Origin of the sequence: Guptibacillus hwajinpoensis, from assembly GCF_001039475.1 — a bacterium.
In the GTDB taxonomy this organism is placed as follows: domain Bacteria; phylum Bacillota; class Bacilli; order Bacillales; family Guptibacillaceae; genus Guptibacillus; species Guptibacillus hwajinpoensis.
Genome location: NZ_LELK01000004.1, coordinates 1,326,030 through 1,383,700, shown reverse-complemented (window position 1 = coordinate 1,383,700; position 57,671 = coordinate 1,326,030). Strand labels below are relative to the sequence as shown.

Below are 57,671 nucleotides of genomic sequence, written 5' to 3'. Positions count from 1 at the left end.
GTCTTAGCTGTCTTGTGATTTCTTCAATAGCTAAGACGTTCACTTCATAATGCGTTTGGTTCTTCGTCACGTATTTTGCTCCGGCCGTATCTACATCAATAGCTGTTAAAGCATTTGTTTCTTCGATATGAACGTTAGCTTTCCCAATTTTAATCGTTTTCTCCATACTCGCTATTGTCTCTTCTACTTTACTTACTTCATCTGGACCTACTGTTACATGCACATTCCTATTTAGAAAAGGCAGAAATTCTTCCATAGCAGAAGTCGAATTTGACACAATACTTGTTACACGCTGAAGTGGAAAGAGCTTACTGATCTGCTCACTTAAACCTTTTGCTTTCTTAATCATAAGTGGAGCTCGCTTCGTAGACGCTTTCTCCAACAAACGCTGCCATTCTTCTCGATGATCTAGAAGCTCGGAATACAATTTCTCTTCATCTACGTAACCTGCGCTTGTTCTAAATATTAAACCTTCCTGTTCTATACAATTCTTTTCGGCAAAAGCGAGTAGCTCCTCTCTTCTTGAAGAAAGCTGCTTTGAAACCGCTGAATAACCTGCATAAGGCATATAAACAAGCGTCTCTCCAGTGAACGTTACTAACTCTGTTATAATTGGGCCTTTACGATCAACACCCTGATGCTTCACCTGAACAAGTATAGCCTGCCCTTCCTCAAGACAATCAGAAACAGCCGGTCGCACTCCTCCGGCTGTCTTTTGATATTGAGCAAGAGCTAGTTCACTTCCATTAAGTAACCCCGGCTTTCCTTTTCCAAGAGAAATGAATGCAGCGCTTTTTTCGTCCAAAACGTCAGACACTTTTCCAAGAATCACATCACCTGGTTCTAGCTTATTACGATCTACTCGATCAACCCAAATATCGGTTATTTCGTTATCTATTTCAATTGCGGCTGCTCGCCACTCTTTCTTTTCAAGGACAATTAACTGCATACACGTTCTCCTTTTGCCCGTTTTTCTCTATTCTACAGAAATAACGAGCCAACTGCACACCCAATTTGATTTTTCTTAAAGTACGCTTCTAGTAATTCCTGTTCGTCCGTTTTGACATTCAAGTTCTGTATAAAAATCTGATAATGTCTCCCTCTTGAAAAAGTAGCTAGAATGTCATTTAATTTCATCTCTGGCATAACCGTAAGAACTTGATTCGCTCCATCATATTTCTTAGAATATCGTTCAAGCAAAAACCTGAGATAAATGTATTGGTGATGTTTCCACTCTTTGAAATGAGCAACACACAAAAACAGAATAACCATCCATAAGTTCAGATGAATGGGAAAGATGCTCACTGTCAACACGACCAGAATCAGAAGAAACAACAAGGAAGAACGAAGCATTGCTCGGTGAGCAGCTTTGAAAGGATATATCGATGTATAGAAGAGAAATAGCAACTTTCCACCATCCAGTGGCCAGATTGGTAGTAAGTTAAATAGAAGAACCATCATGTTATGAAGCATAAAAAGTTCATACATATCATGCCATAGCCCCATATAATGAAAAAGCGTTCCGATCCCCATCATCCAGATATGTTGGACTGGTCCTGCTAGAATAACGATTAACTCTTCCTTTAATGGACGATTCCCGTGTTCATCAACAACTGCAACACCACCAAATGGCAGCAGAATGATTTCATTAACGCGCCACCCGAAGTAACGAGCTGCTGTTGCATGACCTACTTCATGAATCAGTACAACGGCAAACAGCAGCAGCATTTCTCTAAATCTTCCTGTTAGAACCGATAGTCCTATTGTCATCCAGAACAATGGATGGATTGTTATGAGACGAAACATTATTCAATTGGTACGACTTGAAGAGGGTCAATAAAGGCTTCGTTCTTTTTGATAGCAAAATAGAAGGTCCCTGTTTCCCCATCCTCAGAGTTCATCACACTTCCAAGTTTGTCCTTCGTTTGCACAAAATCGTAAAGAGCTACGTCGATTGACTCAAGCATTCCATACCACGACTCGCTCCCATCGGTATGCTGAACGACTACCGTTTGACCAGTACCCTCTTTATTACCCGCATATGTGACAACCCCAGTATTAATGGCTTCTACCTCTGAACTTAATACGGTTTCCACCATAATTCCTTTCCCAGTGGTCTCAAAATTCTCTAGAACCCTTCCACTAGCAGGTAGCGCATAGACAGGCTTTTCCCCAGCAGTTTCTAATTCTGGAGCAGTCGGAAAGAGTGCAACTGGGTTCCCAAACTTCCCTTCATACCAATCTTTTACTGTTGCAAATTGAAAATCTTCTACCATTAAATCTGATACGTACCCCTGAACTGGGGCAGCCCGCTCACTATCTACTTTAAAAAGAATCCCAACACTTAGAAATAAACAAGCAGCAATCATAGACCGAATTAAAAAACTTTGTTTGTTAAATAGCGGATGTACTTTCACCTCTGCACCTTGAAAAGAGGAAGAAGAAACTTTATCAATCACTCCATCAGTGCGCACTACAGAGCGTGCAGGTTGGCGCTGTTTTTTTCTAGAATTGAGTCTTTTCCGAATCTCATCCAGATCGTTCCCCATTGCTCACCCTTCCTTCCTATAAGTAGTATTCAGTTTATGACTTGTCCGGAAGAGTTATGTCTTCTGTATGCGATTATGGTGAGCATTGAGTTCGATCATATAGAAAACCAAATAAAAAATCCCGGCCTAATGGCCGAGATTATGAACGCATCCCAAAAAACTTTTTCATTTTCGTAAACATGCCTTTTTCTTCTTGAAGCGAAAGAAGAGGAACTGACTCACCGAGAATTCTACGCGCAATATTACGGTAAGCAATGGATGCTTTAGAGCTAGGGTCAAGAGCAATTGGCTCTCCTTTATTTGATGCCCGTATAACGGTATCGTCATCTCCTACAATACCAAGCAAATCAATAGCAAGGATCGAAACAATCTCATCGACGTCTAGCATTTCTCCGCTTTCCATCATATGATTTCGTATCCGATTCACGACTAGCTTTGGTGCTTCAATATTCTCTTCTTTCTCAAGAAGACCAATGATGCGATCAGCATCACGCACGGCTGACGTTTCAGGTGTTGTAACCACAACTGATTTATCTGCCCCTGCAATCGCATTTTTAAATCCTTGTTCAATACCTGCAGGACAATCAATTAATACGTAATCATAGTCCTGCTTTAGTTCATCAATGATTCTCTTCATCTGCTCTGGCTGCACAGCAGACTTATCTTTCGTCTGTGCTGCCGGAAGCATATAAAGAGCTTCAAACCGTTTATCTTTAATTAAAGCCTGATGAAGGCGGCATCTTTCCTCCGCTACATCGACGAGGTCATAGATGATGCGATTCTCGAGTCCCATGACAACATCGAGGTTTCGTAGTCCAATATCCGTATCCACCAGACATACTTTCTTCCCCGATAGTGCAAGAGCTGTTCCGATGTTTGCTGTCGTTGTGGTTTTACCCACACCACCTTTTCCGGAAGTAATGACGATAGCGTCTCCCACACAACATTCCCCTTTCTGTCTACAACCTTGTCAAATTCGGTCTAACTTTAGTTAGTACTTGAATACGATCTACGCTAATTTCAGAATAACCATCTCTGACAAATGCACATTCTGCTTCATGAATCGCGGTACCCGCTTGATCAGGAGGCCTGCTGATTAGTTCAGCAACCTTGAGCTGCGAGGGTTTCATAACAGCTGCTGTAATGACAGCGTTCATATTCCCATTCGCGCCAGCATGTGCAATTCCACGAAGTGATCCCATTATGAAGATATTACCTGCTGCTTTTACTGTACCACCAGGATTCACATCTCCAATTAAAAGAAGGTCACCTTCCACTTCAAGAACCTGTCCTGAACGAACTGTCCTTGTTACAGATGTAACTGTTGTTCGTTTGCGCTCTTCTTCTGCTTCTTCACGTGAAATCACATTTGAATCAATACGATCCACTTCAAGGTTCTGCTTTGATTGTATCATTGCTCGAAGTGTCTCTTCTTGATCACTTGTTAAATACCGATTTCCCAGTTTTAATGTAACGGTGATCACATTTCCTTCCGTCTGCTGGATATGACGGGCAGAAAGCTTTTCATCTAATTCATTTATAACATCACGAAAAGCGCAGGAATCGTCTAAAATCAGATTCAAGCCATCTTTCGTCCCTTTAATCGTGACAAACTGCTGTGTTTGCTTTTGTGCCATAGACAATTTGATTCACCTCAACATAGAATAATTCAACGCTGCTAAAGGAAATTCCTTCTTTTGGCCTGATTTTCTTGTCTACGGCTTTCAGATAATTCTTCCAATAACTGCTTCACAGGATAGTAAACGATAAGTAGAAAAACACCATTAAGAATCAACGACGGTAAATAACGGTCATAGAAAAAGGAATGAAATGATAGATCCGTTACGTTAATTAATGAAAAAAGTTCATATACATAGAATTCAACCAACGAGAAGCCGAGTAGTCCAAGTATAAGCACCGTAAACCAATTTAGTTGAAAAACCTTTGATAAATAACCAATTATGTAGGCGGCAACTGAGATTCCGAACATATACACACCGACAAGGTCTGTATAAATCAAATCATGTAAGAGTCCAAATCCGATCCCATAAATAACGCCATATGCAGGACTCATGATCATGCCAATCATAACAACAATTACCGTGACAAAACGTGGGATGAGCTGAAAATCGAATCCGTAGTGCTCAGGTGCAAACACTTGAAAGACAGTTCCTTCGATTAAAAAAAGAACGAAAAGAGTACCAATGAGAAGAAAGCGCTTCATTCCTCTTCACCTTCTCCATTATCAGGTACTACATTTTGTGCTCCACGTTCAATCACCATAACGTTATTAATGTCATACAAATCAGCTGCAGGTTTAACATGAGCCGTCTGTGTTGTACCTACATTATCTGTTTCTACATCTACAATTTCACCAATGACGATCCCACGAGGGAAAATCCCACCATTTCCGGCCGTTATGACGGTCTGACCTTTTTCCACCTTAATATCTACAGGTATCTTTGAGAATAAAAGAACTTTTTTCTCAGTATCATATCCTTCTATTGTACCAAACACATTCTTATCTTCCTGTGTCATTGCAGCAATTCGGTTTGTTCTGTCAACATCACTTACAAGCTGAACAGTAGAAGAAAATGGCTGAACGTTTTTCACTTTCCCAATAAGACCACTTGGAGTAGCAACTGCCATATTAACTTGTACCCCATCTTGCTTCCCTTTATCAATAGTGAGTAAATCGTTCCATCGATCAGGTGAACGAGCAATCATATTTGCATGGAACGTCTGATAATCAGACAAACCTGTAGACGGTTCAATGTTAAGCTCGCCTTTTAATTCTTCATTTTCTTTCTTAACAGTTTTCAATTCTTCAGATAAAGCTACAAATTCATTGAGTCTGGACTTAAGGAGCTCATTCTCCTCGTACATGTCCTTCATATCACCAATACTCTCAAATAAACCCGCTACTGAATTAGCGGGTTTATAAAAGATTGACTGAATCCAGCCAACTGAATCCTTAAAGAATTGCTCAGGCATCGTAAGAGCATTACGCTCTTTCATCGATGTTCCAATGAGAGCAACGAGAATAATTATACTAACAAGTAGAACAACTAGTCGTTTATTTGAGAAAAATTGTGGCATGCCTTACACCTTCTAACTACTTCTGTTTTGAGCGGGAAGTAATACCAGCTCTAGATTTAAACAGATGAATATTTTCTAGCGCACGCCCTGTGCCAATAGCAACACACTCAAGCGGATTTTCAGCTACAATAACAGGCATTTTTGTTTCATCACTAATCACCTGATCAAGGTTTCGTAGTAAAGCGCCTCCGCCAGTTAGTACAATTCCACGGTCCATAATATCTGCAGCTAGTTCTGGAGGAGTCTTCTCAAGTGTTACTTTAACAGCTTCAATAATACTATTCACTGTGTCACGAAGAGCACCAGATACTTCATCAGCAGACACGCTAATAGTCTTCGGTAGACCTGTTACAAGATCGCGTCCACGAATATCCATCGCTTCGATTCCTTCAGTCGTTCCTGCTGAACCAATTTCAAGCTTAAGTTGCTCAGCTGTGCGTTCACCGATCATCAAGTTATACGTTTTCTTCACATATTGAATAATGGACTCGTCCATTTCATCACCAGCAATACGAATTGATTCGCTCGTTACAATACCTCCTAGAGATATAATTGCAACTTCTGTCGTACCTCCACCAATATCTACAACCATACTACCAGTAGGCTCCCAAACTGGTAAATCAGCACCAATTGCAGCTGCAAATGGTTCCTCAATCGTATAAGGTTCACGCGCGCCTGCCTGACGCGTAGCATCTTCTACTGCTCTTTTCTCAACAGCCGTAATTCCAGAAGGGACACAAACCATGACATTTGGCTTTCGCGCAAAGACGGAGCGGTTTTTCTGTGCTTGTTGAATGAAATACTTCAGCATTGTCGCAGTCGTTTCGAAATCAGCAATGACTCCATCTTTCATTGGACGAAGCGCAACAATATTTCCCGGTGTTCGACCAATCATATTCTTTGCGTCATTACCAACTGCCTCAATTGAACCAGTATCTGTTCGAAGCGCAACGACAGAAGGCTCCCTTACAACGACACCTTTACCTTTTACATATGCCAACGTATTAGCTGTACCTAAATCTATTCCCATATCTCTTGAAAATCCACCAAACATTTATGTTAAATCTCCCTTCAGTTCAACCAAAACTCATAAATATGATTATACTGCATCAGTATTGAAAACGGTAGTGGGAAAACGTGCTATCCGTTGTGCTTTTTACACGTAACCCTTTTCTTTTAAACTAATAAACTTTTGATCTCCGATGATAATGTGATCAAGCATATCTATACCAAGCATCTTCCCACATTCCGCGAGACGTTTTGTAACTTCAATATCTTCTCTACTCGGTGTAGGATCACCACTTGGATGGTTGTGAAAACAAATCAATGAAGCAGCCGAGCGCCTAAAAGCTTCTCGAAAAACTTCACGCGGGTGCACAATCGACGCATTCAAACTACCAACAAAGACGGTCTGACGATGTAACACCTGATTCTTCGTATTTAAGTATAAGCAAACAAAGTGTTCTTGTGAGAGAAAACGCATATCTTCCATCACATAGTTCGCACCATCTTCAGGTGAACGAATCGTATATCTCTCTTCTAATTGAAGGCGGCTAACTCGTCTCCCTAGCTCCATAGCTGCGATAAGCTGTACTGCTTTCGCAGTTCCAACGCCATTAAGGGAAGTTAACTCTTCAATACTTGCATCTTTTAGAAGCTTGAGTCCTTCAAAGTTCTGGATAATGCGATACGAAAGCTGAAGGACAGACTCCTTTTTCGTTCCTGTCCTGAGGATAATTGCCAATAATTCTTGATTGGATAACGTTTCAGGACCGTCCTTCATCAGACGCTCTCTCGGACGCTCTTCTTCAGGATAATCACGAATCATTAAAGGTGTTTTCAGCAACACGCTTCCTCCCTGGATTCATCTCCATGCCTGACTAATGCTGAATCTCCGGAACTATGCCAAACGCCTTAAGTTCTCTTAGCGTTCTAGCAATCGGAAGCCCTACCACACTGTAATAATCACCATGAATACGTTTCACAAAGGCGGCACCGAAACCCTGTATGCCATAACCTCCAGCTTTGTCAAAAGACTCTCCTGTATTGAGATAAGTCTCAATTTCTTCATCTGTTAACTCCCAGAATGTAACCTCAGTTGCTTCATAAAATTCAACTTTCTTGTCATGTGAAAGAATGGCAACACCTGAATAAACAATGTGAGTCCGACCAGAAAGTGCTCTAAGCATCTGCCTCGCATGCTCTCTGCTCTCTGGCTTTCCAAGAACATTGCGATCAAGTGTAACAACAGTATCAGCTCCAATGACAACTCGCTCTGATTGGTTAGCATATACATCGTTTGCTTTACCATAGGCAAGCTGTTTCACAAGTTCAGCAGGAGGAACAGATAAAGAGAGATGTTCTTCAAAACCACTAACGATAATGTCAAAATGGAGATTCATTTGCTCTAGAAGTTCTTTTCTTCGCGGAGATCCAGAGGCTAACACGAGGCGCTTCATAATACCACCCTTTTTTGTAAATGATTCACAAGTGGGAAAAGGGCTTGATAACAGCTTATCAAATCCCTTTTCTTTCCACAATTTATTTTTCTGACGTTCCTTTACAATTTTCGTCATACTTCGTTCATGTATGTGCATACAGAATAAATTTGTTAATGTTAATTTTTCTATTTTACATTCGTTTCATCACAATCATAAAGGAGGGTAGTCCCCCTTCCTTATCCTACCCTTAATTGATTCTCTCCGCAAATATCTGATTATTTCATACTTTCCACAACGTTTTGATAAGATGACATCCCATCTAATAAATGTTGCTGCGCGATCCAAAGCGATGAGATTTTTTCCTCAGACGTATATTCCTGGATTTCTTTCAATGCTCCATTTAAGTTTTCTGTGAATTGTAGTGAATCGTCTTTCTGCCAATCACTCATCTTCGTTCCTTTTTCACTCCAGCTCTCAATGGATTTTGCTGTTGCTTCTATTTCTTTGGTCGTCACTTTATTATCGGATAGTGCTGCTAGATCAAGTTCTGTTAGCTCTTCAAGAAGATCTCTTCCTTCTTGAATATGCTGCGCCAACTCAGGATCTACTGAAGTGCCTTTTCCATCTACTGACCAAACCTTTTTGTAAACATCCTGTCCCTTACTTTCAAAATAGCTCCCAAGAGCATCTTGTCCTTCAACTGAAGGAGAAATGCCGATCAATAAATAGTACTTTTCTCCCTTGAAAATAGTAGCAGGAAATCCTTCTTCTTTAAATTTCAACTGAAATTCCTTCGCAGCATCTTCTGTTTCGTAAGCTCCTGATTGAACGACGTGTAAATCAAGCGATAACTCAGCTTCTGTCGTTGAAGCTGGTAGTGATGTTGGTTCAGAATTAGCAGGTAGCGTTACATTGTTTCCTGAGAAAACCATCAACAAACTAAGTCCAAACAATACTCCAATAACAATAGCAAAAATAGCTGAAGCTACTACCTTTTTCTTTATCGTAATTACCGGTTTCCCCTTCAGCAGAGAAGATTTTTTCTTTTTTCTTCCGACCGGAAGTTTCGGACGTTTCGTAGGTTCATATAATGGACGAGGTCTTTTTTGAATATGGCGCTTTCGAATCTCTACCATTTTCTTAGCATCACGCCGCTCGGGTAAAATCCACTCAAAATCTTTTTCTTCTGCCGCAGCACTTTCCTCTTTATGTGTTTTGGAGGGCTTGCTCATATCCTCCCCATTTAACCGTATTGATATGGTCCGCTTCTCCCTGTCCATAACCATCCTCCTTGATACCGGCTTGTATTATAGTCTATGAAATGAGGGAAAATGCTAGAACAGAAACTACTAGATTTGAGTGCTTGTTCTACTAACAGCTAATCACAAAAAAGAAGCCTTTATAATAGAAGCTTCTCTTATACACTATAGAAGAAACTACTCTTTCGCTTCTTCGTCTGTTACCGTCTTATAAAGAGGGTTTTCTTTATAAGCAACAACATAATTACATTTATTTCCTTAATAACACAATGAATGAGAAGCGTTGACTTTTGTGAGTCAATTTGATCGATAAGATAGTATAGTCTATAAAGGGATAGTGCGGTAACATCAGCTGCTTCCAGATGAAGGGAAACGGACTCAAGTAAGGAAGGTAGATCATTAACGATTTCTTCAGGAGCTGCAAAAAGAAGAATTTCTTTATGTTCACTCTTTTGTCCAATTAATTCATAATCGAACACGGGATCTTTGAAAGGAAGCATAATACTTGTGCCAATTTCAAGGTAAAGGTAACCTTTAATATCTTCATCAGCAACCGAAAGAGGGATCTTCTCGTTTCTTAGGACAAGATAGGTATCAGGAACTAGAAACACAACTCTCTTCCCTTTAATTCCCCATTCTTCTACACACTCTTCTAAAATGACAGAAAGGGTATCTCGTTCGATTACTTTTCTATCACGAATAATTCCTTCAGGAAGAAATCGTTCATGGTAAGAACGAATTTCTATTGTCCAATGAGATAGATCAACCATTCTGATCACGTGATCAGGCAAAATCATACTAATTTGTTTTGATTGTGGCTTAAAACGAAAAAACCCATCATCCATTCCCTCCATCATGACAGAAAACTAAAATACCAGTCTATGATTGGTTTAGCATAAAAATAAGTAATAATTGCACCTAGAGCGATTGATGGACCAAACGGAATGTGCTGCTTTCGTTTCACTTTTCCACTGAGTAAAGCAGCAATACCAATAATCGATCCGCAAAGTGTTGAAAAGAAGAAAACAAGCAGTATTTCTTGAAACCCAAATATAAGACCTAGCACGGCAAACAGCTTGATATCCCCTCCACCCATTCCGCCTTTACTGATAACAGCAATGAGTAAAAGTAGTAAGAAACCAGCAGTTGCTCCAATTAAAGGGCTATACCATGGGTTCATTGGAACAATGATTCTTGCTACGATAAAGTAAGCTGTAAAAAACAATAGAACTTTATCAGGAATCAGCATATATAAAATATCAGATACAAACACAATAACGAGAAGGGAAATCAATCCATATGAGATCAGCAATTCTTTTGACCATCCTACCAAAAACGGTGTTATCGTAAAAAGACATGCGGTCACAAATTCGTTAGTTGCATAGATAGGAGAGATTCTTGATGAACACCCTTTGCATTTCCCACGCTGGACTAAATAAGAGAAAACCGGAATGAGTTCTAACGCTGAAAGTTCCCGCTTACAGTTTGGGCAGGATGAGCGAGGAGCCACAATCGATCGTTTGATTGGTACCCTATGACCTACAACATTATAAAAAGACCCAAGCGCAAGACCAACTAGAAATAAATAACTATGCAATACAACGATCATATGTTTTATCCTTCTTCCAAATAGTTTAATAGATTAATTTCATCGGTAGGTAATGTTTTTCTGGCTCTATCTTTACTGGAGCTTCAGATAACTGTTGAAGGAATAAGCGTAATAATAAGTAAAAGCAAACCTTCACCTATAAAAACAACAATACATATTGTACTAGCTTTACACCTCCCCAATAAAAATTTAAAAAAATTCAATATAAAAAGAATTATATGTGGTTTATTGTATTATAGTATTATGAAATTGGAAAAAACACTATTTATTAACAATGTTTGTTTCATATTGGGGGTCCAGATCAGTGCTTCAAAATGATAAAGGTTTCACACTCATTGAAATTCTCGTTTCACTTACACTATTAACTTCAACCCTTTTTAAGCAACCGTTAAAAGGAAAGCTAAAACTTCTAATCCTAGCAGCAATCAATATCAAAAATATAATTCTACCTATTTTCAGCTACCTATCTATCAAAAAAATGAGCCTTCTCGCCTACAGATCACATACAACCCTTATATCGTTAACATATACTTAGAATTGAAGCCTCAGGAATCAATCATTAAAGTCATCTCAGACCCAGTCCCACTCAATCGTACGAAAAAGTAAATTCCACTATTAAAAACCCGCTCCTCACCTTCTGTGAAGAGCGGGTTTTCGTCATCCTACATAACTCGCAACTCGATTTCTCCCCCGCTGCTTTGCACCAGTATACATCGCACGGTCAGCGTTACGAATCAATGTCTGAGTATCTTCACCTTGATTAGGCGCGGTTGCTACTCCAATACTAGCGGTGATGTAGATAACCTGTCGATTCCCATTTTCAAGATCATTAAAGATTTCAAATGGACGATCCGCGATTGCACAGCGGAGATCTTCTGCAACTTGTAGGCTTTGTTCATGAGAATGGTTTTCGAGCAAGAGAATGAATTCTTCTCCACCGAATCTCGCTACTGTTCCACGATCACCGACTTCTTCAACAAGTCGGTTCGCAAGCCCAATCAGTACCTCATTGCCACTATGGTGTCCGAATGTATCATTCACTTTCTTAAAATGATCCAGATCTAGAAGAATGATAGAAAACGGATCAGGGCGTTCATCAAAACGTTTGTATTTCTCATCTAACAATTCCCCGAAGAATCGGTAATTGTATAAACTTGTTAACGGACAACGTTCACTTCGCCTTTTCGTCTCTTCATAGTTCTTGGCATTCTCAATGGCTACTGCAAGATAATTGGCCAGAATTTGTAACACGAGGATATGATGCTTTTCATATGAGCGAACTTTATTCGTCGTTAGTGTAATGATGCCGACTACATTCTTATTCCGTTTCATTGGAACTGAGATAACAGAGTTCGCGGACTTCGGTAAAACCCCTGTCGTAAGGTTTCTCCACTGAGAACGCCGCGTATATAATCTACTTCTTCCGCTTCTCCAAACCCTTGAACTAATACCCTCTTCGAAAGCAAAATCGTTCTCTTTCGGACAGGCAATTACGCCTCTGCCCTGTTTAAAGCTCTTGATAACGGTTAGCTTCTTTACGTGTTCAGCATCCATAATATACGCATCATGTACAACAAACATATCTGTTACTTCGTTTAAGAACAAATGCAGTATTTCATCTGTATCAAGCGATTGAGTGATTTGTTGACCAATTTCGCTCGTTTTTTGTAGCAAGTCATTTACTTTACGGCTTGAATAATACAATCTAAGCATTAAAGAAGCAAGAATAAATGGAACGCCAACAAAGAAGATCGCAATGGTTCCGAGGTATGTATGTAACATGTAAAGAAGAAATCCAACTGGTAACGTGACAGCAGTTGTAATTGCTTCCCACAGCATATCTTTTCCGAAGAATTTGGTGTTTTTCTCTTTATAGATGTAGATTCTTAAAAAGTGAAGTAAGATTTGATTTACAAAGATAAGGGAGAATACATACACCATTGATGGTAAAAGCTGTGTAACCGCATTTCCTGAGAACTCTCCCGTGGAGCCACCCATTAAATAGAAAAGTCCACCTGAAGTAAGCGACACGAGCAAAAACATCATCATATTCACAGGATAGCGATGACTATCATGCTTTGTTACACGAAGATTTAAGAGAAAAACTAAGATCGCTAGCTGGGTAAGTATGGTTTCGACTAATAACCCATACCTCAGAAACACAGCAAGAGAAATACCTTGTATAAAGAAAAGATCGGTTCCCTTTACATTAATCGGCATCATTGCCACAACTGCAAGCAGGCCAAACAGCGCAAAAACATCAGCAAGGTTATTCGTTAAGTCAGGGGGAAAGAAATAGAACGTTGCAAAAATGAGTGGTGGCCAGAACAATAGCCAGACAATCCAAACATAGCGATTCATTATTGCAGTCAATTGCTTCCCCCTCCGTCTTCTCTTTAGAAGAATAATTTTCCATATCCGTTATGGTTACGTTTATTTTAGCAAAAAATAGCGTGAAAGTCCTAGCTTTTTCATTTTTATTCTAATTTTTTAGATAATTCCGTATTTCCGAAACGAAATAGAGTGAACCCGTAATGATGATGAGATCTTCTTTGCTCGTTCGGTCAAAAACGGTTTGAATGGCATCATTCCAATTCTCATAGAATGATTTCTCTTTAAACGTAGACCGATCATATAGCGATCGCGCCTTAACCGCACGTGGGAAATCAAATGTAGTGAACGTAAGTGATTCGACAATAGGATAGAGTGGTTGAAGCATTGACTCAATGTCTTTGTCTCCTAGAGCACTGAAAACAACGTGGATGCGCTTTTCGCTATAATGATTCTGAAGGGTATTCGAAAGACTTTCAACGCCTTCAGGATTATGAGCACCGTCTACGATCACTAAAGGCTCCTGTTGTAACGCTTCAAATCTTCCAGGCCAGCTTGCTCTCTTCAGACCGCGTTGAATCATTTCCTTCTCTAAGTGAATTCCGTAAAATACCCGTAGATAGTCAAGTGCCATAAGAGCAGCCGCGGCATTTTTCACTTGATGCTCGCCTTTCATTTCAATAACTAAATTCTCAATCGATCCAAATGGAGAAGTGAATTGAAAATGCTCTCCCTCGTCTGCACTAGTCAGATGTTTTACATCAAATTCATTCGTTAACCGATAGATTTTTGCGTTTTTCATCCTTGCTGTTTCAGATAAAAGTGTTAAGACTTCTTCTTTTTCTGCAGTAGTGATAAGTGTAACGCCAGATTTAATAATCCCCGCCTTTTCATATGCAATCTGTTTAATGTCACTTCCTAGAATATGTGTATGGTCATATCCGACGTTTGTAATAACAGAGACGAGCGGGTGGATTACATTCGTTGAATCAAATCGCCCCCCTAAGCCAACTTCCATAACAACAAGATCTGGATAAGAAACTGTACCAAAATATAGTAGAGAAATTACTGTAATAACCTCAAATTCGGTTGGGGAGCCAAGAGGTGATGCTGCAGCTATTTCAACAATCGGTTTTACACGATTACAAAGGTCAATCAAATCTTCTTCACTTATCGGCTGACCATTGATTGCGATTCGTTCTGTAAATGTCTCAATATAAGGGGAAGTAAATGTCCCCACTTCATAACCCGCTTCCTCTAATACCGTACGCATGTAGGTTACAGTTGATCCTTTTCCATTCGTACCGCCCACATGGATAGTTTTCAAACGACGTTCAGGATTTCCCAGTTGCTCAAGCATCCACTCCATTCGCTCTAAACCAGGTTTAATGCCATGATTAAGTAAGTCATGAATCCAATCGACAGCTTCATCATATGATTGAAACATCTACTTCACTCCTATTCTTAAAAGAAGACGAATCTCTATCATAAGAGATTCGTCTTTTGCTTATTTTTTCAATTCTTTAATACGAGCTTCTACGTTACTTCTTCTTTCAAGGTAATCCTTTTCTTTAGCACGTTCTTCTTCAACCACTTTTTCAGGAGCCTTGCTAATAAATCTTTCATTCGCAAGTTTCTTCTGAACACGATCAACTTCAGAATCCAACTTCTTCAATTCACCGTGAAGGCGTTCGATTTCTTCGTCGATGTTAATTAAACCTTCAAGTGGTAAGAATAATTCTGCTCCAGATACGACTGCTGTCATTGATTTCTCTGGTGCCTGAAGATCAGCAGAAATCGTTAATGTTTCAGGATTACAGAAACGTTCAATATACTGACTGTTTTGCTCCAACTGCTTTTGAGCTTCCTCTGATTTAGGCTTAATGCGTAACTCGATTGGCTTACTTGGTGCTACATTCATTTCAGCTCGAATGTTACGAACAGAACGAATGATTTCAGTAAGAAGAGCCATATCTGCTGCAGCTTCAGGGAAATCAAGCTCTTCCTGCTTCACAGGCCAGCTTGCAACTGTAATGGATTCACCTTCGTGTGGAAGGTGCTGCCAAATTTCTTCTGTGAGGTAAGGCATAAACGGATGAAGGAGACGCATCGTTTGATCAAGTACATATGCAAGAACAGAACGCGTAGTCTTCTTCGCAGCTTCATCTTCTCCGTATAGCGGTAGCTTCGCCATTTCAATATACCAGTCACAGAAATCATCCCAGATAAAGTTATAAAGGTAACGACCAACTTCACCAAATTCATAGTTATTAATAAGACGAGTTACCTGCTCTACAGTATTGTTCAATCGTGTGAGGATCCATTTATCTGCAGTTGATTTCTCACCAGTTAAATCTAGTTCATCATACGTCATCCCGTCCATATTCATAAGGGCAAAACGGGATGCGTTCCAAATTTTATTAGCGAAGTTCCAAGTCGATTCAACCTTCTCCCAATAGAAACGAAGATCTTGACCAGGTGATGAACCTGTTGATAGGAAGAAGCGAAGTGAATCTGCACCGTACTTTTCAATTACATCCATCGGATCGACACCGTTACCGAGAGATTTACTCATCTTACGACCTTCAGAATCACGAACGAGGCCATGAATGAGAACGTCATTGAATGGACGTTGATCTGTAAACTCGATTCCCTGGAAGATCATACGAGCTACCCAGAAATAAATAATGTCGTAGCCAGTTACGAGTACATTCGTCGGATAGTAACGATTAAAATCAGCTGCCTCTTCATCTGGCCAACCCATCGTAGAGAAAGGCCATAGAGCTGAGCTGAACCAAGTATCAAGAACATCTTCATCCTGTTCCCAGTTCTCGATGTCAGAAGGTTCTTCAAGTCCAACGTGGATCTCACCTGTTTCTTTATGGTGCCAAGCTGGGATTCGATGGCCCCACCAAAGTTGACGTGAAATACACCAATCACGAATATTCTCAATCCAATTCAAGTACGTTTTCTCGAAACGATCAGGTACAAATTGAACCTTATCTTCAGATTTTTGAAGTTCAATTGCCTGCTCTGCCAGTGGGCCCATTTTAACGAACCATTGTGTTGAAAGATACGGTTCTACAACTGCACCGCTTCGCTCAGAATGACCAACTGAATGAATATGCTCTTCGATTTTGAAGAGCGTTCCCGCTTCTTGTAAATCTTTCACAAGTTGCTTACGGCATTCGAATCGATCCATGCCTTGGTACTTATCTGCATTCTCATTCATTGATCCATCTTCATTCATAACTAGGATACGTTCAAGGTTATGACGATTACCAATTTCAAAGTCATTTGGATCATGAGCTGGTGTAATCTTAACAGCACCAGAACCGAACTCTCGATCAACGTAATCATCAGCTACGATTTCAATTTCACGACCAACAATCGGCAAGATTGCTTTCTTTCCGATCAGATGCTTGTAACGCTCATCTTTAGGGTGAACCGCAATCCCTGAATCTCCAAGCATGGTTTCAGGACGAGTCGTTGCAATCTCAATTGAACCTGAACCATCTGCAAGAGGATAACGCATATGATAGAAGTGACCTGTTACTTCCTGGTGAATAACTTCGATATCTGAAAGAGCCGTTTTTGTTTGTGGATCCCAGTTAATAATGTACTCCCCGCGGTAAATAAGCCCTTTTTCATATAGCTTAACAAATACTTCACGAACGGCGCTTGAAAGACCATCATCAAGTGTAAAGCGTTCTCTTGAGTAATCTAGGGACAAACCTAGCTTCGCCCACTGACTCCGAATAAAATCTGCATACTCTTCTTTCCATTCCCACGATTTCTCAAGGAATTTCTCGCGACCAAGATCATAACGAGATGTGCCTTCCTCGCGAAGTTTGCCTTCTACTTTCGCTTGTGTAGCAATGCCGGCATGGTCCATTCCCGGAAGCCAGAGAACATCGTATCCTTGCATCCGCTTCACACGGGAAAGAATGTCCTGAAGTGTTGTATCCCAAGCATGACCAAGGTGAAGCTTACCCGTTACGTTAGGTGGAGGAATAACAATTGTATAAGGATCCTTCTTCTTATCTCCTGTTGCTTCAAAGAACTTTCCATCTACCCAATAGGGATACCATTTCTGCTCAGTTGCCTTCGGATCGTATTTCGTCGGCATTGTTAATTCTTTATTCGCCATAGCCTATCTCCCTTTCCATTCAATAAGTCTCAGACAATAATCCGGATCTCCCGTCAATCATGGTACGTTTAAAACCTAAAGACAACAAAAAAACTTCTTCCATCCTTAGGAAAAGGACGAAAGAAGTTTTTTCGCGGTACCACCTTTATTTACAGCTAAATAAGCGTTTAGCTGTACGCTTCATTCGAATAACGGGTTTACCGGTCTCTCCTACTACACGTTCAGAGAAACAGCTCAAGGGCGACTTCGAATGCTCTAATCCTGAGAAATCTTTCAGCAAATGACTTCTCTCTCTGAAGGGGTCACATTCTACTACTCCCTATCTTTGCCTGTCGACTATTTGTATATCAAGTTTACCTTTTTGATTCACTACCGTCAAGATACTTAAAGCCCTTTTTCTTATCATAGCCAGTCTTCACACAACCTAATCACCCAATTTCCTTACTGAACATACGCTAAGAGTGAATAGTCCAATGCGAAGGGGAATGAACATGAAAAAACGATTTGGAGGAATGAATCGCTATCAGCTGCCTCCAGCAGTTTATAAGTTTAGAGATCTATTTGCACAGTTCGTACCACCGTTCATTATCTTTCAGACCATACGAACAATTCTATTTCCAACTTCAGTTGACGTATTAATACTTATGATTCTTGTAGCATTAGAAGTGTGCTTTTACTTCGAGTGGATTTAAAGTGATTGTAAGACATTGCTTATCCCATTCATCACTTCTATTTTTTTCGTTAAAAGTCGGACGTGCTTTATATGAGACCACTCCTGCCGATTCTCGCTAAACAATGTAACGCTATTGAAAATTGTCTCAGGAAAATATAAGTAACTTGCTAGCAGTTCTTTTTCTTCATCATATAGTGCAAATTGATCTTCGTATTGAGCGAGATGTGCGGTGGTTGTTGCCGGATTATATTGAAATGGCTTGATGGATGAGCGTACAAAGTAAGCGAGATCTCGCACAGGAGTATCCGTAACGGATCGTTCGAAATTGATAAAATACCCTTTTCCTTCTACAGTAACAAAATGAGAAGGAGAGCATTTACCATGACATAGTACGCTTCGGTATCGCTTCGCTTCGATGACCTGCTCATACCAATCATCCAATCTTTTTCTAGCTAAATCACAGTACTTCATTAGTTGATGAAACTGACTCACAAAAGATAGTTCGAACGGCGAAAGGTAGATTCGTTTCTCAACTTGACTCATATACTTCTCCATCTCGAACTGACGACTTTCCCGTAGAAAAATCATTTTCTGATAGGATTGTTTAATAACTTCTTCAGAAAAAGCCTGTTCCTTCGCTGTATATCCATGTAATTCAGCAAGTGTTTGAACCATTCGTTCTTCTTTCTGAGCAGGGTTACCCCTATCCTCTTCAACCCATGGTGTCAAATAAGCTACCCTATCCTCCATTAAAACGAATGAATCTCCGTACTTTGTTCTAACGATTGGTACATATCCCTCGTAATGAAGCTCTTTAAACCGCTCCTCAAGATAGATCATAAAGTCCATTTGTTCCTTACTAAGCTTTGTCTCTTTTAAGGCAAAAGTTCCTCTTTCTGTCTCTATCCGCGTCACCTTTCCTTGTTTCACAACCTGATTAGGATACAAATCATATTGAAATAATAGCGCTGGGTCACTCATAGGAAACCCTCCTGTCTGAAATGGAGAGCTGTAGTGTATCAATAATATTCCTGGTCGCTTCCCACTCTTCTTGAAACTGTTTAATTTTTTGATCAGAGTGACTTCCTTGTTGGAGAGCGAGAATACACGATCGCCACTCCCACGGTTCAATGACACTTTGAATAATATAAGCTTGCATTTCATCATCAACGCCATTTATTAATGCACTAAAGCTTTTAACAAAACTCTCAGTTTCCATCGTTTTGAACCAAAACTGTATCTCATTAACGATCCATTTGTACGCCGGTAGTGGTACTGCATCAGATGCTTCGAAGAAAATCTGTCCCATCACTCTTTTTAAACGATACCCTCCATATGGAGCAGGAGGGAGAATATTGGGTTGATCGACTAATAGTCTTTTTTTAACTTCTGGAATTAGATTAACGAGGAGCGTATAACTTTTTGGATACAATAGCTTTATCGAAGCGAGCGCTGTTAACGTTTCTCTATAAGGAAATGTAGAAGAATAAGCGTATTGAGGTGAACAAGGAGTCTCTTTAGCTGTGCCAACCAGAGCCGCTAACAAGTAACCTTTCATTTCAGGATAGAGATCTTCTGCATAACATTCTTCAACCAAATCGTGCACTGTGATGTAGAAATCACCATACTGAACATAGCCGTCTCCGTCTAGCGTACGAATCATACGATTACATAGAATACCATATTGAGAAAAAAAGCGGTCACGGAAGTTGAGATGATACTCAAGCAAATCCCGCTCCCGCCAGTATGTTAACTTTTTTTTGCCGACATTGGTTAATACTGTTTTTGGTTCATCCAACAAACTTACTTGTTCGAACCCAAATTCCTTTCCTAATAAATCTGCAACATCCATTTCCACTGCCCCTTTACCCCCACCCTTCTTTGGGGTGGGGTTGAACTAAATCAAATTGCTAGCGGTTTACAGGAATATATAAGATCTGACCTTCTTTCACTTCATCTTCCTCAAGTCTATTCACTCGAGCAAGGTGACTTGGGAGTACACGGTAGCGCTCTGCAATTTCTGTTAATGAATCTCCAGGCTGAATGATGCACATTTTCATTCTCGAGAACTGTTCTTCTTCCTTTGTAAGCATACTCGTCAAATAAAGTGCGTTTTCTTCACGGCTGCGCTGCGGTTTTTCCACAGTATCTTCTTCCACATCATCGTAGTTGTTTGGTTCTTCCATTGCAGGTTGTTCAGAAGGATAGAAATTTGAATCCTCTATTTGTCTAGCCATTCTTGTTAGAAAGTCATAAGTTGGTTCTTGACCTTCTTCATAATTTTCTTGATCCAAAAGATTCGCTAGATAGCGCTCTGCCTTAGCCCTCATATCAACCTGAGGTGATCGTAACTGGTGAGCAAAATCCGAAGATTCCTCTTCACGATCATCGACGTACTTCACATCATTCTCCCAAACAGTTTCTTCCGTTTCTTCCGTCTCATCACTATCCGCTTCTACATTCTCATCAACTGAATCATTTTCTTCACTGTACGTCTCATACTCAGATCGTTTCTCGTCACCTTGAATGCCACTAATAGAAATATCCGCTTTCAACTGAAGACAGTTCGTTTCGTTCAACGTATAATCAAACGTATCAACCGTTACATAGATTTCATCTAAGCTTCTAACTCTACTTGCAGGGATCGTTATATCGACAGGGAAACGGTGACCGATTGATGCTGTACCATCTTCTCGAACATGAACTTCATGAATGGAGCGATAAGCAGATGCCTCATTTTCAGGTTCATCGCTATCATCATTGTAGTCACGTTGAAGATACTCTCCTGAAAGGTATAAACACCCCTTAACGGCAACATAGTCCTCGTACTCTTCAATTGAAATTTCAGGATCTAGGGAGATGGACAACACCTCTTCAACTTCCTGTCCTTTCTTTAACCAGACCTGCTCCTCCACGGAGAAATGCAAATATGAGCCTTCAGGCATGCTTTCTCCTCCTTTCAAACATTATCCATACATTACACATGTATGAACTATTCGAAGAAATATGTCTAATTCAATTTAGAAAGTAATGAAACAACGCTAACAAAACACCAAAGAAAAAAAGCTGTCAGCACAGTAGGCTGACAGCTTTTTATTGATTTATACTAGCTTAGAGAACGCTGCTTCAGCAGCTGCAATTGTTTCATCAATGTCGTGTTCAGAATGAGCCGTTGATAAGAACATTCCTTCAAATTGCGATGGAGGAAGGGAAATACCTTGATCCAGCATTTCTTTAAAATAGGCTGTAAAGTGCTCTAAATTAGAAGATGATGCTGTCTCAAAATTGATAACATCTTTATCTGTAAAGAAGAAACCGACCATTGATCCTGCACGATTAACTGTATGTGGAATGTTGTATTTAGCTGCAGCCTTAGATAATCCTTCTCCGAGACGCTCTGCTTTTCGTTCAAACTCCTCATAACTTTCAGGTGTTAATTGAGCCAGAGTTTCGTATCCTGCTGTCATTGCAAGAGGATTTCCGCTTAGTGTACCTGCTTGATAAATTGGACCGTTCGGAGCAATATGGTCCATGATTTCCTTTTTACCACCATAGGCACCTACAGGAAGTCCACCACCAATTACTTTACCGAGGCAAGTTAGATCAGGCGTTACATTATAATGGCCCTGTGCACAGTTATATCCAACACGGAATCCAGTCATTACTTCATCAAAAATAAGTAATGTACCATTATCTTCTGTGATTTTTCGAATTTCTTCAAGATATCCAGGCTGTGGTGGAACAACGCCCATGTTTCCTGCAACCGGTTCAATAATGACGCCTGCAATGTCATCTCCAAATTCATTGAACGCATAGCGAAGGCTCTCAAGATCATTATACGGCACGGTAATCGTGTTTTGAGCAACACCTTCAGGTACACCTGGGCTGTCAGGTAGACCTAATGTAGCAACACCGGAGCCAGCTTTAATGAGAAGAGAATCTCCATGACCGTGATAGCAACCCTCGAACTTAAGGATTTTATTTCGTCCTGTATACCCTCTTGCAAGGCGCAAAGCACTCATTGTCGCCTCTGTTCCTGAATTCACCATTCGAACGATTTCAATTGATGGAACTCGCTCAATCACTAGTTCGGCTAGTTTCGTTTCATAAGTACTCGGTGCGCCAAAACTTGTCCCTAGCTCTGTTACACTTTTCAGTTTTTCGACTACTTGATCATCTGCATGACCTAGAATAAGAGGTCCATATGATAGGACGTAATCGATGTATTCGTTTTGATCGATATCGTAAATCTTAGATCCTTTTCCTTTTTCCATAAAAACAGGATCCATACCAACAGATTTAAATGCTCTCACTGGGCTATTTACTCCGCCAGGCATTACTTTAGATGCTTCCTTAAACGCTTCTTTCGAACGACTATAGTTACCCATTCGTTATGCCCCTTTCGAATTATGCTATTGATTAAGCATGCGAGCAGCATCTTTTGCAAAATACGTAATAATAAGATCTGCTCCTGCTCGTTTCATACTAGTAAGCTTTTCGAGTACAACTTCTTCCTCATTAAGCCAACCGTTTTGACTTGCTGCTTTTATCATTGCGTATTCCCCACTAACGTTATATGCAACCATTGGAAGTGGAAAACGGTCTTTCAGTTCACGGATGATATCAAGATAGGCTAGAGCAGGTTTCACCATTAAGAAGTCTGCACCTTCTTCAATGTCGCTTTCAGCTTCTCTAATCGCTTCAAGACGATTGGCAGGATCCATCTGATACGTTTTACGATCACCAAATTGTGGTGTACTATGAGCAGCATCACGGAATGGACCATAGAATGCTGAAGAGAATTTAACAGCGTAGCTCATGATTGGAACATCTACAAACCCTGCTTCATCAAGTCCCTTTCGTATAGCTGAAACAAATCCATCCATCATATTCGATGGAGCAATCATATCAGCACCAGCTTTGGCTTGAGAAACGGCCGTTTGTGTTAACAAATCTAGAGATTGGTCATTTTGCACATAACCGTCTTCAATGACACCACAATGACCATGGTCGGTATACTGACAGAGACATGTATCCGCAATAACGGTTAGATCAGGAAACTCTTCTTTAATTTGCTTAATAGCGCGCTGAACAATACCTGTATCACAGTATGCTTCCGAGCCTACTGCATCCTTGTGATCCGGTACGCCAAACATCATGATAGACTGAATTCCTAGATCAACAACTTCTCTTACTTCTTCATTTAAGCGATCAAGTGAATAATGATAAACACCTGGCATAGATGCGATTTCACGTTTCACATTGTCTTCCTCTACAGCAAAAATCGGATAGATTAAATCTTCTTTATGTAAATACGTCTCTCTAACGAGAGATCTCATTGAATCTGAGCGTCTTAAGCGACGATGACGGCGAAAGTTGCCTTTTTCCATTGTTGTTATCCTCCCAATTGTTGAAAGTACTGCTCGAGACTTTCGAGCATCCCTTCAATTGTATATTTTTCTGGTACGACATGGGGATGAAAACCATAGGACAGTAGCGTTTCTGCTGTGATGGGCCCTATTACTACTATTGTGATCCCTTTAAACCGATCTTTCAAATTCTTCGCTTCAAGAAGCTGCATAAAGTGATGAACCGTTGAAGAAGATGTGAACGTTATGACATCCAACGCCTGTTCATCAGCTACTTTTTCCAGCGCCGCTCCTGAACCTTGAGGAATCACCGTATTATAGATAGGTAAATCAGTTACGTCATACCCTAATTCACTTAACTGCTCAGGAAGTTCATCACGACCAAGATTCCCCCTAGGAAGTAGAATCTTCTCTCCTGTGAAAGTATATCTAGACATCGCCGCAACTAGTCCTTCTGCGATGAAGTCCTCTGGCAGAAGATCAATTTGAACACCATACTTCTCAAGCACCTTCGCTGTTTTCGTTCCTACTGCACCAACTTTACTGTTTTTTGGTAAGGTTGAGTGTTGAAAGAAGAATCTAACACCGTTCGCACTAGTAAAAAGAATCCAGTGGTACTTTTCTACTTCAATCGACTTTAGAATGTCATTCCGAGGTTCGAAAGAAATAAGAGGGATTTCAACAGAAAGCCCTCCACGTTCGTTAATTAATTTCGTGAAAGCCGCTGCCTGCTCCCGAGCTCTCGTGACTAATACACGCTTCCCTGAGAGCGGAGACATCATTGATCTAGATCTTCTTTCACACGATCGAGAATATCTTTAGCACCTTGTTCTTTCATTTTAAGCGCAAGCGTATGGCCAACCTCTATAGGATCATTCCCAGACTCCATCTCTTTAATAATAATGGAGCCATCCGGTTCACCTACTAGACCAGTTACAGTTACTGAATCGTCATCATGAAGAATCGCGTGTCCTGCAATTGGAACCTGACATCCTCCCTCAAGTGTGTGAAGAAATGATCGCTCTGCGAGAACCGTTTTTTTCGTAACGTCATCATTCAATTTGTCAAGGATGCCAAGCAATTCATCGTCACTCTCACGACATTCAATTGAAAGAGCACCCTGGCCAACAGCTGGTACACAAAGATCAGGATCTAGATATTCCGTTACAACCTCTTTAGACCATCCCATACGGTGAAGACCTGCAGCTGCTAACACGATTGCATCATAATCTTCATCTGTCAGTTTACGAATACGTGTGTCAATATTCCCGCGTATCCACTTAATCTCAACATCCGGACGAATCGCTTTCAGCTGAGCACCACGCCTTAGACTACTTGTTCCAATAATCGCACCCTCAGGAAGTTCTCTAAACGTTTTCTTAGATTCAGATATAATAACGTCTCTATAATCTTCACGTTCAGGAATACAACCAATTGTAAGACCTTCAGGAAGAACGGACGGCATATCCTTCATACTATGAACAGCCATGTCAATCTCACCTTTTAACATAGCATCTTCAATTTCTTTAACAAAAAGACCTTTTCCGCCTACCTTAGAAAGAGTAACGTCTAGTATCTGATCACCACGTGTAACAATTTCTTTTATTTCAAAATCAAACCCAGGGTTTAACTCCTTTAGTTTGCTGATAACCCATTTTGTTTGGGTGATAGCAAGTTTACTTCTTCTTGAACCAACAATGATTTTCCGCATGATTTTTCCTCCAACCTTTGGTGTTTCTTAGACATACCAGAAATGGAAGTCAGAGAACGTACCGGAGAAGAACACATTTACCAAGACAATTAGAAACGCGGCAATGTTCCACATAGCAAGTGACTTTCCTTCCATATCTCTGGCAACTTTTTGATATAAGTACGTGCTATACGCGATGAGCACGAAAAATGAAATAATAACTTTGGAATCCAGTAAGCTAAATTGATCAACTTTTAACAGAGCCCAAACAATTCCTAGAATTAGACTTAGTAGCAGAAGAGGAACACCTAGAACACTACATAAATACGATAGCTTTTCGAGCTGAGATAAATCGCCAAACCTTCTCAAACGCTTGCTCCACTTTTTACCTTTAAGCATTTGATAGACAATCAAATACATTACGGAGAAGATAAATGATAGCGAAAATGCCCCATAAGATAGAAACGCCATTGTAATATGAATGATCGAAAGCTCAGACATTAACTGTTCTGTCAGCAAACTAGAAGCCTGTTCTCTCGTTGCAAACAGGTTGATGGCCATAATACTGAAACCGAGTACATTTGCAAAGAAAACAAAAAAGTCGACTCTGAAAAACCAATTAATAAGTAGCGAGAGCGATACAATTACCCACGCATAAAAAAATAACCCTTCAAAAGGTGTTAAAATCGGGAATCCGCCAATCTCAATAATTTGCATAACTAGAAAGGCTGTTTGTAGCACCCAGACAATAGAAAGCAACCAGAAAGCAAACTGATTTGCTCTCCGGTTGTTTTGCAAGAAATCAATGAAATATCCCAATACACTAAGAGAATAAAGTAAAATTGTTATATCATAAAGCCAGCTGGCGTTCGTCACAACTCATGTCTCCTCTCCTAGGAGCGCAACTGCGATGCCTGTAATAAAGGGGAGTAGTTAACGGATTCATGCTGTCTTTTCTCTTCGTTCTCCTTCACTCGCTGCTTATGAAGTTCTCTTTCAATCTCTTCCTCAATCGCAAAGATTTTGGTGAAAATTTCAAGCGACTCTTCAGCATTTGGCTCTGCAGCCATTTCCTTTACTCGAACAATAGGATCACGTAGCAGCTGGTTCACTATGCTTTTCGTATGTTTGCTTAATACTTTGCGTTCTCGATCAGATAGATCCGGAAGCTTACGTTCGATGCTTTTCATCGTTTCAGCTTGAATTGATAAAGCTTTAGAGCGAAGAGCTGTAATCATAGGAACAACTCCAAGTGTATTAAGCCACTCTCTGAACTGAACAAGATCTTCCTCAATCATTAGCTCGATCTTCTCTGCCTCTTTCATACGCTCTGCAATGTTTGTTTCGACAATTCCCTCAAGATCATCAATATCGTACAAGAAAACCGAATCCATGTTGTTTAACGATGGATCTAAATCTCTTGGTACTGCGATATCCACCATAAATAATGGTCGACCTCTGCGCTTTTTGAGCAATGGTTTAACATTATCTTCTGTCAAAACGTAATTTGTAGACCCGGTTGAACTGATTAAAATATCCGCATCAAGAAGAGCAGTATTGACCTCATCCATCGAACGAGCCTGTCCATTAAACCGTGAAGCTAGTTCTGTTGCTTTTTCAAGCGTTCGGTTAACAACCGTTACTTGATCTACACCGTTACTTTGGAGATGTTTTGCTGTTAGCTCCCCCATTTTACCGGCGCCAAGAATCACAACGTGTTTGTTTTGAAGTCCACCAAAAATCTTCTTCGCTAGTTCAACAGCCGCATAACTCACTGAAACTGCATTCTCCCCAATTTCCGTTTCAGAATGAGAGCGCTTCGCAAGCGTTACCGCTTGTTTGAACAGCTGATTGAAAATTGTACCAGTTGTTTGCGACTCTTGTGCAAGTAAGAATGCATCTCGAACTTGTCCTAGTATTTGCGTTTCACCAATAACAAGTGAGTCGAGTCCTGAGGCTACACGGTAAAGATGTTCCGTTGCAGCATCATTTTCACGAATAACAAGATATGGTGAGAATTCTTCTTTTTCGATTCCAAACCACTCAGATAGAAAGGCCTTTGAATAATATCTCCCTGTATGAAGCTGATCTGCTACTACATATAACTCTGTACGGTTACATGTCGACAGAACAACAGCTTCTAGAATACTTTTAGAGTGACGCAACTTATCTAAAGCTTCAGGCAGATCGTTCTCCTGAAATGAAAGTTTCTCTCGTATTTCAACAGGGGCTGTTTTGTGGTTCAACCCTACGACCAGGATGTGCATCGTTCCACCCCCAAAAATTGTTAGCAATTCCTCTTTTATAACTATCGTCTACCTTTATTCTAACATGTGATAAAACTCACAGAGTCAATAAATGTGAACAGACTATGAAAGCAATTATGATATGATGAATAAAGTATTTTCTTTGTATATTATTAGTAGTCATACAACTATTAATGTACCAGAAAATCAATTGTATAGCAAAAAATGAGTTTTTTTGACATTAGGAGGATTTGAATTGAAACGTCAAAGTGTTTTTCCAGGAGTATTATTTATCGCGATTGGACTTTATTATCTTTTTCAAACACTCAGCTTACCTTATTCAGATCAGTTAATGAACTGGCAAGTGATTTTAATTGTTATTGGCGCAGCTATGATTATCCAGGGCTTCATTTCAAAAGAAGGGCCTATGTTATTCCCAGGTGTACTCCTTCTTGGACTTGGCCTTCACCTTTATTTTGTTAACAAACTAGCCATATGGCCACAAAGCTGGGGAATGTACACATTACTATTAAGTGCAGCCTACCTAGTGACATATTATAAAACCAAAAAGAGTGGACTTATTCCAGGGCTTATCTTGCTTGCTATATCTATTATCGAACTTCTCTATACAGGTCTTGAAACATGGCTTGCGACTACATTTTCTTTCGTTGGGAATTTCTGGCCTGTCGCTTTAATTGCAGTAGGTATTTATCTAGTAATGAAAAAAAAGTAAGGAGCAATTGCTCCTTACTTTTTCTATAGGATAGAACTTAAAAAGTCCTGTGTGCGCTGCTCCTTAGGCTCATTGAAGATATCATTCGGATGACCTTTCTCAACAATCCTACCATCGTGCATATAAACAACCCAGTCACCTACTTCTCGAGCAAATCCCATTTCATGCGTTACCACCACCATAGTCATTCCCTCTTTGGCTAATGACTTCATAGTCGAGAGCACTTCACCAACAAGTTCAGGATCTAGTGCTGATGTTGGCTCATCAAACAACATGATATCTGGCTTCATAGCTAGTGACCGAGCAATTGCTACACGCTGCTTCTGTCCTCCTGAGAGTTTATTAGGATAAACATCTGCTTTGTCAGCAAGCCCTACTTTGGCAAGTAGTTCTTTCCCTTCTTTCACAGCATCTGCACGTTTCAATTTCTTAACGGTAAGCGGTGCTTCAATAACATTATCCAATACTGATTTGTGAGGAAACAGATTGAAATGTTGAAACACCATTCCTACTCGCTGCCTTACTTTGTTAAGATCATTATTCTTAGGATCAATGGTCTCCCCTTCGATAATAACATTGCCGCTGTTTTTGATTTCAAGAAAGTTCATGCAGCGGAGTAACGTGCTCTTCCCAGAACCACTCGCTCCAATTAAAACAACAACATCACTTTCATTTACTTCAAGGTCAATATCTTTGAGAACATGAAGATCACCGAAGGATTTATTCAGTTTCTCTACTCGAATCATTTCTGCTTTTTCTCCCATACATAGCACCTCTCTTATCTCTTAATCACTAGCGGATAATCTTTTTTCAAGCAGGTTAACAAGTAGCGTAAAGATTAGAACAAGAACGAGATAATATACAGCGACAATGAGTAGGTACGTCATTTCATCAAACGTCCTTGCCCCCTGCGTTGTTGCCACGCTGAACAGCTCTGGGAGTGCGATGAATGCAGCTAGGGAAGAATCTTTTAGACCGATAATAAACTGGTTCCCAAGCGGTGGCAGTGCTCTTCGAAACGCCTGTGGCAAAATAATTCGTCTCATAGCAAGCGTATGACTCATTCCAAGAGAACGCCCTGCTTCCATTTGACCTTTATCAATCGATTGAATCGATCCTCGGAAAATCTCTGCTATATAAGCACCATTATGTAAGGCTAGTCCAATTGATGCTGCCCAGAATTTCGGAATATTAAATTCAGTTAATCCAAAATAGAAAATGAAAATTTGGACGATAAGAGGAGTCCCTCGAATAACCGCAATGTATATGTTCGCAATCCAGTTTAGTATCTTAGATTGTGAAATCTTAAATAAGGCAAAGAAGAGTCCAATAAAAACGGCAATTAGTACCGATACGAATGTAACTCGTATCGTTAGCCATAGTCCTTCAAAAAATACAGGATAGCTATTTAATAATGTCTCTATAAAATGACCAAAAGTTGGCAAGTGCAATCAGCTCCTTAGAGTTCTGTAGCATAGGTTAAAAAGGAATGTGCGCAAAAGCACACATTCCTTTTCCTTACTCGCTGTCAGGATTCTGGGTGATGTCTACTTTGATGTATTCCTCACTAAGTTCTTTAAGCGTTCCATCTTCCTTCAGTTCCTGCAACGCCTTATTTACAGCTTCAAGAAGGTTAGCATTTTCCTTCTTAATTGCAACGGCCTGTTCACTAGTACCAAGTTGCTCTACTTTTTCGATCTTAAATCCTTCTTCAATTGCTTGTTTACCAGTAATGTCATCTGTAATAACAGCATCGTGCTTTCCTTCGCTCAATGCACGAAGAGCAGTCTGATCACTGTCATAATTCGAAATTTTATCTGTATATTCCTGTGCTGATTTCTCGTAAGTGGAGCCTTTTGAAACAGCTACATCTTTATCAGAAAGATCTTCTACACTCGTAATGTCACTTCCAGGCTGTACATAGAGCACGGGGCCTGAATAATAGTAAGGTTCACTAAAGTTGACCGCTTCTTTACGCTCATCTGTAATCGTATGACTAGCTACGGCCGCATCATATCGTCCTGATTGAATAGCTGAAACCATACCACTAAATTTGAATTTCTCAACTGCTGGTTCAAGTCCTATTTTTTCTGCAATAGCTTTACCTACTGCAACGTCAAAACCGTCAAGATCACCGTTTTCATCAACGGTACTAAAAGGAGGAAACTCCCCTGACACAACATAACTGAATTTACCATCTTCTGTAAGCTCTAGACCATCAGATTCTTCAGATCCTTCAGACCCACTAGAAGACTCATTTCCACCACATGCAGTAAGAACAAGAACAAACGTTAACATTAATGCGGTAAGAAAACTCCATTTCTTTTTCATCTTCACATGTCCCCCTTAAACGACTTTTCTTTCATGCAGTTAAGATTATGTAAACTGCGATATTACTATAATACCAATATTTTGACATTTCGATCAATTCTTTATGACTTCTATTACACCCCCTATTTAAGCATTTACAGGCATGAGGCAGACTGAGCAAGCTTATCCTTCTGTTTACTAGCCTTTTATTCTATTCCCTTAAAAAGGGATTTAAAAACGTCATTTTTCTGAATAATCAAAACAAATCACAGTATAAAAAAAGACCAGCACTTGTGCCGGTCTAAAGGACTTTATAGGTAAGATTTAATAGCACTCCATACTTCCTCTTTGCCCTGTCCAGTGTGAGAGGAGAACGTTACGAGCTTATCGGTGGGTTCGATCTTAAGCGTTTGACTAACAACTTTAAGATGTTTACCCCATTTTCCTTTTGGTATCTTGTCAGATTTTGTTGCCACTACGATGACAGGAATTTCATAATGCTTTAACCAATCGTACATAACAACATCGTCGTTTGAAGGTGAGTGTCTTAAGTCAACGATTTGAATAACAGCTTTCAACTGATCTCGGTCAGTTAAATACGTTTCAATCATTTTGCCCCAGGATTCTCTTTCTTTCTTAGAAACCTTTGCGAAGCCATATCCTGGAACGTCGACAAAGTATAAAATCTCGTTGATCAAATAGAAATTGAGAGTTTGCGTTTTACCAGGCCTTTGAGAAGTTCTGGCAAGGTTCTTGCGATTAATCAGCGTGTTAATTAAAGATGATTTACCTACGTTCGATCTACCAGCTAGTCCGATTTCAGGTAGTCCATCTATAGGATATTGCTCCGGTTTAACTGCGCTGATAATAAAATCTGATTTTGTTACTTTCATTTATTCTCCCCCACAAGTGCGGTTTTTAACACTTCATCCAAATGTGAAACTGGAAGGAAGGTTAAATCTTTGCGTATGCTTTCTGGAATATCATCCAGATCTTTTTCATTTTCTTTCGGCATTATAATTGTCGTCAATCCAGCACGATGAGCACTTAATGACTTTTCTTTCAGTCCACCAATTGGAAGGACCCGTCCACGAAGAGTGATTTCACCTGTCATTCCGACATCTCTTCGAACAGCCTTACCAGTTAATGCGGATACTAGAGCTGTTGCAATGGTAATACCTGCAGAAGGACCATCTTTAGGTGTAGCCCCTTCAGGCACATGAATGTGAATATCGTTCGTTTCATGGAAACTTGGATCAATTGAAAGTTCTTCTGACTTTGATCGAATATAACTAAAAGCAGCCTGAGCAGATTCTTTCATGACGTCTCCGAGCTTACCTGTTAAGATCAATTTCCCTTTTCCAGGTGATAAGGAGACTTCAATTGCGAGCGTATCTCCACCTGCTGTTGTATAAGCAAGACCCGTAGCCGTTCCAATTTGATCTTCTTTCTCTGCTTCACCATAGCGGAACTTCGGATGTCCTAGTAATTCTTCTAGCATAGACTCTGTTACAATAACACGTTTTTTCTTTCCTGATACAATTAATTTAGTTGCTTTTCGACAAACAGTGGCGATTTGCCGCTCTAAATTACGAACGCCAGCTTCTCTTGTATAGTGTCTCACAAGTTTATAGAGGCTTTCATCTCTCATTTGGAGATTGCCTTTACTTAAACCATGCTCTTCCAGTTGTCTTGGCATTAGATAGTTCTTCGCAATATTCACTTTCTCTATTTCCGTATAACCAGCAATGCGAATAACTTCCATTCGATCAAGAAGCGGCTCAGGAATTGTTCCAAGACTGTTGGCTGTAGTTACAAACATAACTTTCGATAGATCATAGGGTTCTTCGATGTAATGATCGCTAAACGTATTGTTTTGCTGTGGATCAAGTACTTCAAGCATGGCCGAAGATGGATCGCCTCTGAAATCGTTGGACATTTTATCGATTTCATCTAGTAGAAATACAGGGTTAACCGTTCCTGCTTTTTTCATTCCACGAATGATTCGACCAGGCATAGCACCTACATATGTTCGTCTATGACCGCGGATTTCAGCCTCATCACGCACACCACCTAGTGATATACGGACAAATTCACGTCCAATAGAGCGAGCTACTGATCGTGCAAGTGACGTTTTCCCTACTCCTGGTGGTCCTACAAGACATAGAATTGGTCCCTTAAGCGATTTCGTTAGCTGTTGCACAGCAAGGTATTCAAGAACACGTTCTTTTACATTCTCAAGACCGTAATGATCTTCATTTAATATTTTTTCCGCATGATTGATATCAAGGTTGTCTTCAGTTTCTTTCGACCAAGGAATTTGAATCAACCAATCGATGTAGTTCCGGATTACGGAACTCTCAGCAGAGCTTTGTGGAATCTTCTCATATCGATCAAGCTCTTTATAAGCCATTTCTTGGACATTCAGAGGCATATCTGCTTCTTCAATCTTCTCTTTCAAAGATGAAATTTCACCAGTTTTACCTTCTTTTTCTCCTAGCTCTTTCTGAATCGCCTTCATTTGTTCACGAAGATAATATTCTTTCTGGGTTTTTTCCATAGAACGCTTTACTCTTTGTCCAATCTTCTTCTCAAGATCAATAACGTCTTTCTCATTTTGAAGAATTTCGATGAGCTTATTTAACCGTTCTTCTGAATTATACGTTTCAAGAATTTCTTGCTTCTGACGTATCTTCAATGAAAGATGTGATGCGATAATATCTGCCAACCGTCCTGGTTGCTCAATATCACTTACAGAAGCAAAGGTTTCAGCCGTTACCTTCTTAGAAACTTTAATGTATTGTTCAAATAAATCTAGAACCGTTCGCATTAATGCTTCTTCTTCAACGCTCCGCTCATCGCTCTCATCAACCTGCTCGATTTCTACTTCATAGAATTCCTCTGTATCTTTAAACTCAACGATTTTGCCACGGTGAAGACCTTCAACAAGTACTCTAATTGTACCATTTGGTAGCTTAAGCATTTGCTTAACGGTTGCAAGTGTACCGATTTCGTAAATATCTTCTACTTCTGGTGTCTCCGTTTCTACTTCTTTTTGTGTAGAGAGGAAGATTTGTTGATCTTCCATCATAACCTTCTCCAGTGCTTGAACAGATTTATCTCGTCCAACATCAAGATGAAGAACCATGGATGGATATACTAGCAATCCTCGTAATGGTAGTAATGGCAATGTTTTATGTTCATTTTTCAATCATGGCACCTCCAGACAACAAACTATAAAAACCTTATTTTAACTCGCAGAAATCCTGAGCTTAACTAGTTAATAAGTTGTACTTCATTGTATCCTAACTATCTTCCACTTGTCTAATCTTCCCTGTCCAAACTCGCAAAAAACTTTGCTTCATAAAGAAAATCCCGCCCTTTAACTACCAGGCTGGGATTTTCCCATCACTATAGATGGATATTCCTGCTGTTTTCCAAGAAGAAATGCTGCATCAAATACCTCAGATAAATGCTTAACGGGTACAACCTTAATCCCTTTAATTATTTTAAGCATCTCTTCGTTATTCTCTTCTGGAATTAATGCAAGTTCTGCACCGGCATCACGAGCAGCTGTTACCTTTGCAAACACACCACCTACTGGTTTAACGAAGCCGTGGATGCTGACCTCACCAGTCATAGCTATCTTGTTACTAACAGGGCTTCCTTTAATAGCAGAATAAATACCTGTTGCAATTGCAACGCCTGCTGAAGGACCATCGACCGGAACACCACCTGGGAAGTTGATATGTAGATGATAAGAGTCAGCTGGAATACCCATCGCCTTTAGAACGGTCATCACATTTTCTACCGAGGATTTTGCTAGGCTTTTTCTTCGAATTGACTTTGATTGATTACCAATACTTTCTTCCTCCACAATACCAGTAATCGTAACAGTTCCTTCCTTATCGGCCTTAACTGCTGTTACTTCAATTTCAAGTAAGGCTCCTGTATTCGGTCCATAAACAGCTAAGCCATTTACGAGACCTGTACTTGGGTGAAGTGGAATTTTCCTTTCAGGTCTAGGCGATAGCCTGCTCGCATGAATGACCCATTCCATATCAGCTGCAGTAATGCTTCCCCTACTCTCCGTGATTGCAAGACCTGCGGCAATTTGCATCAAATTTACAGCTTCCCGCCCATTTCTTGCATATCGGCTAACTCGCTCAATACCTTCCTCATCTAACGTAAGATTAAGCTTTTTAGCAGCTCTCGTTGCAATCTTAGCAATTTCGCCCTGACTTAGCTCCCTGAAGTAAACTTCCATGCATCTAGAACGAATGGCAGGAGGTATATCATCAGGTGTCCTTGTTGTAGCTCCGATCATTCTGAAATCGGCAGGTAATCCATTTTGGAATATATCATGAATATGTGTTGGAATATTCGAGTTCTCTTCATTGTAATAAGCACTTTCTAGATAAACCTTTCGATCTTCGAGCACCTTTAGAAGCTTGTTCATTTGAATTGGGTGAAGCTCTCCAATTTCATCAATAAAAAGAATTCCTCCATGGGCATTTGTTACAGCACCTTGTTTCGGTTGAGGAATACCAGCTTGCCCCATAGCACCTGCACCTTGATAAATGGGATCATGAACAGACCCAATGAGTGGATCTGCAATTCCTCTTTCATCAAATCTCGCAGTCGTAGCGTCCAATTCAACGAAGACGGCTGCTTGTTTAAAAGGCGTTCCGCGATTACGCTTTGCTTCTTCAAGTACAAGCCTAGCTGCAGCCGTTTTCCCGACCCCAGGTGGACCATAAATAATGACATGTTGAGGATTTGGTCCGCAAATAGCCGCTCGTAGAGTACGGATCCCCTCTTCTTGACCCACGATTTCCGAGAAACCAGTAGGTCTAATGCGCTCTGAAAGTGGCTCACTTAGGGAAATACTCCGCAGTCGTCTTAAGTGCTCCATTTCTTTTCGGGATTCTTTATCTATAGAAACTTTCTGGGTTCGCTGATTACGAAGCAAGTTCCAGAAATACAATCCTATGACAATTCCAAAAAACAACTGTATCGCTAACGCAATGCCTGTCCAATTCATACTCGTACCTCCTGGAGATTTATCAATAGCCTTAGTATCTCCTGAGGTATGGTTCCATAAACCGGAAATTCATAATTGAATCCAACAAAAGAATATAAAAAAACCAATCACCTGCAGGTGATTGGTTTCATTATTTATGCACTTTCCTTTGGTGATTTCTTATCTTCATCAATGACAGAACCATCTTCTAAAATCAAGCGCGGGGTTGATTTCTCACTTACAGTTGAAGCTGTAAGCACGCATTTTTTGATCTCATCACGAGATGGGAGATCGTACATTACATCAAGCATAATGCCTTCAATAATAGAACGAAGTCCTCGTGCACCCGTCTTTCTTTCGATAGCCTGTTTAGCAATTTCAACAAGAGCATCATCTTCAAATTCAAGTTCTACGTCATCAAGCTCTAGAAGCTTTTGGTATTGTTTAACAAGAGCGTTTTTAGGCTTTGTAAGAATTTCAACCAATGCTTCTTCATCAAGTGGCTCAAGGCTTCCGATAACTGGAAGACGACCGATGAATTCAGGAATAAGTCCAAAGCGAAGTAAATCCTCTGGAAGTACTTTCCCTAAATATTCTCCTGGTTTAAGATCTTCCTGTTTCGCTTCACCACTGAAACCAATGATTTTCTTACCAAGACGACGTTTAATGATTTGTTCAATTCCATCAAATGCACCACCGCAAATGAAAAGAATGTTCGTCGTATCAATTTGGATAAATTCTTGATGAGGATGCTTACGTCCACCTTGAGGAGGAACGCTTGCCGTTGTACCTTCAAGAATTTTAAGTAAAGCCTGCTGAACACCTTCACCCGACACATCACGTGTAATAGAAGGATTTTCAGACTTACGCGCCACTTTATCGATCTCATCGATGTAAATAATACCTTTTTCAGCTTTTTCTACATCGTAATCTGCTGCTTGGATGAGTTTAAGAAGAATATTCTCAACATCCTCACCAACATAACCCGCTTCAGTTAATGAGGTAGCATCCGCTATCGCGAAAGGCACGTTCAAAATTCTAGCAAGTGTTTGAGCAAGAAGGGTTTTACCGCTTCCTGTTGGACCAATTAAAGCAATGTTACTCTTTGCAAGTTCTACATCGTCTGGTTTACCTGAAGCGTTAATACGCTTGTAGTGATTGTAAACCGCAACAGATAGAGACTTTTTCGCTTTTTCTTGACCAATGACATAGTCATCAAGAATTTGGCAAATTTCATGAGGTTTCGGTACTTCTTTGAAATCAACCTCTTCTTCAGTTCCAAGTTCTTCTTCTACAATTTCAGTACAAAGCTCAATACATTCATCACAGATATATACACCTGGTCCTGCAACTAACTTTCGTACTTGATCCTGTGTTTTGCCACAGAAAGAACATTTTAATTGTCCTTTTTCGTCGTTAAATTTAAACATGAATTCACCCCTAACCGTTGATCTCGATGAAATCCGAGTAGGTCTATCTGCAAAGGAACTAAGTTAGCGCATTCGAACTAACCATCACTTATTAAGCAATCCTAACGGGCATTCACCACTGGTTTCTTATCCTATTTATGTATTGAAATTGTATCACATAACTCAAAAGGATACGAAGTAAAACGACTCTTTGAAAGCTTATTATGTATAGAGTATTTGTCCTACTACTATGTTTAGCTAATTTAAATGATTTCATTACTACTTCTTTTTGTAAAAACAAGGCGCAATTAAGCGCCTTGTTTCAAATAAGCCAATAATAGCTTCTATTAAGCTTTTTTGCTGTTATCTACAAGTACATCGATCGCTTTACGAACGCGAAGGTCACCTTTAAGTGCATCAGTGCCACCCTGCATTGTTAGCATTGAACGAATTTGTTCTTCTTCCATGTTGTACATAGCAGCCATTTTGGAAAGTTCTTCATTTACTTCTTCTTCAGAAACTTCCACATTCTCAGCGTCAGCAATCGCTTCAAGAGTCAAGTTCGTGCGCACGCGCTTTTCACCGTCTTCTTGCATTTGTTCGCGAAGTGCTTTCTCATCTTGTCCAGAGAACTGGTAGTACATTTCAAGGTTCATACCTTGTTGTTGTAGACGCTGTTCAAATTCTTGAAGCATGCGGTCTACTTCTGCATCTACCATTGCAGATGGAAGATCAATCTCACTGTTTTCAGCAGCTTTTTCAATCAACGCGTCTTTCTTTTGAACATCAGCATCTTCTGCTTTTTGCTTCTCAAGATTTTCTTTCGTTGTCTTCTTAAGCTCATCAAGTGATTCGACTTCTTCGTTTACATCTTTAGCAAACTCATCGTCAAGCTCTGGAAGCTCTTTACGCTTAATGTCGTGAATTTTCACCTGGAACTTCGCTTCTTGTCCAGCAAGATTTTCAGCATGGTACTCTTCAGGGAAAGTAACTGTTACTTCCTTCTCAGCGCCAGCTTTCTCACCAATCAATTGCTCTTCAAATCCAGGAATAAATGTGTTTGAACCGATTTCTAGTGAATAGTTTTCACCTTTTCCACCTTCGAATGGTTCTTCACCAAGGAAGCCTTCAAAGTCGATAACTGCTGTATCGCCTTCTTGAAGCTCTCCGTCTTCAACAACAACAAGCTCAGCTTGCTTTTCTTGAAGAGATTTAAGCTCTGCTTCTACTTCTTCATCTGATACGTTTGTATCTTGTTCTTCAACTTCAAGACCTTTGTATTCGCCAAGCTTAACTTCAGGCTTAACTGTTACAGTTGCTTTGAAGATCAAGTTTTGACCTTTTTCCATTTGCTCAACGTCAACTTCTGGACGATCAACTGGCTCAATACCAGATTCGTCAATAGCTTCCGAATATGCTTTAGGAAGAATGATATCAAGAGCATCTTGATAAAGAGATTCTACACCAAAACGTTTTTCGAAAAGAGAACGTGGCATTTTACCTTTACGGAATCCAGGTACGTTTACCTGTTTAACAACTTTTTTGAACGCTTCATCAAGCGCAGTATTTACCTCAGTAGCGTCAACTTCAACTGTAAGGACGCCCTGGTTACCTTCAAGCTTTTCCCATTTTGCAGTCATTTACACATTACCTCCAACAATTAAATATATTTCCACTAATCGAGCGTTTAATTAAGATGACACTTTTTGGAGTATAAAAGCGTCTACTATCTTTCAAACGGTCTCTTTTACTAGTAAATATGGGTTTGCAACTATTGTATTATAACATAGAACAGCCGGTTTTCAACACATACGGCATGATTGCAAACCGTTTTGCCATAGTACAGCTTATCGATGATTTCTCTTAATCGCAAGTAAAAACATCGACTTTCCATTTATTTCTATTCAAAGGGACGGTAGAACGGCTGATTTTCTATGTTCTTGATACGATTTGCAGCTACTTCGAACTCCGACGATTTGACTTCATAATGCATGCGTAGTTCCTCATTAGTGATCTCTTCCCCGTTCATATCTGAAGCTACTTTATGAACTGCTGCTGCCCAGACAGAACTATTCGTAGGTTCAGCTTCGAAAGGAGAAATGGCGAAAAGATAGTGCCACCAAATTTGCATACACATCTCAAAAAGAGCTGGGTTTTTCTGTTCGACTACGTCAGACAGTTTCGACTTCACACTCAAGGAGAAGTCTTGTAAAAAGATATCTTTTAGATGAGAGGGATTCACAGTAATTTCTCTACCAAATTTATGTACGACGACTTCTTGATCCAACTCTTTTTCTCTTAGCACTTGTAGAACTAGGCTTTTCAAAAGAGGATCTTTGTTTGTTTCATTCAAATATGTAAGGTAAACGGGGATTGACTTTTTCTCATCTGCAGCGCCTAACTTCTGTATTGCCAGCCACTGTTTCTCCGTCTTATCGCTTTCTAGATAAGCAATTAGCTTGTCCGTATCCTCTTCTTGAACAGCGTCATACTCATCATGGGAATCAAGATCATAATTTGTCATTTGTCTGCTGAAATGCAGCAGTTGGTAGAGCGATTCCGCAATGTTCGACGGAAGCTGATTTTCTTGTAATACCGCTTCAATCATCGTAACCACTTTCTGATACTTTCCAAGCTGAACCAATATCGATATGTATACTTGAAAAATGTCATAATAGTCCCCGATACCTTGCTGCATCATTGTTTCACAGCGTTCAGATGCTTCGATTAAATCTCCCATTTCAACCAGACTGAGCACCATCCCAAAATGCCCCTGCGGGTGATCTGGTTCGATTTCAAGAAGCTGACTGAAATGTTCATGCGCTTCTTTTATTTGTTTTGCTTTTAGTGCTGCCATTCCTTTTTCGACAAGTTTGCCTGCCACATTTGGAAAATATACTATTTTCCGCTCTTGCTTTTCTTTATCCATGACGTAATCGCTCCACTCTCTTATATTCTCTATTAAAAGAGTTTACAGCAGGAAAGGCGCAGCTACGATTAGCTATCAGTTTATCAGTATCCACATGTAAACTCAAGCTGAAGCATGCCCCTCTCTTTTTTTGTACATCTCACCTAGATTTTTATTATGTTTGAAAAAGCCGGTTATCTCTTATGATTAGGAAGAAAATCAAAAAAGACATCTATCAAATTGATAAATGTCTTTGGATTAAAATATTATGGTGTCCCAGGAGAGATTCGAACTCCCGACCCACAGCTTAGAAGGCTGTTGCTCTATCCTGCTGAGCTACTGGGACAAAACGAATGTATAATCTATGTATTACTGCCGCGCAGCGACAAATATAAATATATCGAATGGTACTTGCAAAGTCAATAGTTGTTTTAAAAAAAGGCTCTTTTCGTAGATATTGTTGTTATTAGATTAGTGGTTAATTTCCGCTCCAGGTGCTCGCTTTCCGCGGGGCGGGCGGTAAGCCTCCTCGTCGCTTACGCTCCTGCGGGGTCTCACCTGTCCCGCTAGTCCCGCAGGAGTCGAGCACCTTACGCTCCAATTTGCTAAGTGTTGTCTTTAAAACTTTTTCAAAAGCAACAATCTTTTAGAAAAAAACCTTTAGAAAAAAGCGTAAAAAAGAGGCTGGGACAAAACTAAAATACATGAAGGAAATCGCGAATAATGAATGTTAAGAGTAAGACCTTAGCGTAGCCAACATACGTAGACTCCTGCGGGAACAGCATGAGTCCGAAGACCCCGCAAGATTTTTTGCTTNGCCCGCGGAAAGCGAAGTATGTTGGCGAAGCGGTTGTTTATCTGTAAATTACGAAAGACCCGATCTGATTCAAATGAATTGTTCGGGTCTTTCTCATGGTTATATGCTTATGTCCCAGCCTCTTTTTAAAAACTTTGTTCTAAATTGTAAAACTGTTAGAAAGATCATTTACAACGGTACCTTCTTCATCATAGAACGTAACTGTCACTTTGCTATCAGACCATTCTACAATCGCATACGTTTTAATTGTAGGTTGTCTAGGAAGTCTCACGCTCCCTGGATTTAGAAAAAGAGTGCCATCCTCGTAAACAGCAAGAGCTTCATGAGAATGACCGAAACAAACAAGATCTGCATTTGTTTCTTCAGCTTTATAAGCGAGCTTCATAAGCGTCATCTTCACATTGTATAGATGGCCGTGCGTAGCAAAAATTGTTTTACTACCTATTGTTTCAGAAATTTCATTAGGATAGCGATTATCAAAATCGCAATTTCCTCTCACTCTTAATTGGAATGGAGTCATTTCTTCTGCATCATAATCAAACTCAGAGTCTCCACAATGAATCATACATTGAACATCTTCTTGATGTCTTTCTACTAGATGTTGCAGTTCTTCTGCTGAACCATGATTATCACTTACGACAAGTACTTTCAATTCGCTCCACTCCTTTCACTTAGGCTATGTTAATGAACAGTGTTGATTGTTGGCTCATTTGAGAAATGAACAATATGAACTAACATAGTCTTCATTTAAAATAATTCTTGAAAACTTTCCTCAAGACGATCAAGGGCTTGTCCACGATGTGAAACAGCGTTCTTCTCATCCGGAGATAGTTCCGCCATTGTTTTGCGATAAGAAGGGACATAGAAAATCGGATCATACCCAAACCCAAAGTGACCAGAACGTTCAAATGTGATGGTTCCATTACAAGTTCCTGAAAACACTTCTGTTTGTTCACCTGGTATCGCAACTGCTAGAACACACTGAAACGATGCTGTACGTTCGCCTTCAGGTATGTCTTTCATTTCATTCAATACTTTATCAATGTTTGCTTCATCATCTTTTTCCAAACCAGCGTATCTCGCTGAGTAAACTCCTGGATCTCCGTCAAGAGCATCGACAACGAGCCCTGAATCATCGGCGATAACAGGTTGATTCGTAAGGCGCATAATCGCCTCAGCTTTTAAAACAGCATTCTCAGCAAAGGTACTTCCGGTTTCCGCTACATCCGGTGCGTCATCTAGATCCAATAAAGAAATAACGGTTAAGTTTTCTGATTCAAACCGTCGCTTGAATTCTTTTACTTTTCCCTCATTTGCTGTAGCAATAAGAAGTTTGTGCATGATTAACCCCCCTTGATCTTGGAAGCAAATTCACCAATCACATCAGCTTGTTTCACGATTAATTGTTCAATGCCTTCTTTGCCAAGAGAAAGCATATCATTTAGTTGGTTCATGTTGAAGGTAGCTTCTTCACCTGTACCTTGAAGTTCAACAAATTCCCCACTTCCAGTCATAACAATGTTCATATCAACTTGAGCAGAAGAGTCTTCCTTGTAACATAAATCAAGAATAGCCTCTCCTTTAGAATCTATACCTACAGAGGTGGCAGCAAGAAAATCAGTTAGCGGATTTTTTTTGAGCTGCTTCCTTGCAAGTCCTTTTTCAATAGCAATTGATAAAGCAACGAATGCTCCAGTTATTGATGCAGTTCGTGTTCCACCATCTGCCTGGATGACATCACAATCGATCCATACCGTTCGTTCGCCTAGTGCTTCAAGATCCACAACCGTTCGAAGCGCTCTGCCAATCAAACGCTGGATCTCCATTGTTCGACCAGCAACTTTCCCTTTACTTGACTCACGAATGTTACGTTGTTCTGTTGCTCTTGGAAGCATGGCGTATTCTGCCGCTATCCATCCCTTTCCTTGTCCTCTCAAAAATGGAGGAACACGCTCTTCAATAGATGCAGAGCAAATCACTTTGGTATCACCAACTGATATTAATACCGAACCTTCAGGATGTTTAATATAATCTTTTTCAATATGTATCTCACGTAACTCATTAGGTTTACGATCGTCAACTCTCATAATTGTCCTCCTGTTCACCATATCTTTCACAGGCTGCGCTCTTTATTAGATGGATCCTTTCCACTAAATGTTTCATTTAAAACAAAGAAAAGAGGCAGTACTCCTGCCTCTTCATCCTATCATATTCTTTTTTAAAAACCTACTTTGTTAACGTCTACAGGCCTAGATACTGGCTCGGATAGACTTTTCCCTGAATCATCTACTACCTCAGCATTACCGTCTACAGTAATCGCTACTTCCTCAACCTTTGTTTGCTCTGTTAAAGAGAGAACAAGCGTATTTAATAGTTCTTTTTCAAGTACTTTATCTTCTGCTCCAGTTAAGATCGCATCATTAAAGTCTAACGTTAACAATCCATCTTCTTCTTTCGCATTGAGTAATTTCACATCTTTAGAAATGTTTGTGAAAAGCCCTGAATGAATAGGAGGCCCTTCCATTAATCCTTTCAGCACACCTTTGACATCACTTGACACACCTTCCATACGCTTCGTAACAGGTACATAATAGGCGTAATCATCACTCTGAGCCATGAAGTACACTGTTATATCTTCACTATTTGAAACATCAACGACATTACCCATCTCATGATTTATTCCATTCGCTCTACTAAAGCTTTCTCCAATTGGTGTACCGTTAACAGGCATTTCCGTTTGATCGTACCCGTTAATTTGGATTTTGACTTTCTCTACACCTTCAAACTGCGTAAGCGTCCAAGTGACGGCTTCTAAAATTTGCTTTTCATTCTCAGCTGCGTAATCTTTAAATTCATTAGAGAAGTCGACGACGAGAGTATTTTCCATTTGATCAATGCCCTGCACGACAGTTCCGGCTGGTAAAACAGCTTTAAAGCCATTAGGAAGCATTTCGGTAACAGGTCCATCTACAACCAGGTATTCGAGCGCCTGTTTTGCAGCACCTTCAACCGCAGGTAACTGAACCGTTTGTGGAACGACCATTCCGTTTGCATCAAGGAGATAAAGCTCACGAGCGGTCATCCCCGTTGTAGCATCAGCCGCTTGCTCTCCCTCAGCACCTTCTGCACCGCTCTCTTCAACAGCACCAGCATCCTCATCATCAAGCTGCTTTCCTTCCTCGACATAGTCAACTTTAGGCGGATCAATTTCGTTTAGCGTCTTTTCAAAACCAAATCCACATCCCGATATTGTTAGTAAGATTGAAAGCAACATAATGATAAATCCAATTCCACGTAAACGCATAGCTATCCCTCCCCGGATGGTTTGTACTACCATTTATACGAGTTATATAAGAATTTATACCAGAGGAATGAGAATAACTTGGCTTAGCATTTGATCGAGTGAAGTTCTTAGGATCTACAAAACACCTTCTTAACGAAGGTGCATAACAAAAAAACTCTAGTCGATGGACTAGAGCTTGATTTGTTCGACCTTTACAACTGGATAATCTAGCCAGTGAGTCGCTATTCTTGTGAAGTTGTCAATAGATCCAGTCGTAAGAAACGTATGGGCAGGCTTTTCATCTCCGATATACAAAAGCGAGCTATATTCAAGAATTCCACTCACCTCATATGCGGTTTCATCGCCTGAACAGATAATAGACGTATTGTCTCCCATGACGGATTGGATAACTGGTTCTAATAAAGGATAGTGAGTGCATCCAAGAATAAGCGTATCAATACCTTTATGAACTAATGGTGCTAGTGTTGTTTTAACAGTTTCATATGTTTCTTCGCTATCAAGATTCCCCGTTTCGACTAGGGGAACAAATGGTGGACAAGCTAGACTTTCTACTCGAATATCATTATTAATCGCTTTTAGTGACTTCTCGTAGGCACCACTTTTAATTGTTCCTGATGTTCCTATTACACCTATATATCGATTTGTCGTTTCTTTTAAAGCACTCCTTGCACCTGGATGAATAACACCCCGGACAGGAATATCAAGCTTCTCCTGAATTTCATTTAGAACGACTGCAGTTGCTGTGTTGCATGCAATTATTAACATTTTAATTTGGTATTGATCAAGAAGATAATTTGTCATTTCCCATGTAAACTGCCTAACTTCCGAAGATGATCTTGGCCCATAAGGACATCTCGCAGTGTCACCAATGTATACAATTTCTTCTTTTGGAAGCTGTCGCATAATTTCTCTTGCTACAGTTAATCCACCAACACCTGAATCAATAACCCCTATTGGTTTCTTCAAAACATTTCGCCTCTCTATTTACCGGTCCAATTAGTTCTTTTTCATCTCTTCATAAAGCAAGTGTAAACTCTCTTCAAGAGCCTTTACTTGATCACCTGAAAACCTCTGAGTGATCTTGTCCAAATAGACCTGTCTTTTGTGAATAACTTTCTTAATGATCTCATTACCTTTATCTAGTATATGAATTCGAACGACTCGTCTATCATTTGGGTCTTTCACTCTTTTAACTAAATCTGTTTTTTCCATTCGATCAACGAGATCGGTCGTTGTACTACATGCCAAGTACATTTTATTAGAAAGCTCACCGATGGTTAAATCGCCATATTCTGAGAGCCATTGTAACGCAAGGAATTGAGGAGGTGTTATTGAGAACTCACTTAATAGCTCACGTCCATTCTGCTTAATAATACCTGCGACCATCCGAAGTGATTTCTCTATATCAACAATTGATGCTGGTTCTCTTGTTAATTCTTCAGGCATCTAGTCTCCCCCTTATTATGTCTTACTATCTATTTTGATTGTAAGTGAATCGAAATGCAAGAGTATACACTTCACCATGAAGCATCTGTTTTCAGACAAAACTTTTAAAAGAAAGCCATTAGAAAAAGACGGTTAACGCAAGTATTAAAAAAAGAGCTATAGTTTCCTATAGCTCTTCCGTTGCGAAATGCTCTGTTACATAAGCAATCACTTCTTCATTTGTTGCAAGTGAAAGAATGTGATCGATATGAGAAGAGATTTCCTCTTTTGATAGCTTTGTCATTTGGCTTCTTGCAGGAAGAATAGACGTAGCACTCATACTAAACTCATCAAGGCCTAGACCTAGTAGAATTGGAATGGCAATTTGATCTCCAGCCATTTCTCCACACATACCAGCCCATTTGCCTTCTTTATGCGCTGCGTCAATAACCATCTTAACAAGACGCAGGATTGCAGGGTTATATGGTTGATATAAGTATGAAACTTTTTGGTTCATACGGTCAGCCGCCATTGTGTATTGAATAAGGTCATTTGTTCCAACACTAAAGAAATCAACTTCCTTAGCGAAAACATCGGCCATTGCAGCCGTAGCTGGAATTTCAACCATCATTCCTACTTCAATGTCTTCTGACACTTCTACGCCTTCCCTGATAAGCTCTTCCTTAACAGAAAGAAGCATTTCTTTAGCCTGGCGGAATTCTCCAACAGTCGCAATCATAGGGAACATAACCTTCAAGTTACCATAGACACTTGCACGAAGTAGAGCACGTAACTGAGTACGGAAAATCTCCGTTTCTTCCAAACAAAGACGAATTGCTCTAAAACCAAGGAATGGATTCATTTCTTTTGGAAGATTTAAGTATGGTAGTTCTTTATCTCCACCGATATCAAGTGTTCTGATAACGACTGGCTTCCCTTCCATCTTTTCTAGTACTTCTTTATATGAATTGAATTGCTCTTCTTCTGTAGGCAATTCATTTCTACCCATATAAAGGAATTCAGTACGATAAAGACCAACACCTTCGCCACCATTTTCAAGAACTCCTTTTACGTCTTCAGGAGTACCAATGTTTGCAGCAAGTTCAACGTGTTTCTCGTCTTTAGTAGTTGTTGGCTCATTAACAAGCTTTGCCCACTCTTGCTTTTTGGCTTCGAAGTTTTCCTTTTTCTTTGTGTATTCCGCAATTTCTTCTTCAGAAGGATCAACAATAACGTTACCATCAATACCATCAATAATAACCATTTTTCCTTCTACATCTTCAGAAGTAATGGTTTTCGTACCAACTACTGCAGGGATTTCCATAGATCGAGCCATGATCGCAGAGTGAGACGTTCTACCACCAATATCGGTTGCAAATCCTTTAACAAATTGTTTGTTAAGCTGAGCAGTGTCAGAAGGTGTTAAATCTTCTGCAAGTACGATTACTTCATCTGTAATTGCTCCTGGAGAAGTAAATGTAACGCCAAGTAAATGAGCAAGAACACGTTTCGAAACATCACGGATATCTGCCGCGCGTTCCTTCATGTATTCGTTGTCCATGTTCTCAAACATGCTAATAAACATATTCGATACGTCGCTCATTGCGCTCTCAGCATTCACTTTTTCATTATTGACTTTATCTTTAACCGCGTTCAACAACTCTGGATCAGATAAAACGAGAAGATGAGCAGCGAAAATCGCTGCTTTATCTTCTCCGAGCTGTTCATTGGCGTGGTTTTTAATAACTTCAAGTTCTTCTTTTGCAATGTGCACTGCCGCTTCAAAGCGTTCGATTTCTGCATCAGCATCTGTAATTGTCTTTTGTTCAATTTCAAGTGCTGGGTTTTCTAGAACGAATGCTTTAGCGATTGCAATTCCGGCAGAAGCGCCAATTCCAGTCAGTTGGTTAGACATTACTTGCCTAGACCTTCGTTTTCCATAACTTCACTTAGTCCTGCAATCGCATCGTCAGCATCTGATCCTTCTGCTTTGATAGTGATTTCAGAGTTTTGTTGAATGCCAAGGCTCATTACGCCCATGATTGATTTAAGGTTTACAGACTTTCCGTTATAATCAAGAGTTACGTCAGAGCTATATTGACCTGCTTTGTTAACTAGTGCTGTTGCTGGACGTGCATGAATTCCTGATTCGCTTGTTACTGTGAAATTTTTCTCTGCCATTTTTAATTCCCTCTTTCGAATTTTATAGTTTTATTTTGATATCGTAATAATATCTTTGTCTTCCCTAGAAACGTTACCTTCTTTAGCAAGATCAATTGTTTCTCCATCTTCAAGGTTCGTAAACACGATAGGGGTAATGGTTGAAGTTGCATTTTCTTTAATAAAGTCAAGATCAACTTTCATAAGCTTTTGCCCTTGCTTAATTTCATCACCTTCGCTAATAAACACTTCGAAGCCTTCACCTTTAAGGTTAACCGTGTCAATTCCAACGTGAATTAGAATTTCACGACCATTAACAGATTCAATACCAATTGCATGCTTAGTTGGGAACACATTCATTATTTTGCCATCAACCGGTGCGACAATCAAGCCATCAGATGGTTCAATTGCAAAACCGTCTCCCATCATTTTACCAGAGAAAACTTGATCTGGCACTTCTGAAATAGGTAAAATCTTACCTTCAATTGGAGCAATAAGATGGTCTTCACCTTTTTTACCTGTTGATTCTGCTGGCTTCTCTTCTTTTTGCTGATCTTGAATAGGTTTTGGCGTTTTACCACTAATGATATCTGCAATTTGTCCTTTCAAGCCGTCAGACTGTGTACCGAAAATAGCTTGAATGTTGTTACCAACTTCCATAACACCAGCGGCACCTAGACGTTGCAAGCGTTTCTTATCAACTTGTCCCTTATCAGCTACAGAAACACGAAGACGAGTGATGCACGCATCTAGATTCGTGATATTGCTTTCGCCGCCAAGAGCCGTAAGTACGTTATAAGCTAAAGCAGTGTTTTCTTGACCATCATCAGCCACTTCATCTTCTTCGTCGTCTTCACGACCAGGAGTCATCAAGTTAAACTTACGGATCGCAAATCTAAATCCGAAGTAGTAAATGACAGCAAACGCTAAACCTACTGGAATAACAAGCCACCATGCAGTTCTTCCTTGAAGAACACCGAATAGAAGGAAGTCAATTACACCACCGGAGAATGTCATACCAATCTTTACGTCAAGCAAGGCCATCGTCATAAATGAAAGACCTGCAAAGATCGCATGGATACCGAACAACACCGGTGCTACGAATAGAAATGAAAATTCAATTGGTTCTGTAATACCTGTTAAGAAAGATGTAAGCGCAGCTGATCCCATAATACCTGCTACAACTGCTTTTTTCTCTGGACGAGCTTCATGATAAATGGCAAGTGCAGCAGCTGGAAGACCAAACATCATGAATGGGAATTTACCAGTCATGAAAGTACCTGCAGTTAACTCAGCACCATCTTTTAACTGTTCAAAGAAAATCTTCTGATCTCCTCGAATAATTTCACCAGCAGCATTTGTATATTGACCAAACTCGAACCAGAATGGTGAATAGAAGATGTGGTGAAGTCCAAATGGAATTAATGAACGTTCAATTACACCGAATACAAATGCAGCAAGCGCTGGGTTTGCATCAAGCATATTATATGAGAAAGCATTTAAACCTGCTTGAATAGGTGGCCATACAAAAATCATGATCACACCTAGAAGCAACGCTGAAACCGCTGTCGCGATTGGCACAAAACGCTTTCCAGCAAAGAAACCAAGGTATTGAGGAAGTTGAATATTATAATACCGTTTATACATATAAGAGGCAAGGATACCGACTATAATACCTCCGAATACTCCTGTCTGAAGCGTAGGAATACCGAGAACATTCGCATATGATGCGCTTTCAGCTACTTGATCAGCAGTTACTCCTTCAAGCACACCCATCGAAATATTCATTACCAAGAATCCGACAATCGCAGCAAGACCTGCAACACCGTCTCCGTCTGACAATCCAATTGCTACACCAACAGCGAATAATAGCGCGAGGTTAGCAAAAACAATTCCTCCAGATTCCTCCATAACAGTGGCGAGAAGCTGGAACCATTCTGCTGACATGAATGGTAATTTTTCAAGCAAGGTTGGGTTTTGAAAAGCATTACCAAAACCTAGTAACAAACCAGCCGCTGGCAAAATAGCCACTGGAAGCATTAGCGCTTTACCAACTCTTTGTAAAACACCAAAAGCGTTTTTAAACATGATTTTTCCTCCTTTAATTTTCCCCCAAAAATCTTTCTCCATATAAAAAGGCATGAGTGAACGGTACGACAATACAATCAGGATATACTATACCCCAATACGAGATTGTCATTCCGGTTTCACTCATGCCTGATCGTGTCAGTAACACGTTACCGTTAATATTATTTTAATTTGGAGAAAGCCTTTGCAAGTGCATTGTTAAGTAAACTGCTTCTGCATCTGGAAACTTCGTCTGAAGTTCCTTTTGCATAATTTTAATCAACTTCCATGACAGATTATAGCACAAAGGATATTCTTCTTTCAAGACTTTTTCTAACCTTTCATGCGCCTCTACTGGTTGGTTGAGCTCACTTCTCTCAATCGCATGTCGTAAATGTCGAACAAGACGTAAATAATCAATCCCAGTACGGGATACTTCTACCTTAAGCGAGTCCTCGATCACTGATACAAGGCGATTAATTAATAGTGAGTATTTACTCAGTTCCGTAATGCTTCGATTCGTCACAGCGCTATGGATATGCAATGCTACGAAACCGATCTCTCCATCAGGTAGTGAGACATTAAGTTTATGATTCATTAATTGAATCACTTCTTCAGCAATCGTGTACTCTTTTGGATACATGGTTTGTGTTTCAATCAGAAACGGATTCTTAACCCCAAGACCCTGTTGAAGACGTTTAATGGCGAATGATAAATGATCAGTTAAAGCAATATGGATATGTTCGTCAAAATCAGTGTCCAGCTTTTCGCTAATTAGGAAGATTACTTCATTCATGACACCAATAAAGGACTCAGACACATGTGGCACTAGTAGCTTGTACTGCTCTTGTTCAGACTTGTCTATAAGAACAAAATACTTATCTACCTTTGTATCATCCAATATTTCGCCCTGCTTTTGATTGAAGCCTATGCCTTTCCCCGTAAGGACGACTTCATTCTCTTGCTCTGTTAAAGCGATGACGACATTATTATTTAGAATTTTTTTAATTTTGAATGGACCATTCATTTATAAGTTCCCCTCATTAAACCGGTTTCATTTATGATTACGAACGTATTAATAATAGTAAATTAAAAATAGAACGTCAATGAGAAAAGGTTCCACTTGTATACGGAACAAAAGGATAAAAAGATTATTTTCCAAAAATCGTCTATATAACTATCTAAAAACCTTGATTACATAGTAAATAGTTTATCTAAGTGTACTATTAAATTGGAAATTATGATAGGTACCTATTTTTTCTACATACAGTGTGTTAATGTGATTCTTTCTTCATCACAAAAAGAATATAAAAAAACCGGCTTATGATAAGCCGATTTTGCTATATTTCTAATTCTCCCAGACGAAGCAATTCAACAACAGCCTGGGAACGCCCCTTTACCCCCAGCTTTTGCATCGTATTGGAAATATGGTTTCGAACTGTTTTTTCACTAATAAACAGTTCCTCCGCTATTTCTCTTGTTGTTTTGTCTTGAACTAGCAATTCGAAAACTTCTCTTTCTCGTTTTGTTAATAGTGGCTTTGGTCGGTAGTGGTTCCCTTTCAACATTCCACCCTCCTCGATAGGGCAACAAAGCAACTTCAGCTGAAATTATATAGTCCATACAATATATGATTCATAAGCATACGTGTTACAGTAAATAGCAAACTCTTTTACACTACATCAAGTATTCAAGGATGACAGGCTTCGCCTTCATTCATCATTTCCTGAGAAATAACTAAAAATGTTAGTTTTCATATACAAAAAAGATCCCCATTATGGGGATCTTTCTTTTTAATGGTCACTTCCAAAGAAGTTCTTAAATGTTTGAAGAGATGTTGCACGGTTCATAGCAGCAATTGACGTCGTCAATGGGATTCCTTTAGGACATGATTGCACACAGTTCTGCGAATTACCACAGTTGGCAAGTCCTCCCTCATCCATTAATCCTTCAAGTCGTTCTTCTTTGTTCATTGCACCTGTAGGATGCGCGTTAAACAAGCGAACTTGTGAAACAGCTGCAGGTCCAATAAACTCAGACCGGCTATTAACATTAGGACACGCTTCTAGACATACACCGCAAGTCATACACTTTGAAAGTTCATACGCCCACTGTCGCTTATTCTCAGGCATTCTTGGTCCAGGTCCAAGATCATAAGTGCCATCAATCGGGATCCATGCTTTCACCTTTTTAAGAGCGTCGAACATTCTGCTTCGATCCACTGCTAGGTCACGAACGACAGGGAATGTCGTCATTGGCTCAAGGCGAATCGGCTGCTCGAGGTGATCGATAAGGGCGGTACATGATTGACGTGGCTTCCCGTTGATGACCATCGAACAGGCCCCACATACTTCTTCTAGACAACCCATTTCCCACACAACAGGTGTTGTTTTTTCGCCTTTTGCATTAACTGGATTACGTCGAATCTCCATTAGCGCAGAAATAACGTTCATATTTTGACGATATGGGATTGTGAATGATTCTTCATACGATGCTGATTCTGGACCATCTTGTCTTTTAATCTTCAGCGTAACTGTACGTTCTTCACTCATTAGTTTTTCCCCGCTTTCTTCTTCGAATAATCGCGTTTACGAGGTGTAATTAATGATGTATCTACTTCTTCATAGTAGAACTCTGGTTTATTGTTAACTGCATCGTATTTTGCCATAGTCGTTTTAAGCCAGTCTTCATCATTACGGTCAGGGAATTCAGGTTTGTAATGAGCTCCACGGCTTTCATCTCGATTAAGGGCACCAATTGTGATGACTCTTGCAAGTTGAAGCATGTTTGAAAGCTGTCGAGTAAATGCAGCTCCCTGATTACTCCATTTAGACGTATCATTAATGTTGATATTCTCGTAACGCTCCATTAACTCTTGGATCTTCTCATCCGTTTCTCGAAGCTTTTCATTATCTCTTACCACAGTAACATTAGCAGTCATCCACTCACCAAGTTCTTTATGAATTTGATATGCGTTTTCTGTTCCGTCCATTTTCAGAATCGCATCTTGTTTGGACTGCTCTTCCTGCTGATGCTTCTCAAATAAAGTTGATGGTAAATCTTCAACCGTTTCTTCAAGACCATTAATATACTCTACCGCATTCGGACCAGCTACCATACCTCCATAAATAGAAGAAAGTAGCGAGTTTGCTCCTAGACGATTTCCACCGTGTTGAGAATAATCACATTCACCCGCTGCAAATAATCCTGGGATATTCGTTTGTTGGTTAAAATCAACCCAAAGACCACCCATAGAGTAATGAACAGCAGGGAAGATTTTCATAGGTACTTTACGAGGATCGTCACCCATGAATTTCTCATAAATCTCAATGATTCCGCCAAGCTTAATATCAAGCTCTTTAGAGTCTTTATGGGAAAGGTCAAGGTAAACCATGTTTTCGCCATTGATTCCAAGCTTTTGACGTACGCAAACATCAAAAATCTCTCTCGTTGCAATATCTCGCGGTACTAGATTACCATATGCAGGATATTTTTCTTCGAGGAAGTACCAAGGTTTACCGTCTTTGTATGTCCAAACACGTCCGCCTTCCCCTCGTGCAGATTCGCTCATAAGACGTAGCTTATCATCACCAGGAATAGCTGTAGGATGAATTTGAATAAACTCACCATTCGAATAAATCGCTCCCTGTTGATAAAGAGCACCAGCTGCTGATCCAGTATTAATGACCGAATTTGTACTTTTACCAAAGATGATACCAGGACCACCTGTTGCCATAATTACAGCATCAGCTTCAAAGCTGCGAATTTCAGATGTCGTCAAGTTCTCACCGACAACTCCACGACAGACACCTCCATCATCAAGAATCGCAGATAGGAATTCCCATCCTTCATATTTCGTGACAAGTCCAGCCACTTCATGGCGACGTACTTGCTCATCTAATGCATAAAGCAACTGTTGTCCTGTTGTCGCCCCTGCAAACGCAGTACGGTGGTGCTGAGTACCACCAAAGCGTCGGAAGTCTAGTAGACCTTCTGGCGTTCTATTAAACATAACACCCATACGGTCCATTAAATGGATGATACCAGGTGCCGCATCACACATAGCCTTTACTGGAGGCTGGTTCGCAAGGAAGTCTCCTCCATAAACTGTATCATCAAAGTGTTCCCAAGGAGAATCTCCTTCTCCTTTTGTATTAACAGCACCGTTAATTCCACCCTGTGCACAAACAGAGTGAGATCGCTTAACTGGTACGATGGAAAGTAAATCTACATTCATTCCGGCTTCTGCCGCTTTGATCGTTGCCATTAACCCGGCAAGACCGCCTCCAACAATTACTAATTTACCTTTACTCATAAGAACGGTTCCCCCTTAAATGCTGGCTCTGTCTGGATATTATGTGTCCAGACTTGATGGTGAAGACTGTTCGGTTTCTTATACGAATGCAAATAACGCGCGGATCCCAACGAATGATAGTGCAACGAAAATAACCATTGTCACGTAAGTCATTGCGCGTTGTGATTTAGGTGTAACTGTTAAGCCCCAGCTTACGAAGAACGACCATAAACCATTCGCAAAGTGGAAGACAGTACCTACAACACCTACGATATAAAAGATCATCATTCCAGGGTTTGATAGAATATCAGCCATCATTTGATAGTTAACTTCTGCTCCCATAGCGGCTTGAATCCTAGTCTGCCAAACGTGCCATGTTACAAAAATAAGTACGATTACACCAGATATCCGCTGCAAGTAAAACATCCAATTGCGTAAATACCCATAAGTACTTACGTTATTTTTGGATTGAAATGCGATAAACACACCATAAATCGCATGGAATAAGAGCGGTAAGAAAATAACGAAAATTTCTAATAAATAACGATAAGGTAGGCTTTCCATAAAATGCGCTGCTGCATTAAAGTCCTCAGGCCCTCTTGTTGCGAAATAGTTTACTGTTAGATGTTGCGTAACATAGAGTCCGAGTGGAATAACCCCTAGAAGCGAATGCAATTTTCGGCTTACAAAGTCTCGACTTGCGGCCATGTTTTGTGTGTCCCCCTTTTAAGTTGTTAAGCTACCATCTGTCAGTGCATTTTTCTACAATAGATGTCTTTGCATGCACAGAAATCATCGCTTTCTGTCGATTAAATTGTGACATAACCATTGTACTCCCATCATTTAGGACCGTCAAGAAAACGCGTACATTCAGACTTTTCTAAATCTATTAAGTTGACTCTAATTTGTCACAATTCAATGTGCTCTTTTTATTTTATTTCTATCTATTGTGCTATGGAGGAATTCGCTTCTAAACGTTATAATTATAGCAGACAAGCTAGGAGGAATTTATGTTTAAGAAGCGTACAAACACGATTGACTATAGCCATGAAGTAGAAACAACAGCTTTTGGGTATGAATTCTTAAGGGAGATTCTTCTTCCTGAGCTTTTAGGAAATGAACAGCCAGCCGTTCTGTACTGGACAGGCAAGGAGATGGCAAGACAATACCCACTCTCTTCTAAAGAAGAAATAATAGAATTCTTCACGAAAGCGAGTTGGGGTACACTCTTAGTACAACAGGAAAAAAAGAATGAGATCATTTTCCTGCTCCAATCACAATTAATTACAGAACGAAAGAACACGACTCGGATGCCTTGTTATCAGTTAGAAGCTGGATTTATATCTGAGCAGTACCAAAACATGCTTAACTGTATGACAGAAGCCTATGAAACTGACAAAAAGAACGACATTCAGATCACAGTTAAATGGGATCCAAAAGATAAAGTAGAATAAAAAGGGAGACCCAATGTGGTCTCCCTTTCATTCGTTATACTTGCTCAACTGGCTTTCTCTCATCTAACTGGAATTGATCATGTAGTGACTCAATCGCATAAATCATTTTATCCTGAGGCACAATTGTAGAAACTTTTATTTCTGATGTACTGACCATCTTGATTTCAATCCCATGTTCAGATAGTACTTCAAACATCTGGGCAGCGACACCTGGGTTAGAGATCATTCCTGATCCTACAATTGATACTTTAGCTAAATCAGATTCATGGAAAATATTATTGTATGGTAATTTGACTTTAATTCGGTTTAACACATCCAATGTTAACTCAAGAGAAGCCGTTTCGATTGAAAATGAAATGCTTGTTGTATTCTTCTCACTTGTACTTTGAATAATAACATCGACATTAATGCCATTAGACGCGAGAGATGAGAAAAGAGTTGGTAGTGTTGTAATTTCGTTTGGTAATCCAGAAATCGTGATTTTTGTTACGTTACTTTCAAACGCCAGACCCCTGACGACTAAATTTTGTTCCATTGATGCTACCTCCTCTATTAACGTTCCAGGTTCATTCGTAAAGCTCGAGCGGACCTCAAGCAATATATTATAATTTTTGGCGAACTCAACCGCTCTTGGATGCAGAACCCCTGCTCCTAAATTGGCAAGTTCAAGCATTTCATCATAAGAAATGGTAGACAGTTTCCTAGCTGCATTTACATACCGAGGATCGGTTGTATAAACACCATCTACGTCTGTATAAATTTCACACCGATCTGCCTTAAGAGCAGCAGCTATCGCAACTGCTGTTGTATCAGATCCACCTCTACCAAGCGTAGCAATATCGGTTGTATCTGTAAGTCCCTGGAATCCAGCAACGATTACAATTTTCCCTTCAGCAAGATGCTGATTCATTCTCTTTGAATCGATATCAAGGATTCTGGCATTGCCATGAAACGTTTCTGTCTTTATTCCAGCCTGCCAGCCAGTTAACGATACTGAATCGTATCCTGCTTCTTGTATTGCCATTGAAAGTAACGCAGTTGTTACTTGCTCACCTGTTGTTAGAAGCATATCTAGCTCCCTAGGAGAGGGTTTTGTTGTAATACCTTTTGTTAATCCAACAAGTTCATCGGTTGTTTTCCCCATAGCAGATACGACAGCAACAACTTCGTCACCAGCATCCACTGCCTCAATGAGTCTTCTTGAGACATTTTTAATTTTCTCTACATCGCCTACAGATGTTCCACCAAACTTTAATACGCGTAGTCCCACTCTCTCCATCCTTTCTCTCATGTAACTGGTTTCTCACTCTATTTATGCACTTAACGCACACGCCTCACTAATCAAGAGTAATATGGTTTTCGTTTTGTTATACTTTATTCTTTATAAAAAGCTCTTTTCGCAGACATTGTTGCTACATGAATGGGTGAATTTCCGCTCCAGGATGCTCGCTTTCCGCGGGGCGGGCGGTGATCCTCCTCGTCGCTTACGCTCCTGTGGGGTCTCACCTGTCCCGCTAGTCCAGCATCCTTCCGCTCCAATTGCGAAGTGTGGTGTTTTATTTGTTTCAAAAGCAACAATCTTTTAGAAAAAGAGCCTTTAGAAAAGAAGCTTATGAAAAAGTAATAAAGTATAAAAAAAACAACAATGAGAAAAACCTCACTGTTGTTTTCAAAACAAATCCAAGAAAACGTCCCTTTGTGAGATAGTTCTCCATCCAATTCCAGGGTAGGTATTGGATGACAGCTCTGCATTTATTCAACACAGATCCAGCTTCAGACAGATAAGCGTCTTTCCACTTCGGCAAATTCCCCTTTCAGCTCCTGTCGACGAGTCTTATCACTCTAGAGAGAACTTACTAATGGTTTTTGCGCCTCTACCATCACTTCAACTTTCGAAGTGTGGACCTATTAAATTTCATTCATTATAACGGACTGAGCAGAAAGCCGCAACAGATTGTTGCAAATTAATTCGCTTGATTTTCGAATCTTACAAGTAACTCCTTTGCAACAGCTTGAGGTAAACCTGCTTCTTGTAATTCTTCTACACTTGCTTCTTTCATTTTTTTAATTGAGCCAAAATGTTTAAGAAGCATTTTTTTACGCTTCTCTCCGATACCTGGAATATCATCAAGACTTGATTTCAGCATAGATTTTCCTCTGAGCTGACGATGGAACGTTATCGCAAAGCGATGGACTTCATCTTGTATTCGCTGCAATAGGTAGAACTCCTGGCTGTTTCTTGATAAATAGACAGCAACAGGTGGATCACCTATGAGTAAATGTGATGTTTTGTGTTTCTCATCTTTTGTTAAAGAACATACAGGTATATCAAGTCCTAGTTCATTCTCAAG

Annotated in this window: 54 protein-coding genes, 1 tRNA gene, 1 riboswitch and 1 other annotated feature (2 of these 57 cut by a window edge); of the genes, 4 read left to right on the top strand and 51 right to left on the bottom strand. The window is 40.0% G+C overall.

What is annotated here, in order from left to right; translation table 11 throughout:
* From AB986_RS16875 to AB986_RS16815, 13 genes are all read right to left on the bottom strand, one after another.
* On the bottom strand, positions 1–949 hold the 5' portion of the coding sequence (locus tag AB986_RS16875; RefSeq protein WP_048312603.1) for a ribonuclease E/G. The gene continues 200 nt to the left of window position 1, outside the view; the window shows 949 of its 1,149 coding nt (coding positions 1–949); it begins with the start codon at positions 947–949; its stop codon lies off the left edge, out of view.
* A 32-nt stretch (positions 950–981) separates the two neighbouring features.
* Positions 982–1,806: a M50 family metallopeptidase gene (locus AB986_RS16870; protein ID WP_048312601.1), complete on the bottom strand. Its 825-nt coding sequence runs from the start codon at positions 1,804–1,806 to the stop codon at positions 982–984.
* Entirely contained in the window at positions 1,806–2,549 is a 744-nt protein-coding gene (locus tag AB986_RS16865; RefSeq protein ID WP_048312599.1) for a M23 family metallopeptidase, read from the bottom strand. The genes AB986_RS16870 and AB986_RS16865 overlap by 1 nt, the downstream gene beginning before the upstream one ends.
* Positions 2,550–2,688: 139 nt before the next feature.
* On the bottom strand, positions 2,689–3,489 hold the full coding sequence (gene minD / locus AB986_RS16860) for a septum site-determining protein MinD (RefSeq protein WP_048312596.1): 801 nt from the start codon (positions 3,487–3,489) through the stop codon (positions 2,689–2,691).
* A 19-nt stretch (positions 3,490–3,508) separates the two neighbouring features.
* Positions 3,509–4,186, bottom strand: a complete 678-nt coding sequence (minC, locus tag AB986_RS16855; protein WP_048312593.1) for a septum site-determining protein MinC — start codon at positions 4,184–4,186, stop codon at positions 3,509–3,511.
* Between the two features lie 41 nt (positions 4,187–4,227).
* Positions 4,228–4,773, bottom strand: a complete 546-nt coding sequence (gene mreD, locus AB986_RS16850; protein WP_048312591.1) for a rod shape-determining protein MreD — start codon at positions 4,771–4,773, stop codon at positions 4,228–4,230.
* A complete protein-coding gene (gene mreC / locus AB986_RS16845) occupies positions 4,770–5,648 on the bottom strand; it encodes a rod shape-determining protein MreC (protein ID WP_048312587.1) in 879 nt (292 codons plus the stop codon). The genes mreD and mreC overlap by 4 nt, the downstream gene beginning before the upstream one ends.
* 16 nt (positions 5,649–5,664) lie before the next feature.
* Positions 5,665–6,702, bottom strand: coding sequence for a rod shape-determining protein (locus tag AB986_RS16840; protein WP_048312584.1), 1,038 nt, complete (start codon positions 6,700–6,702; stop codon positions 5,665–5,667).
* A gap of 102 nt (positions 6,703–6,804) precedes the next feature.
* Positions 6,805–7,476, bottom strand: a complete 672-nt coding sequence (gene radC, locus AB986_RS16835; protein WP_048312955.1) for a RadC family protein — start codon at positions 7,474–7,476, stop codon at positions 6,805–6,807.
* Between the two features lie 52 nt (positions 7,477–7,528).
* Positions 7,529–8,107, bottom strand: a complete 579-nt coding sequence (locus AB986_RS16830) for a Maf family protein (protein WP_048312954.1) — start codon at positions 8,105–8,107, stop codon at positions 7,529–7,531.
* A 257-nt stretch (positions 8,108–8,364) separates the two neighbouring features.
* Positions 8,365–9,369, bottom strand: a complete 1,005-nt coding sequence (locus AB986_RS16825) for a hypothetical protein (protein WP_048312581.1) — start codon at positions 9,367–9,369, stop codon at positions 8,365–8,367.
* A 179-nt stretch (positions 9,370–9,548) separates the two neighbouring features.
* Positions 9,549–10,193: a type IV pilus biogenesis protein PilM gene (gene pilM, locus AB986_RS16820; protein ID WP_053216229.1), complete on the bottom strand. Its 645-nt coding sequence runs from the start codon at positions 10,191–10,193 to the stop codon at positions 9,549–9,551.
* Between the two features lie 8 nt (positions 10,194–10,201).
* The gene (locus AB986_RS16815; RefSeq protein ID WP_048312578.1) at positions 10,202–10,957 is read right to left on the bottom strand and encodes a prepilin peptidase; all 756 of its coding nucleotides are present in this window, start codon (positions 10,955–10,957) and stop codon (positions 10,202–10,204) included.
* A 274-nt stretch (positions 10,958–11,231) separates the two neighbouring features.
* Here AB986_RS16815 and AB986_RS22990 point away from each other — a divergent pair, with 274 nt between their 5' ends.
* Positions 11,232–11,492 carry a prepilin-type N-terminal cleavage/methylation domain-containing protein gene (locus AB986_RS22990; protein WP_084006613.1) on the top strand — a complete coding sequence of 87 codons (261 nt, stop codon included), beginning with the start codon at positions 11,232–11,234 and terminating at the stop codon, positions 11,490–11,492.
* Positions 11,493–11,614: 122 nt separating this feature from the next.
* On the opposite strand, the gene AB986_RS16805 is transcribed toward AB986_RS22990, so the two are convergent.
* From AB986_RS16805 to AB986_RS16795, 3 genes are all read right to left on the bottom strand, one after another.
* Entirely contained in the window at positions 11,615–13,330 is a 1,716-nt protein-coding gene (locus tag AB986_RS16805; RefSeq protein ID WP_053216228.1) for a sensor domain-containing diguanylate cyclase, read from the bottom strand.
* Positions 13,331–13,439: 109 nt separating this feature from the next.
* Positions 13,440–14,735: a bifunctional folylpolyglutamate synthase/dihydrofolate synthase gene (locus tag AB986_RS16800; protein ID WP_048312572.1), complete on the bottom strand. Its 1,296-nt coding sequence runs from the start codon at positions 14,733–14,735 to the stop codon at positions 13,440–13,442.
* 60 nt (positions 14,736–14,795) lie between these two features.
* Entirely contained in the window at positions 14,796–17,438 is a 2,643-nt protein-coding gene (locus AB986_RS16795) for a valine--tRNA ligase (protein WP_048312569.1), read from the bottom strand.
* A gap of 109 nt (positions 17,439–17,547) precedes the next feature.
* Positions 17,548–17,773, bottom strand: a binding site (T-box leader).
* Positions 17,774–17,929: 156 nt separating this feature from the next.
* Here AB986_RS16795 and AB986_RS16790 point away from each other — a divergent pair.
* Entirely contained in the window at positions 17,930–18,130 is a 201-nt protein-coding gene (locus AB986_RS16790) for a hypothetical protein (RefSeq protein ID WP_048312566.1), read from the top strand.
* Here the strand turns inward: AB986_RS16790 and AB986_RS16785 are convergent.
* From AB986_RS16785 to hemA, 9 genes are all read right to left on the bottom strand, one after another.
* Entirely contained in the window at positions 18,127–19,092 is a 966-nt protein-coding gene (locus AB986_RS16785; RefSeq protein ID WP_048312564.1) for a phosphotransferase, read from the bottom strand. The genes AB986_RS16790 and AB986_RS16785 overlap by 4 nt on opposite strands.
* Entirely contained in the window at positions 19,085–19,963 is an 879-nt protein-coding gene (locus AB986_RS22465; protein WP_048312562.1) for a hypothetical protein, read from the bottom strand. The genes AB986_RS16785 and AB986_RS22465 overlap by 8 nt, the downstream gene beginning before the upstream one ends.
* Before the next feature lie 58 nt (positions 19,964–20,021).
* On the bottom strand, positions 20,022–21,056 hold the full coding sequence (spoVID, locus tag AB986_RS16775; RefSeq protein ID WP_048312560.1) for a stage VI sporulation protein D: 1,035 nt from the start codon (positions 21,054–21,056) through the stop codon (positions 20,022–20,024).
* 156 nt (positions 21,057–21,212) lie between these two features.
* Positions 21,213–22,499, bottom strand: coding sequence for a glutamate-1-semialdehyde 2,1-aminomutase (gene hemL / locus AB986_RS16770; protein WP_048312557.1), 1,287 nt, complete (start codon positions 22,497–22,499; stop codon positions 21,213–21,215).
* A 24-nt stretch (positions 22,500–22,523) separates the two neighbouring features.
* The gene (gene hemB, locus AB986_RS16765; protein WP_048312555.1) at positions 22,524–23,501 is read right to left on the bottom strand and encodes a porphobilinogen synthase; all 978 of its coding nucleotides are present in this window, start codon (positions 23,499–23,501) and stop codon (positions 22,524–22,526) included.
* 5 nt (positions 23,502–23,506) lie between these two features.
* Positions 23,507–24,262: a uroporphyrinogen-III synthase gene (locus AB986_RS16760; RefSeq protein ID WP_048312552.1), complete on the bottom strand. Its 756-nt coding sequence runs from the start codon at positions 24,260–24,262 to the stop codon at positions 23,507–23,509.
* Positions 24,259–25,191 (bottom strand): hydroxymethylbilane synthase, encoded by a 933-nt coding sequence (hemC, locus tag AB986_RS16755; RefSeq protein WP_048312550.1) that lies wholly within the window; start codon positions 25,189–25,191, stop codon positions 24,259–24,261. Before hemC ends, AB986_RS16760 begins: the two co-directional genes overlap by 4 nt.
* A gap of 27 nt (positions 25,192–25,218) precedes the next feature.
* A complete protein-coding gene (ccsA, locus tag AB986_RS16750; RefSeq protein ID WP_048312547.1) occupies positions 25,219–26,046 on the bottom strand; it encodes a cytochrome c biogenesis protein CcsA in 828 nt (275 codons plus the stop codon).
* A 17-nt stretch (positions 26,047–26,063) separates the two neighbouring features.
* Positions 26,064–27,437, bottom strand: coding sequence for a glutamyl-tRNA reductase (hemA, locus tag AB986_RS16745; protein ID WP_048312544.1), 1,374 nt, complete (start codon positions 27,435–27,437; stop codon positions 26,064–26,066).
* Positions 27,438–27,672: 235 nt separating this feature from the next.
* On the opposite strand from hemA, the gene AB986_RS16740 reads away from it, so the two are divergent.
* Positions 27,673–28,149 (top strand): LiaI-LiaF-like domain-containing protein, encoded by a 477-nt coding sequence (locus tag AB986_RS16740; RefSeq protein WP_048312543.1) that lies wholly within the window; start codon positions 27,673–27,675, stop codon positions 28,147–28,149.
* A gap of 23 nt (positions 28,150–28,172) precedes the next feature.
* Here the strand turns inward: AB986_RS16740 and AB986_RS16735 are convergent, their stop codons facing one another.
* The 24 genes from AB986_RS16735 to AB986_RS16620 all read right to left on the bottom strand — a co-directional run bounded on the left by AB986_RS16735 (position 28,173) and on the right by AB986_RS16620 (position 54,574).
* Positions 28,173–28,913: an amino acid ABC transporter ATP-binding protein gene (locus tag AB986_RS16735; RefSeq protein ID WP_048312542.1), complete on the bottom strand. Its 741-nt coding sequence runs from the start codon at positions 28,911–28,913 to the stop codon at positions 28,173–28,175.
* A 21-nt stretch (positions 28,914–28,934) separates the two neighbouring features.
* Positions 28,935–29,594: an amino acid ABC transporter permease gene (locus AB986_RS16730; protein ID WP_048312540.1), complete on the bottom strand. Its 660-nt coding sequence runs from the start codon at positions 29,592–29,594 to the stop codon at positions 28,935–28,937.
* A 73-nt stretch (positions 29,595–29,667) separates the two neighbouring features.
* Positions 29,668–30,480, bottom strand: a complete 813-nt coding sequence (locus tag AB986_RS16725) for a transporter substrate-binding domain-containing protein (RefSeq protein WP_048312536.1) — start codon at positions 30,478–30,480, stop codon at positions 29,668–29,670.
* 290 nt (positions 30,481–30,770) lie between these two features.
* Entirely contained in the window at positions 30,771–31,352 is a 582-nt protein-coding gene (gene yihA, locus AB986_RS16720) for a ribosome biogenesis GTP-binding protein YihA/YsxC (protein WP_048312533.1), read from the bottom strand.
* Complete coding sequence (lon, locus tag AB986_RS16715) at positions 31,349–33,670, bottom strand: endopeptidase La (protein ID WP_048312530.1); 2,322 nt, start codon at positions 33,668–33,670, stop codon at positions 31,349–31,351. The genes yihA and lon overlap by 4 nt, the downstream gene beginning before the upstream one ends.
* Positions 33,671–33,841: 171 nt before the next feature.
* Positions 33,842–35,503, bottom strand: a complete 1,662-nt coding sequence (lonB, locus tag AB986_RS16710; RefSeq protein WP_048312527.1) for an ATP-dependent protease LonB — start codon at positions 35,501–35,503, stop codon at positions 33,842–33,844.
* Between the two features lie 134 nt (positions 35,504–35,637).
* Positions 35,638–36,912 carry an ATP-dependent protease ATP-binding subunit ClpX gene (gene clpX, locus AB986_RS16705; RefSeq protein ID WP_048312521.1) on the bottom strand — a complete coding sequence of 425 codons (1,275 nt, stop codon included), beginning with the start codon at positions 36,910–36,912 and terminating at the stop codon, positions 35,638–35,640.
* 326 nt (positions 36,913–37,238) lie between these two features.
* Positions 37,239–38,531, bottom strand: a complete 1,293-nt coding sequence (gene tig / locus AB986_RS16700) for a trigger factor (RefSeq protein ID WP_048312518.1) — start codon at positions 38,529–38,531, stop codon at positions 37,239–37,241.
* 260 nt (positions 38,532–38,791) lie between these two features.
* The gene (locus AB986_RS16695) at positions 38,792–39,820 is read right to left on the bottom strand and encodes a tetratricopeptide repeat protein (RefSeq protein ID WP_053216227.1); all 1,029 of its coding nucleotides are present in this window, start codon (positions 39,818–39,820) and stop codon (positions 38,792–38,794) included.
* Between the two features lie 248 nt (positions 39,821–40,068).
* Positions 40,069–40,145 (bottom strand) — tRNA-Arg (locus AB986_RS16690).
* A 610-nt stretch (positions 40,146–40,755) separates the two neighbouring features.
* Entirely contained in the window at positions 40,756–41,268 is a 513-nt protein-coding gene (locus AB986_RS16685) for a metallophosphoesterase (protein ID WP_048312515.1), read from the bottom strand.
* A 95-nt stretch (positions 41,269–41,363) separates the two neighbouring features.
* Positions 41,364–41,957, bottom strand: a complete 594-nt coding sequence (locus AB986_RS16680) for an XTP/dITP diphosphatase (protein WP_048312512.1) — start codon at positions 41,955–41,957, stop codon at positions 41,364–41,366.
* Between the two features lie 2 nt (positions 41,958–41,959).
* Positions 41,960–42,703, bottom strand: a complete 744-nt coding sequence (rph, locus tag AB986_RS16675; RefSeq protein WP_048312510.1) for a ribonuclease PH — start codon at positions 42,701–42,703, stop codon at positions 41,960–41,962.
* Between the two features lie 131 nt (positions 42,704–42,834).
* Entirely contained in the window at positions 42,835–43,920 is a 1,086-nt protein-coding gene (locus AB986_RS16670) for a GerMN domain-containing protein (RefSeq protein ID WP_048312509.1), read from the bottom strand.
* A gap of 168 nt (positions 43,921–44,088) precedes the next feature.
* On the bottom strand, positions 44,089–44,886 hold the full coding sequence (gene racE / locus AB986_RS16665) for a glutamate racemase (RefSeq protein WP_048312507.1): 798 nt from the start codon (positions 44,884–44,886) through the stop codon (positions 44,089–44,091).
* A gap of 30 nt (positions 44,887–44,916) precedes the next feature.
* Complete coding sequence (locus AB986_RS16660) at positions 44,917–45,366, bottom strand: MarR family winged helix-turn-helix transcriptional regulator (RefSeq protein ID WP_048312506.1); 450 nt, start codon at positions 45,364–45,366, stop codon at positions 44,917–44,919.
* Between the two features lie 166 nt (positions 45,367–45,532).
* On the bottom strand, positions 45,533–47,260 hold the full coding sequence (gene ptsP, locus AB986_RS16655; protein WP_048312504.1) for a phosphoenolpyruvate--protein phosphotransferase: 1,728 nt from the start codon (positions 47,258–47,260) through the stop codon (positions 45,533–45,535).
* On the bottom strand, positions 47,260–47,526 hold the full coding sequence (locus tag AB986_RS16650; RefSeq protein ID WP_048312502.1) for a phosphocarrier protein HPr: 267 nt from the start codon (positions 47,524–47,526) through the stop codon (positions 47,260–47,262). Before AB986_RS16650 ends, ptsP begins: the two co-directional genes overlap by 1 nt.
* A gap of 30 nt (positions 47,527–47,556) precedes the next feature.
* Entirely contained in the window at positions 47,557–49,593 is a 2,037-nt protein-coding gene (ptsG, locus tag AB986_RS16645) for a glucose-specific PTS transporter subunit IIBC (protein ID WP_048312500.1), read from the bottom strand.
* Between the two features lie 166 nt (positions 49,594–49,759).
* The gene (gene glcT / locus AB986_RS16640) at positions 49,760–50,599 is read right to left on the bottom strand and encodes a glucose PTS transporter transcription antiterminator GlcT (RefSeq protein WP_048312498.1); all 840 of its coding nucleotides are present in this window, start codon (positions 50,597–50,599) and stop codon (positions 49,760–49,762) included.
* Positions 50,600–50,912: 313 nt separating this feature from the next.
* The gene (locus AB986_RS16635) at positions 50,913–51,140 is read right to left on the bottom strand and encodes a helix-turn-helix domain-containing protein (RefSeq protein WP_369810531.1); all 228 of its coding nucleotides are present in this window, start codon (positions 51,138–51,140) and stop codon (positions 50,913–50,915) included.
* 225 nt (positions 51,141–51,365) lie between these two features.
* Positions 51,366–52,124, bottom strand: a complete 759-nt coding sequence (gene sdhB, locus AB986_RS16630; protein ID WP_048312496.1) for a succinate dehydrogenase iron-sulfur subunit — start codon at positions 52,122–52,124, stop codon at positions 51,366–51,368.
* A complete protein-coding gene (sdhA, locus tag AB986_RS16625; protein ID WP_048312494.1) occupies positions 52,124–53,887 on the bottom strand; it encodes a succinate dehydrogenase flavoprotein subunit in 1,764 nt (587 codons plus the stop codon). Before sdhA ends, sdhB begins: the two co-directional genes overlap by 1 nt.
* A 78-nt stretch (positions 53,888–53,965) precedes the next feature.
* Positions 53,966–54,574, bottom strand: coding sequence for a succinate dehydrogenase cytochrome b558 subunit (locus tag AB986_RS16620; protein ID WP_048312492.1), 609 nt, complete (start codon positions 54,572–54,574; stop codon positions 53,966–53,968).
* A 302-nt stretch (positions 54,575–54,876) separates the two neighbouring features.
* On the opposite strand from AB986_RS16620, the gene AB986_RS16615 reads away from it, so the two are divergent.
* Positions 54,877–55,320, top strand: a complete 444-nt coding sequence (locus AB986_RS16615; protein WP_048312490.1) for a YslB family protein — start codon at positions 54,877–54,879, stop codon at positions 55,318–55,320.
* A 34-nt stretch (positions 55,321–55,354) separates the two neighbouring features.
* Here AB986_RS16615 and AB986_RS16610 read toward each other — a convergent pair whose 3' ends face one another.
* Both AB986_RS16610 and uvrC read right to left on the bottom strand, forming a co-directional pair.
* Positions 55,355–56,590, bottom strand: a complete 1,236-nt coding sequence (locus AB986_RS16610) for an aspartate kinase (protein WP_048312489.1) — start codon at positions 56,588–56,590, stop codon at positions 55,355–55,357.
* 426 nt (positions 56,591–57,016) lie between these two features.
* Positions 57,017–57,205, bottom strand: a riboswitch (Lysine riboswitch).
* A 79-nt stretch (positions 57,206–57,284) separates the two neighbouring features.
* Positions 57,285–57,671, bottom strand: partial view of an excinuclease ABC subunit UvrC gene (gene uvrC, locus AB986_RS16605; protein ID WP_048312487.1) — the 3' portion only. It continues 1,395 nt past the right edge of the window; 387 of the gene's 1,782 nt are visible here — the last part of the coding sequence; the start codon falls outside the window, past its right edge — the gene reads right to left on this strand; the stop codon is at positions 57,285–57,287.

Excerpts from the sequence above, each read along its gene's own strand:
- AB986_RS16870 (WP_048312601.1), bottom strand. The coding sequence starts at position 1,806 with ATGTTTCGTCTCATAACAATCCATCCATTGTTCTGGATGACAATAGGA.
- AB986_RS16865 (WP_048312599.1), bottom strand. The coding sequence starts at position 2,549 with ATGGGGAACGATCTGGATGAGATTCGGAAAAGACTCAATTCTAGAAAA.
- minC (WP_048312593.1), bottom strand. The coding sequence starts at position 4,186 with ATGGCACAAAAGCAAACACAGCAGTTTGTCACGATTAAAGGGACGAAA.
- mreD (WP_048312591.1), bottom strand. The coding sequence starts at position 4,773 with ATGAAGCGCTTTCTTCTCATTGGTACTCTTTTCGTTCTTTTTTTAATC.
- mreC (WP_048312587.1), bottom strand. The coding sequence starts at position 5,648 with ATGCCACAATTTTTCTCAAATAAACGACTAGTTGTTCTACTTGTTAGT.
- AB986_RS16840 (WP_048312584.1), bottom strand. The coding sequence starts at position 6,702 with ATGTTTGGTGGATTTTCAAGAGATATGGGAATAGATTTAGGTACAGCT.
- radC (WP_048312955.1), bottom strand. The coding sequence starts at position 7,476 with ATGATTCGTGATTATCCTGAAGAAGAGCGTCCGAGAGAGCGTCTGATG.
- AB986_RS16830 (WP_048312954.1), bottom strand. The coding sequence starts at position 8,107 with ATGAAGCGCCTCGTGTTAGCCTCTGGATCTCCGCGAAGAAAAGAACTT.
- AB986_RS16825 (WP_048312581.1), bottom strand. The coding sequence starts at position 9,369 with ATGGACAGGGAGAAGCGGACCATATCAATACGGTTAAATGGGGAGGAT.
- pilM (WP_053216229.1), bottom strand. The coding sequence starts at position 10,193 with ATGGATGATGGGTTTTTTCGTTTTAAGCCACAATCAAAACAAATTAGT.
- AB986_RS16815 (WP_048312578.1), bottom strand. The coding sequence starts at position 10,957 with ATGATCGTTGTATTGCATAGTTATTTATTTCTAGTTGGTCTTGCGCTT.
- AB986_RS22990 (WP_084006613.1), top strand. The coding sequence starts at position 11,232 with ATGTTTGTTTCATATTGGGGGTCCAGATCAGTGCTTCAAAATGATAAA.
- AB986_RS16800 (WP_048312572.1), bottom strand. The coding sequence starts at position 14,735 with ATGTTTCAATCATATGATGAAGCTGTCGATTGGATTCATGACTTACTT.
- AB986_RS16795 (WP_048312569.1), bottom strand. The coding sequence starts at position 17,438 with ATGGCGAATAAAGAATTAACAATGCCGACGAAATACGATCCGAAGGCA.
- AB986_RS16790 (WP_048312566.1), top strand. The coding sequence starts at position 17,930 with ATGAAAAAACGATTTGGAGGAATGAATCGCTATCAGCTGCCTCCAGCA.
- AB986_RS16785 (WP_048312564.1), bottom strand. The coding sequence starts at position 19,092 with ATGAGTGACCCAGCGCTATTATTTCAATATGATTTGTATCCTAATCAG.
- AB986_RS22465 (WP_048312562.1), bottom strand. The coding sequence starts at position 19,963 with ATGGATGTTGCAGATTTATTAGGAAAGGAATTTGGGTTCGAACAAGTA.
- spoVID (WP_048312560.1), bottom strand. The coding sequence starts at position 21,056 with ATGCCTGAAGGCTCATATTTGCATTTCTCCGTGGAGGAGCAGGTCTGG.
- hemL (WP_048312557.1), bottom strand. The coding sequence starts at position 22,499 with ATGGGTAACTATAGTCGTTCGAAAGAAGCGTTTAAGGAAGCATCTAAA.
- hemB (WP_048312555.1), bottom strand. The coding sequence starts at position 23,501 with ATGGAAAAAGGCAACTTTCGCCGTCATCGTCGCTTAAGACGCTCAGAT.
- AB986_RS16760 (WP_048312552.1), bottom strand. The coding sequence starts at position 24,262 with ATGATGTCTCCGCTCTCAGGGAAGCGTGTATTAGTCACGAGAGCTCGG.
- hemC (WP_048312550.1), bottom strand. The coding sequence starts at position 25,191 with ATGCGGAAAATCATTGTTGGTTCAAGAAGAAGTAAACTTGCTATCACC.
- hemA (WP_048312544.1), bottom strand. The coding sequence starts at position 27,437 with ATGCACATCCTGGTCGTAGGGTTGAACCACAAAACAGCCCCTGTTGAA.
- AB986_RS16735 (WP_048312542.1), bottom strand. The coding sequence starts at position 28,913 with ATGGGAGAAAAAGCAGAAATGATTCGAGTAGAGAAACTGAATAAATCC.
- AB986_RS16725 (WP_048312536.1), bottom strand. The coding sequence starts at position 30,480 with ATGAAAAAGAAATGGAGTTTTCTTACCGCATTAATGTTAACGTTTGTT.
- yihA (WP_048312533.1), bottom strand. The coding sequence starts at position 31,352 with ATGAAAGTAACAAAATCAGATTTTATTATCAGCGCAGTTAAACCGGAG.
- lonB (WP_048312527.1), bottom strand. The coding sequence starts at position 35,503 with ATGAATTGGACAGGCATTGCGTTAGCGATACAGTTGTTTTTTGGAATT.
- clpX (WP_048312521.1), bottom strand. The coding sequence starts at position 36,912 with ATGTTTAAATTTAACGACGAAAAAGGACAATTAAAATGTTCTTTCTGT.
- tig (WP_048312518.1), bottom strand. The coding sequence starts at position 38,531 with ATGACTGCAAAATGGGAAAAGCTTGAAGGTAACCAGGGCGTCCTTACA.
- AB986_RS16695 (WP_053216227.1), bottom strand. The coding sequence starts at position 39,820 with ATGGATAAAGAAAAGCAAGAGCGGAAAATAGTATATTTTCCAAATGTG.
- AB986_RS16680 (WP_048312512.1), bottom strand. The coding sequence starts at position 41,957 with ATGCACAAACTTCTTATTGCTACAGCAAATGAGGGAAAAGTAAAAGAA.
- rph (WP_048312510.1), bottom strand. The coding sequence starts at position 42,703 with ATGAGAGTTGACGATCGTAAACCTAATGAGTTACGTGAGATACATATT.
- AB986_RS16670 (WP_048312509.1), bottom strand. The coding sequence starts at position 43,920 with ATGCGTTTACGTGGAATTGGATTTATCATTATGTTGCTTTCAATCTTA.
- AB986_RS16660 (WP_048312506.1), bottom strand. The coding sequence starts at position 45,366 with ATGCCTGAAGAATTAACAAGAGAACCAGCATCAATTGTTGATATAGAG.
- ptsP (WP_048312504.1), bottom strand. The coding sequence starts at position 47,260 with ATGTCTAACCAACTGACTGGAATTGGCGCTTCTGCCGGAATTGCAATC.
- AB986_RS16650 (WP_048312502.1), bottom strand. The coding sequence starts at position 47,526 with ATGGCAGAGAAAAATTTCACAGTAACAAGCGAATCAGGAATTCATGCA.
- ptsG (WP_048312500.1), bottom strand. The coding sequence starts at position 49,593 with ATGTTTAAAAACGCTTTTGGTGTTTTACAAAGAGTTGGTAAAGCGCTA.
- glcT (WP_048312498.1), bottom strand. The coding sequence starts at position 50,599 with ATGAATGGTCCATTCAAAATTAAAAAAATTCTAAATAATAATGTCGTC.
- AB986_RS16635 (WP_369810531.1), bottom strand. The coding sequence starts at position 51,140 with ATGTTGAAAGGGAACCACTACCGACCAAAGCCACTATTAACAAAACGA.
- sdhB (WP_048312496.1), bottom strand. The coding sequence starts at position 52,124 with ATGAGTGAAGAACGTACAGTTACGCTGAAGATTAAAAGACAAGATGGT.
- sdhA (WP_048312494.1), bottom strand. The coding sequence starts at position 53,887 with ATGAGTAAAGGTAAATTAGTAATTGTTGGAGGCGGTCTTGCCGGGTTA.
- AB986_RS16620 (WP_048312492.1), bottom strand. The coding sequence starts at position 54,574 with ATGGCCGCAAGTCGAGACTTTGTAAGCCGAAAATTGCATTCGCTTCTA.
- AB986_RS16615 (WP_048312490.1), top strand. The coding sequence starts at position 54,877 with ATGTTTAAGAAGCGTACAAACACGATTGACTATAGCCATGAAGTAGAA.